This window comes from Vibrio sp. 14N.309.X.WAT.E.F5 (assembly GCF_030397615.1).
Taxonomy (GTDB): Bacteria; Pseudomonadota; Gammaproteobacteria; order Enterobacterales; family Vibrionaceae; genus Vibrio; species Vibrio lentus.
In genome coordinates this window covers 57,672-107,697 of record NZ_JAPNXR010000018.1, presented here as the reverse complement: position 1 = coordinate 107,697, position 50,026 = coordinate 57,672, and the positions used below count along the sequence as shown (strand labels likewise).

At 44.2% G+C, this 50,026-nt stretch carries 42 protein-coding genes and 1 pseudogene (1 of these 43 running past the window's edge); 25 read left to right on the top strand and 18 right to left on the bottom strand.

Annotation, left to right across the window (positions count from 1 at the left end):
- Nucleotides 1-1,378, bottom strand: a 1,378-nt coding sequence (gene thrS, locus OW495_RS17760; RefSeq protein ID WP_289887601.1) for a threonine--tRNA ligase, incomplete at its 3' end; no start/stop codon positions are given.
- 403 nt (nt 1,379-1,781) lie between these two features.
- Between thrS and OW495_RS17755 the strand changes: the two genes are divergently transcribed.
- The gene (locus OW495_RS17755; RefSeq protein WP_102326529.1) at nt 1,782-2,765 is read left to right on the top strand and encodes a DUF3187 family protein; all 984 of its coding nucleotides are present in this window, start codon (nt 1,782-1,784) and stop codon (nt 2,763-2,765) included.
- A gap of 63 nt (nt 2,766-2,828) precedes the next feature.
- On the opposite strand, the gene OW495_RS17750 is transcribed toward OW495_RS17755, so the two are convergent.
- Both OW495_RS17750 and OW495_RS17745 read right to left on the bottom strand, forming a co-directional pair.
- Entirely contained in the window at nt 2,829-3,737 is a 909-nt protein-coding gene (locus OW495_RS17750; RefSeq protein WP_289887599.1) for a DUF2971 domain-containing protein, read from the bottom strand.
- A 231-nt stretch (nt 3,738-3,968) separates the two neighbouring features.
- On the bottom strand, nt 3,969-4,712 hold the full coding sequence (locus tag OW495_RS17745) for a sporulation protein (RefSeq protein WP_102514572.1): 744 nt from the start codon (nt 4,710-4,712) through the stop codon (nt 3,969-3,971).
- Between the two features lie 181 nt (nt 4,713-4,893).
- Here OW495_RS17745 and hutC point away from each other — a divergent pair, with 181 nt between their 5' ends.
- The 6 genes from hutC to OW495_RS17715 all read left to right on the top strand — a co-directional run bounded on the left by hutC (nt 4,894) and on the right by OW495_RS17715 (nt 12,265).
- Nucleotides 4,894-5,607 (top strand): histidine utilization repressor, encoded by a 714-nt coding sequence (gene hutC, locus OW495_RS17740; protein ID WP_102514573.1) that lies wholly within the window; start codon nt 4,894-4,896, stop codon nt 5,605-5,607.
- A 113-nt stretch (nt 5,608-5,720) separates the two neighbouring features.
- Nucleotides 5,721-6,971, top strand: coding sequence for an imidazolonepropionase (gene hutI / locus OW495_RS17735; protein ID WP_102514574.1), 1,251 nt, complete (start codon nt 5,721-5,723; stop codon nt 6,969-6,971).
- Nucleotides 6,958-7,992, top strand: a complete 1,035-nt coding sequence (hutG, locus tag OW495_RS17730) for a formimidoylglutamase (RefSeq protein ID WP_289887596.1) — start codon at nt 6,958-6,960, stop codon at nt 7,990-7,992. The genes hutI and hutG overlap by 14 nt, the downstream gene beginning before the upstream one ends.
- A 78-nt stretch (nt 7,993-8,070) precedes the next feature.
- The gene (gene hutU / locus OW495_RS17725; RefSeq protein ID WP_065103379.1) at nt 8,071-9,765 is read left to right on the top strand and encodes a urocanate hydratase; all 1,695 of its coding nucleotides are present in this window, start codon (nt 8,071-8,073) and stop codon (nt 9,763-9,765) included.
- A gap of 14 nt (nt 9,766-9,779) precedes the next feature.
- Entirely contained in the window at nt 9,780-11,312 is a 1,533-nt protein-coding gene (gene hutH / locus OW495_RS17720) for a histidine ammonia-lyase (protein WP_017085756.1), read from the top strand.
- Nucleotides 11,313-11,539: 227 nt separating this feature from the next.
- Nucleotides 11,540-12,265: a DUF3581 domain-containing protein gene (locus OW495_RS17715; RefSeq protein ID WP_010438254.1), complete on the top strand. Its 726-nt coding sequence runs from the start codon at nt 11,540-11,542 to the stop codon at nt 12,263-12,265.
- A 120-nt stretch (nt 12,266-12,385) separates the two neighbouring features.
- On the opposite strand, the gene OW495_RS17710 is transcribed toward OW495_RS17715, so the two are convergent.
- The 3 genes from OW495_RS17710 to OW495_RS17700 all read right to left on the bottom strand — a co-directional run bounded on the left by OW495_RS17710 (nt 12,386) and on the right by OW495_RS17700 (nt 17,730).
- Nucleotides 12,386-14,014: a trypsin-like serine protease gene (locus OW495_RS17710; protein WP_289887604.1), complete on the bottom strand. Its 1,629-nt coding sequence runs from the start codon at nt 14,012-14,014 to the stop codon at nt 12,386-12,388.
- 151 nt (nt 14,015-14,165) lie between these two features.
- Nucleotides 14,166-14,627 carry an isoprenylcysteine carboxylmethyltransferase family protein gene (locus tag OW495_RS17705; RefSeq protein ID WP_289887595.1) on the bottom strand — a complete coding sequence of 154 codons (462 nt, stop codon included), beginning with the start codon at nt 14,625-14,627 and terminating at the stop codon, nt 14,166-14,168.
- A gap of 67 nt (nt 14,628-14,694) precedes the next feature.
- Entirely contained in the window at nt 14,695-17,730 is a 3,036-nt protein-coding gene (locus OW495_RS17700) for an FAD-binding and (Fe-S)-binding domain-containing protein (protein WP_289887593.1), read from the bottom strand.
- A 222-nt stretch (nt 17,731-17,952) separates the two neighbouring features.
- Between OW495_RS17700 and OW495_RS17695 the strand changes: the two genes are divergently transcribed.
- From OW495_RS17695 to OW495_RS17665, 7 genes are all read left to right on the top strand, one after another.
- A complete protein-coding gene (locus tag OW495_RS17695) occupies nt 17,953-18,636 on the top strand; it encodes a DUF3334 family protein (RefSeq protein WP_017106717.1) in 684 nt (227 codons plus the stop codon).
- A gap of 209 nt (nt 18,637-18,845) precedes the next feature.
- Nucleotides 18,846-19,535 (top strand): DUF2786 domain-containing protein, encoded by a 690-nt coding sequence (locus tag OW495_RS17690; protein WP_029223537.1) that lies wholly within the window; start codon nt 18,846-18,848, stop codon nt 19,533-19,535.
- 114 nt (nt 19,536-19,649) lie between these two features.
- A complete protein-coding gene (locus OW495_RS17685; protein ID WP_065111151.1) occupies nt 19,650-20,318 on the top strand; it encodes an OmpA family protein in 669 nt (222 codons plus the stop codon).
- Between the two features lie 157 nt (nt 20,319-20,475).
- Nucleotides 20,476-21,555: a J domain-containing protein gene (locus tag OW495_RS17680; protein ID WP_289887592.1), complete on the top strand. Its 1,080-nt coding sequence runs from the start codon at nt 20,476-20,478 to the stop codon at nt 21,553-21,555.
- Nucleotides 21,556-21,720: 165 nt separating this feature from the next.
- Nucleotides 21,721-21,909: a hypothetical protein gene (locus tag OW495_RS17675; RefSeq protein WP_017078672.1), complete on the top strand. Its 189-nt coding sequence runs from the start codon at nt 21,721-21,723 to the stop codon at nt 21,907-21,909.
- Between the two features lie 321 nt (nt 21,910-22,230).
- The gene (locus tag OW495_RS17670; RefSeq protein ID WP_017106714.1) at nt 22,231-22,638 is read left to right on the top strand and encodes a SulA-like leucine-rich domain-containing protein; all 408 of its coding nucleotides are present in this window, start codon (nt 22,231-22,233) and stop codon (nt 22,636-22,638) included.
- 293 nt (nt 22,639-22,931) lie between these two features.
- Entirely contained in the window at nt 22,932-24,035 is a 1,104-nt protein-coding gene (locus OW495_RS17665) for a phosphoribosylaminoimidazolesuccinocarboxamide synthase (protein WP_017632354.1), read from the top strand.
- Between the two features lie 100 nt (nt 24,036-24,135).
- Here the strand turns inward: OW495_RS17665 and OW495_RS17660 are convergent, their stop codons facing one another.
- Together OW495_RS17660 and OW495_RS17655 are read right to left on the bottom strand one after the other, a co-directional pair.
- Nucleotides 24,136-24,513, bottom strand: coding sequence for a hypothetical protein (locus OW495_RS17660; RefSeq protein WP_017110913.1), 378 nt, complete (start codon nt 24,511-24,513; stop codon nt 24,136-24,138).
- A gap of 203 nt (nt 24,514-24,716) precedes the next feature.
- Nucleotides 24,717-27,110 (bottom strand): helicase-related protein, encoded by a 2,394-nt coding sequence (locus OW495_RS17655; RefSeq protein ID WP_289887590.1) that lies wholly within the window; start codon nt 27,108-27,110, stop codon nt 24,717-24,719.
- 183 nt (nt 27,111-27,293) lie between these two features.
- Between OW495_RS17655 and OW495_RS17650 the strand changes: the two genes are divergently transcribed.
- The 3 genes from OW495_RS17650 to OW495_RS17640 all read left to right on the top strand — a co-directional run bounded on the left by OW495_RS17650 (nt 27,294) and on the right by OW495_RS17640 (nt 31,546).
- On the top strand, nt 27,294-28,982 hold the full coding sequence (locus OW495_RS17650; RefSeq protein WP_017106710.1) for an NAD-dependent malic enzyme: 1,689 nt from the start codon (nt 27,294-27,296) through the stop codon (nt 28,980-28,982).
- Nucleotides 28,983-29,177: 195 nt separating this feature from the next.
- The gene (locus tag OW495_RS17645) at nt 29,178-29,930 is read left to right on the top strand and encodes an ElyC/SanA/YdcF family protein (RefSeq protein ID WP_102314990.1); all 753 of its coding nucleotides are present in this window, start codon (nt 29,178-29,180) and stop codon (nt 29,928-29,930) included.
- Between the two features lie 245 nt (nt 29,931-30,175).
- Nucleotides 30,176-31,546, top strand: a complete 1,371-nt coding sequence (locus OW495_RS17640) for a DASS family sodium-coupled anion symporter (RefSeq protein WP_102512630.1) — start codon at nt 30,176-30,178, stop codon at nt 31,544-31,546.
- Between the two features lie 175 nt (nt 31,547-31,721).
- Here the strand turns inward: OW495_RS17640 and OW495_RS17635 are convergent, their stop codons facing one another.
- On the bottom strand, nt 31,722-32,072 hold the full coding sequence (locus OW495_RS17635) for a GlpM family protein (RefSeq protein ID WP_017106708.1): 351 nt from the start codon (nt 32,070-32,072) through the stop codon (nt 31,722-31,724).
- A 122-nt stretch (nt 32,073-32,194) separates the two neighbouring features.
- A complete protein-coding gene (locus OW495_RS17630; protein ID WP_102512631.1) occupies nt 32,195-33,490 on the bottom strand; it encodes a GGDEF domain-containing protein in 1,296 nt (431 codons plus the stop codon).
- Between the two features lie 291 nt (nt 33,491-33,781).
- Between OW495_RS17630 and OW495_RS17625 the strand changes: the two genes are divergently transcribed.
- A complete protein-coding gene (locus tag OW495_RS17625) occupies nt 33,782-34,606 on the top strand; it encodes a DUF2797 domain-containing protein (RefSeq protein WP_017082764.1) in 825 nt (274 codons plus the stop codon).
- A gap of 132 nt (nt 34,607-34,738) precedes the next feature.
- Here OW495_RS17625 and OW495_RS17620 read toward each other — a convergent pair whose 3' ends face one another.
- A complete protein-coding gene (locus OW495_RS17620) occupies nt 34,739-36,031 on the bottom strand; it encodes a sensor domain-containing diguanylate cyclase (RefSeq protein WP_102314992.1) in 1,293 nt (430 codons plus the stop codon).
- 242 nt (nt 36,032-36,273) lie between these two features.
- Nucleotides 36,274-37,158 carry a LysR family transcriptional regulator gene (locus OW495_RS17615; RefSeq protein ID WP_102512632.1) on the bottom strand — a complete coding sequence of 295 codons (885 nt, stop codon included), beginning with the start codon at nt 37,156-37,158 and terminating at the stop codon, nt 36,274-36,276.
- Between the two features lie 196 nt (nt 37,159-37,354).
- Between OW495_RS17615 and OW495_RS17610 the strand changes: the two genes are divergently transcribed.
- Entirely contained in the window at nt 37,355-38,026 is a 672-nt protein-coding gene (locus OW495_RS17610; protein WP_102311468.1) for a type 1 glutamine amidotransferase domain-containing protein, read from the top strand.
- A 180-nt stretch (nt 38,027-38,206) separates the two neighbouring features.
- On the opposite strand, the gene OW495_RS17605 is transcribed toward OW495_RS17610, so the two are convergent.
- The 3 genes and pseudogenes from OW495_RS17605 to OW495_RS17595 form a co-directional block, all read right to left on the bottom strand.
- Nucleotides 38,207-39,442: a cysteine desulfurase-like protein gene (locus tag OW495_RS17605; RefSeq protein WP_102512633.1), complete on the bottom strand. Its 1,236-nt coding sequence runs from the start codon at nt 39,440-39,442 to the stop codon at nt 38,207-38,209.
- Complete coding sequence (locus tag OW495_RS17600; RefSeq protein ID WP_029225866.1) at nt 39,426-40,082, bottom strand: 2OG-Fe dioxygenase family protein; 657 nt, start codon at nt 40,080-40,082, stop codon at nt 39,426-39,428. Before OW495_RS17600 ends, OW495_RS17605 begins: the two co-directional genes overlap by 17 nt.
- Nucleotides 40,083-40,812: 730 nt before the next feature.
- Nucleotides 40,813-41,069, bottom strand: a pseudogene (locus OW495_RS17595) (DDE-type integrase/transposase/recombinase); the annotation flags it as partial.
- Between the two features lie 602 nt (nt 41,070-41,671).
- Between OW495_RS17595 and OW495_RS17590 the strand changes: the two are divergent.
- Nucleotides 41,672-42,037, top strand: coding sequence for an HdeA/HdeB family chaperone (locus OW495_RS17590; RefSeq protein ID WP_102512634.1), 366 nt, complete (start codon nt 41,672-41,674; stop codon nt 42,035-42,037).
- A 9-nt stretch (nt 42,038-42,046) separates the two neighbouring features.
- The gene (locus OW495_RS17585) at nt 42,047-42,544 is read left to right on the top strand and encodes a DUF1269 domain-containing protein (RefSeq protein ID WP_289887589.1); all 498 of its coding nucleotides are present in this window, start codon (nt 42,047-42,049) and stop codon (nt 42,542-42,544) included.
- 454 nt (nt 42,545-42,998) lie between these two features.
- On the opposite strand, the gene OW495_RS17580 is transcribed toward OW495_RS17585, so the two are convergent.
- Nucleotides 42,999-43,385, bottom strand: coding sequence for a DUF6575 domain-containing protein (locus OW495_RS17580; protein ID WP_102352042.1), 387 nt, complete (start codon nt 43,383-43,385; stop codon nt 42,999-43,001).
- A gap of 313 nt (nt 43,386-43,698) precedes the next feature.
- Here OW495_RS17580 and trxB point away from each other — a divergent pair, with 313 nt between their 5' ends.
- From trxB to cydC, 3 genes are all read left to right on the top strand, one after another.
- Nucleotides 43,699-44,658: a thioredoxin-disulfide reductase gene (gene trxB / locus OW495_RS17575; protein WP_012603688.1), complete on the top strand. Its 960-nt coding sequence runs from the start codon at nt 43,699-43,701 to the stop codon at nt 44,656-44,658.
- A gap of 161 nt (nt 44,659-44,819) precedes the next feature.
- The gene (gene cydD / locus OW495_RS17570; protein ID WP_102512636.1) at nt 44,820-46,604 is read left to right on the top strand and encodes a cysteine/glutathione ABC transporter permease/ATP-binding protein CydD; all 1,785 of its coding nucleotides are present in this window, start codon (nt 44,820-44,822) and stop codon (nt 46,602-46,604) included.
- The gene (gene cydC, locus OW495_RS17565; RefSeq protein WP_102512637.1) at nt 46,597-48,318 is read left to right on the top strand and encodes a cysteine/glutathione ABC transporter ATP-binding protein/permease CydC; all 1,722 of its coding nucleotides are present in this window, start codon (nt 46,597-46,599) and stop codon (nt 48,316-48,318) included. Before cydD ends, cydC begins: the two co-directional genes overlap by 8 nt.
- 212 nt (nt 48,319-48,530) lie before the next feature.
- Here cydC and OW495_RS17560 read toward each other — a convergent pair whose 3' ends face one another.
- Together OW495_RS17560 and OW495_RS17555 are read right to left on the bottom strand one after the other, a co-directional pair.
- Nucleotides 48,531-49,307 (bottom strand): EAL domain-containing protein, encoded by a 777-nt coding sequence (locus OW495_RS17560; protein WP_102311464.1) that lies wholly within the window; start codon nt 49,305-49,307, stop codon nt 48,531-48,533.
- Nucleotides 49,308-49,316: 9 nt separating this feature from the next.
- Nucleotides 49,317-49,607, bottom strand: a complete 291-nt coding sequence (locus tag OW495_RS17555) for a hypothetical protein (RefSeq protein WP_065111134.1) — start codon at nt 49,605-49,607, stop codon at nt 49,317-49,319.
- A gap of 257 nt (nt 49,608-49,864) precedes the next feature.
- On the opposite strand from OW495_RS17555, the gene OW495_RS17550 reads away from it, so the two are divergent.
- A protein-coding gene (locus tag OW495_RS17550; RefSeq protein WP_102512638.1) for a winged helix-turn-helix domain-containing protein crosses the window boundary here: on the top strand, nt 49,865-50,026 show its 5' end (the start). Its footprint extends 693 nt past the window's final position; the window shows 162 of its 855 coding nt (coding positions 1-162); its start codon is at nt 49,865-49,867; its stop codon lies beyond the right edge, outside the window.

The window sequence follows — 50,026 nt, the reverse complement described above, 5'->3', positions numbered from 1 at the left end:
GATGTGTATAAGAGACAGCGTATGCAATCTCCATCGCCTCAAGCGCTTGCTTAAGATCGGCCTCTGCACGGTCCCACATTTCGTCTGAACCTACACGCTGTTCTGGACGAGTAGATAGCTTAACAACAATGCTTTCGAAACCGAAAGTTGTGTAAGTATCGTAAACCATTTCAATACAAGCTTTAACTTCTTGCTGAACTTGGTCTTCAGTACAGAATACGTGAGCATCATCTTGAGTGAAGCCACGAACACGCATAATGCCGTGAAGTGCGCCAGACGGCTCGTTACGGTGACATGAGCCGAACTCAGCCATACGTAGCGGTAGATCACGGTAAGATTTCAAACCTTGGTTAAAAATTTGAACGTGACCAGGACAGTTCATTGGCTTGATCGCGTATTCACGGTTCTCTGAAGAAGTCGTGAACATCGCTTCAGCGTACTTATCCCAGTGACCAGAGCGTTCCCACAGAACACGGTCCATCATTAATGGGCCTTTAACTTCTTGGTAATCGTACTCAGTCAGCTTCTGACGAATAAATACTTCTAGCTCACGGAAGATAGTCCAACCGTTGTGATGCCAGAACACCATGCCTGGTGCTTCTTGCTGCATGTGGAATAGATCTAAGTGCTTACCGATTTTACGGTGATCACGCTTAGCCGCTTCTTCTAGACGCACTAGGTGAGCCTTAAGCGCTTTCTTGTCGTGGAATGCAGTGCCGTAGATACGTTGAAGCATCTTGTTGTCACTGTTACCACGCCAGTAAGCACCCGCTACGTTAAGTAGTGTGAAGTGTTGGCAGAAGCCCATATGTGGAACGTGTGGACCACGACACATATCGATGTATTCTTCATGATGGTACAGGCCTGGACGATCGTCTTTAGAAACGTTCTCATCCAAGATTTCGATTTTGTAAGTCTCGCCGCGAGCTTCGAATGCGTCACGCGCTTCCTGCCAGCTAACTTTCTTCTTAACAACCTGATACTTGGTCTTCGCTAGCTCTTTCATACGCTTTTCAATCTTTTCTAGATCTTCTTGCGTTAGAGAGTGCTCAAGGTCGATATCGTAGTAGAAACCGTTATCGATGGTAGGACCGATCGCCATTTTCGCTTCTGGAAAAAGCTGCTTAATCGCGTGACCTAAAAGGTGAGCACAAGAGTGACGAACGATCTCAAGGCCATCAACTTCATCTTTAGCTGTGATGATTTCTAGGCTTGCATCGTTTTCGATAAGATCACAAGCATCAACACGCTCGCCATCTACACGACCAGCAATGGTTGCTTTCGCAAGACCAGGACCGATTGATAGGGCAACATCTAGAGTTGATACAGGGTTGTCAAATTGACGCTGACTACCGTCAGGAAGAGTAATAATTGGCATTATTTGTCCTTTACAGTGGTGTTGCACACCAAGCAACACATGAAAATGTTTAATATATGTTTTTCAATCAACGAGTATGTTGATCGGAGATATATGCATAATAAAGATACCCACATAGAAGCAAATACAGATGCCCCATTTGTGAGTAGCCGAACATTGTAACGAAATTATATGAAATGACAATGACAGAGAGAATCTGCACGCTCTCCAACCACTTCGTTTCATAAGGTTTTATCTTAGTAGTGTTAACTTCCTTGCTCCTTGGAACCCTCTTTCCAATCAAGCGGTATCAACTCAACTAATTCTCCTATCTCTTTTGAGTTCGCTCTTCCAACTTATCTCTTACAAACGAGTTATTTAGAGCTAAGCTATATAGAAGCAACGGAATGCGGATGAGATGCATATGGAAAAACAGGCCACTGTTATATCGTTCAAACCACTTTTACCATTACTAATAGCAACGGTTGTTTTTATTCCAACCGCATGGGCCAACAAAGATTACGGACCGCTAATCAGTTATACCCAAGCACCATTACAGTCAGTTCGTCTTACTCCAACGCTCCGCTCTGGCTTTCCACTCGAAGAAAATAAGGTTGAAGTGTTTGCTTCTTTAACCGCCGCAAGTATCTGGGCTAACTCTCACGACTATCATTTAGACTATTATCAGAACCAACTTCAAACAGGCCTGAAATGGCAACTAACAACAGCATGGCAAGTCGAGTTCAATTATCGCTGGCTATACGCTGCTAACAATCACCTCGATAAAATAACCATCAACTACCACGATTTACTTGGCCTCGACCAAGCAGGACGAGATCGAAAAGACCGACACCAATTTGATATTTACGCGCCAGACCACGACATAAATACTAGAGATTTCTCTGGCGACACGCTGACTAACGCTTTCACCCTCTACACTCAATACCAAATCATAGACCTTGAAAACCACGGCTTATCCTTTGGCGTATCCCTCTATCATAACAATGTCAGCCACGGCGCCTTCGAAGGAAGCAGCAACGAGCAAAGCGCTCAATTCAACTATGCTTACCAACTCGACATCAATACCTTTTACACAAGCTTAGGGTTCGCCAATCAGTCTAATCGAGAGATAGAAAATGGCTTTTCACATAAGAAAACGACATGGTCATGGATGGGCGGTTATCAACTCACGCTATTTGAAAACCATGAGTTACACCTTGAGTATCGTTGGTATGAAGGTGCAGAAGGTGGTGACACTGAATTTTCAGAAGCCGCTAATGAAATAATGCTTGGGTATCGCTACCTAATGCAACGTTCAGCTATCGAGATATCCATCATCGAAAACATCTTCAATATGGATAACTCTACCGACGTTGCCTTCCAATTGGCCTATCGGCATCAATGGTGAATAGCCCAAAAGACAAACGGTAAAGAACAGTTAAATGATCACGACTGTTTAACCTTTCAACAATCAAACGTCAAAAAGTGACATATCTGGGTCTTGGTTCTTCTCAAGAGCACCTTGAATCATATACTGATAATGATCTACGACTTTAAATTCGTATCGATTTTTATCAGTAACTAAAAACTTGAATTTGATATTTTTTAATTCAGGTTGAGCCATCAAATATTTTACAAGACAACTAGGAGCTTTGGTGCCAAATACTATAGCTGTAAGTTTGCCGGGCATATCATGTAAACCAGGTGATCCTTGATGAGAACGCCACTCGGCTTCATACTCCCATTGCTTTGTTTTATTGTAGAGGAGCTTTTTAAGTTCACTATTCCCTATAGCGTCCATTCTTTCGAAGCCAGGTTGAGGACGCAAACCCAAGACCTCATTTAAGACCTTACTAAATGATATCAATGGTGGCTCATCAAAATAATCGACTTCATAAGTTTCAAGACCGCAAATGTTGCTTTCATTACGTTCAAACTCCAATGCAATGCCTTGATGATTTCCTCCATAGTGAGCCCACATTGTCGCTTGTTTTGGCGTTGAACTCATACAGTAGATACCGACAATACGCTTAATCACATCCTTAAATGTTCTGCTAATAAAGGGCAATGCCAATTCTAGTTGTCGGACTAACTCTTGTTGTGGGAGCTGACTAACATTGACTGCATGGCTAGTCATTTTCTCATTTAATATGTTTTCTTTACTCGCCATTGAGCATATGTCGATAAACTGCTCCCCCTTCGAACTGGCGAGATCAAAGTTGAACTCTCCTTCAAAAGGGTCGTTAAACTGCAATGGTGATGAATACCAAGCTTTTCGTGCAAGTAGAGGTTCAAGTTTGTATCGATCGAGAACAAAATCATCTTCTAAATAGATAGCACGATCTCTAATAGCTTTAGGAGATGCTGTATCAAGTGTCATTGATTGATAATGATATAAAACTTTATATGGGGCTTACTAAGCAAAGCTGCACTCTTTTACTATACAAAAGTTGGTACATTCTACAGTATATTAACCCAACCTCACTACACTCAATAGCATAACAAGTGCGAGTGAAATTCCTAATAAAAGAACAAAAAGCCGAACAGTTAAGTTCGGCTTTGAAATTGTACTGTCACTAACAATAGAGAGAGCGACTACTAACAGAGGCAACTACGCACTCATGATTCTTGATACCGCGTTGCGAATGTCTGAGTCAGCCGCGTTTGCAGGCATGCTGAATGAGATGTATTGGTCGCCTCGAAAGCTCATAGAGCGGTCAATTTCTGCTAGGCAGTGAACCATAGAGCCTTCAACGATGAATGACAGCTCGATCTCTTTGTTATTCATGAAACCGCCGCTACGAAATTCAATCTCTTGGTAACAGCCAGATCGAGAAGCAAAGTTGTTGCCTTTCAAGAAGCCCTTCTCTACATCAGCTTTCACCATTGCCATACCTGATGTTTCCACGCCTTGGATGATTTTAGCAACTGTTGGCAGTGGGTGTACGGAGATAAAATCACGGTCTTTAGGGTCAATCGCGAAACCGATATCTAGGTTGGTTTCAACCCACACATGACATTGATTCATTTGTGCATTCAACGCGGTGACTGGCGTTTCGTCATTTAACTTAAGACGGAATGGCACCAGTTTGGTTTCGCCCGGTTGGATAACGAAAGGCTCTACGGCTTGAATACGACCCAGTGAAAAGGTTTCGTAGCTGGTGCTGTCTTCCGTTTCTACTTTTACTTCTGTGTTAAGAACTAAGTTGATCAGGTCAATTTGTTGCTCAACGTCGCCGCCAACAATGTGAACATTGCCAGACAACTCTCCACCCTGGAAAACTTCAATATTATCTAAGACGGTATCAACCTTTGCGGCACCGATGCCCAACGAGGCCTTTAATTTCTTAAACATATCATTTCCCTTTCTAATTATCTGATTTACGAATAGTTATTGCGTGACAATTTGCGACACTTGCCTCACAGAATCAAGCAATTTGCCCCATCTATGTTGAATAAGGTCACATTGCCCGAGGAAATGTTGAAATCGTGAAAAATTCAGTTACTCTATTTGTATAGTCAAATAAGGTTTCATTATGTCGAAAGCGCCGCTCTACCTTCAGATAAAACAGTTCATAGACGACAAGATCAGCAGTGGTCATTGGCCGGTTGGTTATCAAATCACCACAGAGCTCGAACTCACCGAGCAGTTCAATGTGAGTCGAATGACGGTCAATAAAGCCATTCGAGATCTGGTGTCTGAAGGCAAGCTAATTAGGAAGCCAAGGCTGGGTACTTTTGTTTGTGAACCAGACGAAAAGGCGCAATCTCCGCTGCTTGATATCAACAACATCTCGCAAGAGATCAAAGACCGAGGCCAAACGTATGCTAGCCAAGTTATCAAACACGATAGCATTAAGGCTGATGAAAGCACCGCCACACGGTTAGGCGTAATGATTAACGCCGAAGTATTCTATAGTGAAATCATCCACTTTGCGGACAACGCACCAATACAATTGGAAGCGCGTTGGGTGAACTCTCAAGCCGCTCCAAAATACCTAGAGCAAGACTTTTCAACCTCGACACCCAATGAATACCTTTCAAAAAGCTGCCCGTTGAGTGCTATCGAACACACGGTTGAAGCCATTATTCCTGACTCTCAAATCAGAACGTCACTAAAGCTTTCTGAATCAGAGCCTTGCCTTCTTTTGAATAGAAGAACATGGAGCAAAGAACGGCTCATCAGCTTTGCATTGCTCTACCATCCTGGCTCTAAGTACAAATTAAGCTCCAAGATACTTCTAGATTAAAGAACATCATCCTGATCGCCGATCACATTTTTGCAACATCAACTTGATTCGGGTCAGCGTTTAGCCTATTTATTTGTATATACATTTAATGTTTAGCAAAGATCTAGGTGATTATGAATTTGATCCTCAAAAACGCACGAGTGGTCTCCATGAGTTCGGGATCCGATGGTTATCAGCCCTCTTCCCCTCAAAATATCGTTATCGAAAACGGTAATATCGTGTCCATCTCTTGTTCAAACCACGAGGCACTTGCTTCCGAATTAGAACAAATAAGTGTTGATGGTTCTTTGGATTACATCACCTATGATTGCAAGAACAAGCTAGTAACACCTGGGTTAATTGATTGCCATACTCATCTCGTATTTGCGGGGAATCGCGCCAACGAGTTTGAGCAGCGTTTGAATGGTGTTTCTTACACCGACATCGCTAAGCAAGGCGGCGGCATTCTAGCGACAGTAACCGCGACCCGCGCAGCACAAGAATCCGAACTGGTTGAAATGGCTTTGCCTAGACTCGATGGTCTGCTAAGAAGTGGCGTAACCAGCATCGAAGTAAAATCTGGCTATGGTTTAACGATTGATGATGAACTCAAGATGTTACGCGCGGCTAAAGCGTTAGAAAATCATCGTCGTATTAAGATCACCACCACTCTCCTTGCAGCCCATGCTGTGCCACCTGAATATAAAGAACAACCGGACAGCTATATCGATCTGGTTTGCCAAGAGATCATTCCTAAAGCCGCAGAGCAAGGGCTCGCCGATGCAGTTGACGTGTTCTGTGAATCTATCGGCTTCAACCTAGAACAAACCGAACGTGTATTTGCAGCAGCCAAAGAACATGGACTAGCGATTAAAGGCCACACAGAACAACTTTCTAATATGGGTGGCAGTGCGCTTGCAGCAAAATACGGCGCACTCTCTGTCGACCATGTTGAGTACCTTGATGAAACTGGAGTAAAAGCACTGGCAGAATCAGGCACAGTTGCGACCTTGCTACCCGGCGCTTTCTATTTCCTGAAAGAGACTCAACAGCCGCCCGTCGCCCTACTTCGTGAACACAACATTCCAATGGCGATCGCGACCGACTTAAACCCCGGCACATCCCCTTTTGCTGACTTAACGCTGATGATGAACATGAGCTGCACCTTATTTGGTACGACGCCTGAAGAAGCACTGCGTGGTGTGACTTGTCATGCTGCGGCTGCCATTGGCGACTCACAAACCAAAGGCAAAGTTGAAGTTGGTTATGCCGCAGATTTGGCTATCTGGAATATCGACCACCCTGCCGACTTAAGCTATCAAGTCGGTGTTCCACATCTGTATAAACGCATTGTTAATGGCGAGGTGTGTCATGACTCAATCTAAGTCCAACGGCATTCAAGAGAGCGTAAAAACCGTACATGACTTTTTGTGGACTGGGCGTAATGATCTTGAAGATGGAGCACTCGGCACACGCGTACATCACATCACCAGCCAAGTTCAAAGTAACGAGCTTACTGACGGTGCTATCGCCCTAGTTGGCTTTGCCAGCGATGCTGGAGTTGCAAGAAATAAAGGACGCGTAGGCGCGAAACAAGCACCTAACCTGATTCGTCAAGCGTTGGCTAATATGGCTTGGCACAGTGACGCGCACATCGCGGATCTTGGTGACATCGAATGTAACGATGGTCAACTCGAAGTGAGTCAAAAACAGTGTGCTTCTGTTATTGCTAATGCTTTATCAACCAACAAAGTGATTACCCTTGGCGGTGGTCACGAAGTTGCTTGGGCATCGTTCCAAGGTCTTGCTGAGCATTTACATAAAGCAAAACGCCTTGATAAAGATCAGCCGGTACACAAACCTAAGATCGGCATCGTTAACTTTGATGCTCACTTTGATCTTCGAGAATTCGAAAGCGACATTGCTGATGTTAAACCCAGTTCAGGTACGCCTTTTAATCAAATCAGCGATTACTGCCACAAGCATCAATGGCCGTTTCATTACGCTTGTCTTGGTGTGAGTGCAGCCAGTAATACCAAAGCACTGTTTAACAAAGCTGACCAACTAGGTGTTTGGTATGAACACGACCGCAACATGACCCAAGTTAACCAAGTCGCTCAACTGGTTAAGTTGCAAAAATTCATCGCTGAATGTGATTACCTCTATCTCACTATCGACCTAGACGTATTCCCAGCAGCGACTGCGCCGGGCGTAAGTGCACCAGCGGCAAGAGGCGTGAGCTATGAAGCACTCGCTCCTTTTCTAGAACAGATTTTCCAACACAGTGAAAAACTCATTATCGCGGACATTGCGGAATACAACCCAGACTACGACATCGATGGCCAAACGGCTCGATTGGCGGCACGTTTGTGTTGGGATATAGCCAATGCAATGGCCAGTGACTAATCCAGCTATACCGATAACTACAACTACAACTACAACTACAACTACAACGATATAACGTGAAACAGAAGGAATTCCAAAATGACGGAACACCACAACAGTGACCCTCGTCTCGACACGACTCGCGAAATTCGCGCACCTCATGGCACCACTTTGCGCGCTAAATCTTGGTTAACAGAAGCACCACTGCGTATGCTGATGAACAACCTAGACCCTGATGTGGCAGAACACCCACATGCACTGGTTGTGTATGGTGGTATTGGTCGCGCTGCGCGTGATTGGAAATGTTATGACAAGATTGTTGAAGTATTAGAGCGTTTAGAAGACGACCAAACGCTGCTTGTTCAATCAGGTAAACCTGTAGGCGTGTTCCCGACTCATAAAAACGCGCCTCGCGTACTGATCGCGAATTCTAACCTTGTTCCACACTGGGCGAACTGGGAGCACTTTAACGAGCTCGATAAAGAAGGCTTGATGATGTACGGCCAAATGACAGCAGGCAGCTGGATTTACATTGGCTCACAAGGCATCGTTCAAGGCACTTATGAAACGTTTGTTGCTATCGCGAAGAAGCACTTTCAAGGCGAAGCAAACGGCAAGTGGGTTTTAACGGGTGGTCTTGGCGGCATGGGTGGTGCTCAACCTCTTGCTGCAACTATGGCTGGCTTCTCAATGATCGCGGTTGAATGTGATGAATCACGAATCGACTACCGCTTGCGCACTGGCTATGTAGACAAAAAAGCCACCAGCATCGATGAAGCGATGGCGATGATTAAAGAATCAGACACGCCAATCTCTGTTGGCCTATTAGGCAACGCTGCTGATGTATTCCCAGAGTTAGTTGAACGCAATATCACGCCTGACGTAGTGACTGACCAAACCTCTGCCCACGATCCACTGAACGGCTACTTGCCTCAAGGTTGGACAATGGAAAAAGCGGCTCAAGAACGTTTAGCTGATGAAGCGAAAGTGGTGAAAGCCGCTAAGCAATCAATGGCGATTCAAGTTCAAGCTATGCTAGATCTTCAGTACCGCGGTGCTGCAACCGTAGATTACGGTAATAACATTCGCCAAATGGCATTGGAAGAAGGTGTAGAAAACGCATTTGATTTCCCAGGTTTCGTTCCAGCCTATATACGACCTTTATTTTGCGAGGGCGTCGGACCGTTCCGTTGGGCTGCCCTATCTGGTGACCCAGAAGACATCTACAAAACAGACCAAAAAGTAAAAGAACTGATTCCAGATAACCCACATCTACACAACTGGCTAGACATGGCGCGTGAACGCATTCAGTTCCAAGGCTTACCAGCGCGTATTTGTTGGGTCGGCTTGAAAGATCGTGAACGTTTAGGCCAAGCATTCAATGAAATGGTTAAGAATGGCGAACTGAAAGCACCAGTTGTTATCGGTCGTGACCACCTAGATTCAGGTTCAGTGGCAAGTCCGAACCGCGAAACAGAAGGCATGATGGATGGCTCAGATGCCGTATCAGATTGGCCTCTATTGAACGCCCTTCTAAATACTGCGGGTGGCGCAACATGGGTTTCTCTGCACCACGGTGGCGGTGTTGGAATGGGCTTCTCGCAACACTCAGGAATGGTGATTTGTTGTGACGGCAGTGAAGATGCATCACAGCGTATTGCTCGTGTACTTCACAATGATCCGGCCACTGGCGTTATGCGTCATGCTGATGCGGGTTACGATATTGCCAAGCAGTGTGCTAAAGAGCAGAAGCTTGATTTACCTATGCTAAACGAAGAACTTCGTCGCCTTTAATGTCTGGAGAAAACATGTTGAATTTATTACTTAAACCAGGACTTCTAGGCCTACCTGAACTGCGTAAGATTAGCCGTAGCCCTGTGAACTTATCACTTGATCCAGCAGCGATTCCTGATATTGAAGCGAGCATGCACGTCGTAGAACAAGTGATTGCTGAAGATCGCACTGTTTATGGTATCAACACGGGTTTTGGCTTATTAGCAAATACCAAAATTGCGCCTGAAGATTTAGAAGTACTACAGAAAAGTATCGTACTTTCTCACGCGGCGGGCATTGGTAAATTCATGTCTGATGAAACTGTGCGCTTGATGATGGTGCTAAAGATTAACAGCTTGTCTCGTGGCTATTCAGGTATCCGACTCAAGGTAATCAACGCTCTTATCGATCTAGTGAACGCACAAGTTTACCCATGTGTTCCACAAAAAGGATCTGTGGGTGCATCTGGAGATCTCGCTCCCCTTGCACACATGAGTACAGTTCTACTAGGTGAAGGCCAAGCACGCCACAACGGCAAAATCATCACAGGCTTAGAAGCAATGCAGATCGCTGGCTTAGAGCCAATCACACTTGCTCCTAAAGAAGGCTTAGCGTTGTTGAATGGCACTCAGGCATCAACTGCATTTGCATTAGAAGGTCTGTTCGCAGCTGAAGACTTGTTTGCGTCTGCAACCGTGTGTGGTGCGATGTCTGTTGAGGCAGCGCTAGGTAGTCGTCGTCCGTTTGACCCTCGTATACACCGCGTTCGTGGTCATCGTGGCCAAATGGATGCAGCACTTGCTTACCGCCATATGCTTGATCAAAAAAGTGAAATTGGCGAATCACACACTTGTTGTGAAAAGGTTCAAGACCCTTATTCGTTACGTTGCCAACCTCAAGTAATGGGTGCTTGTTTACAGCAAATTCGTAACTCAGCAGAAACCTTAAACATTGAAGCAAATGCCGTATCCGATAACCCGCTAGTTTTCGCTGACGATGGCGACATCATTTCTGGTGGTAACTTCCATGCAGAACCCGTCGCAATGGCTGCGGATAACCTTGCACTAGCGATAGCTGAAATCGGTAGCTTGTCAGAGCGTAGAATGGCGTTGTTGATTGATAGTGCGCTAAGCAAACTTCCACCTTTCTTAGTCGATAACGGCGGCGTGAACTCTGGCTTTATGATTGCTCAGGTTACCTCTGCAGCATTGGCAAGTGAGAACAAAACCTTGGCTCATCCGGCGTCAATAGACAGCCTACCTACTTCTGCAAACCAAGAAGACCACGTATCAATGGCCACCTTTGCCGCTCGTAGGCTTAGATACATGGCTGAAAACACCCGTGGGATATTGGCAGTAGAATATTTGGCAGCAGCACAAGGGCTAGACTTCCGCGCTCCGAATCTATCTTCTCCTCGTGTGGAAGAAGCGAAGCAGATTTTGCGTGAAAAAGTGAGCTTCTACGACAAAGACAGATATTTTGCTCCAGACATTGAACAAGCTAACCTGTTACTCAAGTTATCCGTTCATAATCACCTAATGCCAGAAGGTACTCTGTGCAGTTTCTAGTACTTAAAATACTTTAGTCGACACCAATTAAAGTGTTACATAGACAAGGGCTATCGATTAGCCCTTGTTGCATTGAGCCAAAGGCCATATCTCCCTTAAAATCGTCACATACCATCCAACGTGTTTATCTAATTGACTGATATATAAGCAAAGTTAACTGGATAGACCATTAGAACGAAGTTAGTTAGCTATAATCCACTCCAGATTTGATGACTAATAGCGATACTATGTTTCTGACACCTTACTTTTCTACTGAAGACAATCAATTTCAATTCACTCGTGAACAGGCTAGCCACTTTGCTAAAAAAGTAGCGGCTGACTTCAACCCTATTCACGATGAAGACAACAAACGCTTCTGCGTGCCTGGCGACCTTTTGTTTGCAGTTCTTCTGCAGAAAGAAGGCATCAGCCAAAAAATGCGTTTTGATTTTTCAGGTATGGTGGGTAACGGTATTGCGCTAAGCGTTGACAACAAGTGCGAGAAAGAAAGCTCACTGGTTGACGAGAAAGGCAAAGAGTACCTACACATGTCTTGTGAAGGTGAAAAGAGCCACGATCAAGCATTCATCGAACACGTAGTCACAAACTACGTTAAGTTCTCTGGTATGAACTTTCCACACATCATGGTTCCTCTTATGGAAGAACAACAAATGATGATCAACTGTCAACGCCCTCTTGTAATCTACGAGAGCATGGAAGTTGAGTTTACTCGCCTAGATCTTTCTCACCCAGAAGTTGAATTCTCTGGTGCGACTTTTGACGTTGAAGGTAAGCGTGGCATCGTGACACTAAACTTTGATTTCAAAGAAGACGGTGAAGTAGTCGGTAAAGGCGTGAAACGCATGGTAGCAAGTGGCCTTAAGCCATACGACCAAGCTTCTGTCGACGACCTAGTAAACCGCTTCAACGAACGTAAAGAGATGTTTCTAGCTCAGTTCGCAGCCGCTGCATAATCAGCATTCTTATTTACATCAAGTGGTGTAAATAGCTCTAGAACAAGATCAATAAAGCCCAGCTTGATATCCTCAAGCTGGGCTTTTTAGTTTTTAACCATCAAATTATATTTGTACTGATTACTTTTTAAACTTCAGTGGTGAAGGTAACTTTCGTACAATCAAACCACCGAAAAGGACGAGTAACCAATGCCAAGCCAGTGAACCACCGCTGCCGCCGCCTGAGCTTTTTGCATTCTGTGTGCCCTCAGACTTAGATATCTTTATCTCATCGGTATACGCAAAGTTAGTGATCGTAACTCTGTCGCTCCCTGAAGAACCAGACGAATCTTTCACATATGTAATCATAAAGCTGTTGTCAGCATCTCTAACTAACGGTAGGTTCACCGAACCAGAAAACTCGCCAGAGACACTATCAAATTTCTGACCATTACTATAAACCTCAACAAAGTCATAATCAGCTTCAGACGATGCAGTTAGGTCAAACGAAACCGTACCAGCAGGGATACCCTCAACAATAAGCGCTGTAGATGCACCGTGGCTAATCGACGGTGAGGCCAACGAATTTCCTTCTGTAATCCAAGCCTGTGTGTTGTAAATGCCACTGTTAGGTACGCTGACATAAGAGTTCACAGTATTCGTTACAGATCTCGCCCCTATAACAGAAGCCGTTGATGTAACGGTGCCCAATAGTGAATCAGTGTCAACATTAATGCCAAATTCATGTTCGCCAATTGAGTTTAGGTTATAGCTCACCACTACTTCACAGCTTTGCCCTGCAGTTAAAGTGCTACATCCATTGCCTGTTATAACGGTATCATTACTAGAAATTGGATAAACACTGTTCACTTCGATATTTTGATCGGACTTATTTGTGAATTCAAAGGTATGTGAGATAGGCGCCAATAATCTTGCACCTAGCATTTCTATTTGACGATAACTAAACCCTGCTTTCTGCTCATTAATCCAATCATCAAAATAACTAATATTGGTATAGACTCCGTAGGCGTTAGCCTCTGCACAGCCTTTACCCCAGCTTACAATGCCCAGTTGCTCATATGTTCCATTTGTCGAAACAACGATTGGGCCACCACTGTCACCCTGACAAGAGTCATAACCACCATCACTGTACCCCGCACAGAATGCATCACTGCCAATAAAGGCATAGCCACTGTGAGGAACACTATTACATTCGTACTGGTTAACTAAAGGAACGTTGACTTGGTACAGTTCACTCTTCGATGCATACCCATCTGATGCATCCTGATCTCCCCAGCCCATCACCGTTAGCATCTGACCATCATTCAGGTTACCTCGAACATAACCATCAACGAGATTAACGACAGACTCCGATGGCTGATCAACGAGCTCGATAATCGCTATATCATTGCCTGTCGCTACAGAGTTATAGTATTGATGTACATAAATATTCTCAACAGCGTATCTATGTTGTGCAGCTTGAGAGGCCGAAAGATTTGATACGCCAATCACCACATCGAGATCTTCACGACCATTACCTTCCACACAGTGAGCGGCAGTTAATACATATCGTTCACCAATGAAGCTAGCACCACAAAACTGACCGTCATAAGCATTCACGTTCCTTGAGACTAGCGCAGCCATAAATGGCCAATTTCCTTGTGTTGCTTCTTTACCGTTTATAATTCGAGCTGAAACATCTGCCAACACCGACGTTGAAGACAGACTCACTACACAGACACCTAGCGACAACCATTTCGCCTGAACAATTTTCATTACCTAGCCTTTATTCATTTTAATAATGAAGCGCAGACTATTTTATAAGAAATCAATATGAAACCTAAAACACATTAATTTGTGATATAGATCAACCAATCGATAATGATTCTTATTTAATTGCTTAGTTGTATCTGAATGCACATCAGATCCAGCGTCTAACCTTTTGTTTGTAATCAACATATTCCGCACCGAATAATTGCTCTAGAGCGCGTTCTTCTGGCTTAATTTGGAACTGATTCATGTAAATTACGAATACAAAACTTAGCAAAACACTGAATAGGTTTTGGAAGAAGTAGCCAAAGCAAAACAGTAGGATAAATAGCCCTAGATACATTGGATTTCGCGTGTAGCCAAAAATTCCACTGTCCACGACTGCGGATGCGGTTTCGACTTTGATCGGATTAACGGTGGTTTTCTGTTTGCGAAACTCCCATATGCCTGATATTCCAATGATGCCACTCAATACAATCCCGATGCCGAGCACAGCCATTCCATAAGGCAGTGCCAATGTTCCTTGGCTCAACTGCTGAGCACAGAAGTACGAGGCCATGAATACAATAATGAATAGTGCAACGGGTGGTACTTTTAACTCTAGAAATCTCATAGCTTTCCTTATTAACAATTCCATTGTTAGTTTAGAAAAAAGCCCAGCAATTGCTGGGCTAAATGTATTAAAGAATTTTTGCGAGCGCCTGTAATGGGTGGGCAAGCTTCTCACCCTCAAAACGCTTCACTTGGCTTCGACAGGAATAACCCGTCACTAAGCAACGCTCTTTCGGTAAGTCTTGCATCCTTGGCTTCCAACTTAAACCGTATATATCTTTCGACATTTGTAGCTTATCGACTTCGTGCCCGAAGGTGCCTGCCATGCCGCAACAGCCGACAGGAACGCTAGTTAACGCAGCACCAAAGTGTTTGAAGATAGCGCCCCACTCTTTTTCAGCGTTCGGCATTTTGGTCTTCTCAGTACAGTGAGCGAACAAGTACCACATCTCTTCACTTGCAGAACGAGCTTCAAACTCACCCAACGATGGCATTAACCATTCATGCACTGTCAGTACATCAAAGTCTCCGCGCTTGTCAGCCAAGATCTCAACGTATTCATCGCGATAACAAAGTACCAGTGCAGGATCAACACCGACCAAAGGAATACCGATATCCGCCACCATCGACAAGAAATCCGATGTTGATTTCGCTTCACGCGCAAAACGACTTAAGAAGCCTTTAATGTGCAGTGCTTTACCATTTGGTTTAAACGGCAATAACACCGGTGTTTTGCCAAGCTTCTGAGCCAAGGTAACGAAGTCTTCGACTACCTCTGCATCATAAAAGCTAGTAAACGGGTCTTGAACGATCAACACGTGCTGTTTCTTCTGCTCAGAAGACAGCCCTTCTAGATATTGAAGATCGAAGAGTTGCAGTTCTTTGCTCGCCAGACGATTTTTTAGCGTAGGCACCGACATCAGCGGTGCATCAACATAACCAACCGTTTTCGCTGTTGCGGTTTGTATCCACTTTTGACCCAAGGCAGCATTAACAACCTTTGGCGCTTTCGCCATTAGCGGCAGCATGGTTTCAATGTTTGCTACTAAATAGTCTTTTGCTGGGCGTTGGTAACGTGAGTAATAGATATTCAAGAATCGAGAACGGAAACTCGGCACATCGACTTTAATCGGACACTGACTCGCACACGCTTTACATGCAAGACAACCGTTCATCGCTTCGTGAACTTCATGAGAGAAATCGTATTCATGGCGTTTGTTCATAGTATTACGAACACGTTCCACCATGGTTTTGACTGGTGTATTGTCCTTCAGCGCTTCTTGCTCTAAATCGAGAATATCGACGCCTTGCTCCGTTAATTGACGTAACCATTCTCTTACTAAGCCTGCGCGGCCTTTTGGAGAATGACGACGGTCAGCCGTGACTTTCATTGAAGGACACATTGGTGAGCTCGTATCGTAGTTGAAACACAAGCCGTTGCCATTACATTCCATGGCTTGTTTGAAGCTATCACGAACTTGTACGTCGATCTGACGGTCGTAGAAGCCACGCTTGGTATCGGTGACTTTCACCAATTCAGCGTCGCTTTCTAATGGCGTACAGATCTTGCCTGGGTTCATCTTGTTGTGCGGGTCAAACGCTGCTTTAACACGTCTTAACTCAGTAAACAGCTCTTCACCAAAGAAGTCAGGGCCATACTCAGAACGGAAACCTTTACCGTGCTCACCCCACATCAAGCCGCCGTATTTCGCCACTAGCTTAACCACATCATCAGAGACTTCGTGCATCAATGCTTCTTGCATCGGGTCACACAGATCAAGTGCCGGACGAACGTGTAATACGCCCGCATCAACGTGACCAAACATGCCGTAGTTCAGCTCTTTTGAATCGAGCAGCACTCTAAATTCAGAGATGAAGTCCGCCAAGTTTTCCGGTGGAACACAGGTATCTTCAGCAAAAGCGACCGGTTTAGCTCGGCCTTTCGCCGCACCTAACAGACCCACCGCTTTTTTACGCATGTTGTAGATTCGACCTATGCTCGCTAAGTCGCTGCACACTTGGAAGCCAATCACACCCGCTTCTTCGGTTTCTACCATGCTTTCAAGTTGTGCAGTCAGCGCTTGAACTTGTTGTTCAACTTCCGCTTCATCTTGACCCGCAAACTCAACCATGTTGATGCCAAGCATCTCTTTATTTGGAACATCCATCAGCAGGTCGCTCACGGTGTGCCAAACAATGTCTTGCTTCGCTAGGTTCAATACTCTTGAATCCACCGTTTCTACAGACAGCGCTTTCGCTTCTACCATGAACGGCGCATTACGCAGCGCAGAATCAAACGTGTTGTATTTCACGTTAACCAGTGTGCGCGCTTTCGGAATCGGCGTGAGGTTCAGCTTTGCTTCCGTAATGAATGCTAATGAACCCTCTGCGCCACATAGGACACGAGTCAGGTCAAAGCTGTTATCTTCTTCGTTAATCGCATTCTTCAGGTCGTAGCCCGTAAGGAAACGGTTTAACGGAGGGAATTTATTGAGGATTTGAGCGCGCTTGTCTCGACAAACGGCCTCAGTTACTGCAAGTGCATGGTGAGCAAATTCACCTTCAGCAGGCAAACCGTGTGATAAATCGGATTCGAGACATGAACCATCTGCGAAGACGGCTTGCAGTGACAACACATGATCAGAGGTTTTGCCGTATTTCAAAGACCCTTGGCCAGAAGCATCGGTATTGACCATACCACCTAAGGTTGCTCGGTTGCTGGTTGAAAGGTCGGGAGAGAAAAAGTAGCCGTAGGGACGCACAGCATCGTTCAATTGGTCTTTAACGACACCAGACTGAACTACCACCCAGCCTTCTTTTTCGTTAATTTCAAGAACGTTATTCATGTGTCGTGACATGTCAACCACGACACCTTTCGTCAAGGATTGACCGTTGGTTCCGGTACCGCCACCACGAGGGGAAAAAGTCACTCGTTCGTAAGCAGACTGAGCGCCCACTTTACCGATCAAAACAACATCGTTTGTTGTCTTAGGAAGAATGACCGCCTGCGGCAATTGCTGATACACACTGTTATCAGTCGCCACGGCCAAACGGCTCGAATATTGAGACTCAATGTCGCCAGTAAAGCCCGCTATTTTTAGTTCATCTAAAAAGCGTACGACAACTGGATCGACATCAGCATTGAGTTGAAGTCTTGGTAACATTTGCTTCCTGCCCCTACTTCGCTGATCCTATCAGCATTGGGTTATCTGAGATTTTTAGTAATTTTCTTTGAATTTCGTCACTTTACTACTATTAAGATCATATAAAAAGATGATCAAATCAGAATCTGAATGCAAGAATGGAGAAATAGTCACTTTCGTCTTAATTCAGTCGCAATATACTGAATAACATTTTGTTTAAGACATCTCCATGAGCACATAACAATGAAAAAAAACAAAACAGTCACAACTGAAGATATTCTTCTTAAGCTATGCCAATCAGTATCAAGCGTACTCACTTCAGCGACGGCTTCTCAGGTGTCCTATTCAGCTATGGTGCAAAAGATTAACAAAACCAGTCTTAAACCAGATTTTGGTTGCTTCGTTTTATTTGACGGCGGCTTTTCTGGTCTTGTTGTTATCAATTTTACGTCTAAAGCGGCGCTAGAGATCTATACCAACTACATGCGTAACATGGGCATGCCAGAAGATGAACTCGCGGTACTTCACACGTCTGACGAAGTGGGCGATGTTTTGGGCGAATTAATGAACCAGTTGGTTGGTGATTTCACGAACAAAATTCGTAAAGAACTGCAAACTAACATCACGCAGAACCAACCGAAAATGCTGGCACTGAACAAGCAAGTTAACCTTTCCGTTGATACTAACCTTGATCGTCCACAAGCTCGTCGTGTGACTTTCTCGACTGCAAACAACAACATCTTCTATCTTGAGCTTGCAATGGATAAGACAGAATTCATCCAATTGGAAGAATTTGAAATCGCTGAAGACGAATGTCCAGATAGCATTCTTGAAGCGACTCAGAAAAAAATGCAAGAAGCGAACAAACCAGCACAAAGCTCAGGTAACGATGCAGCAGCAGATCTACTCGATGAACTTGGGATCTAGTTTGCTAAAGCTCTAGCCATAATGACAAATTGTGTCACTAATGCCATCAATGCTCTTGATGGCGTTTTTTATCGCCCCTCTACATTGCCTTCCACACTTCCCATCCGAGCCCTTTTAATACGATCCAAACCAGTTTGGGCTTTCTGTTATCTGACAAAACATGTAAAATGTCGGACTTTTCAAAATTTGCGGTAATGATTAAGTAGTCGATGGATAAGAAAAAAGCCCTAAAGAAAATAGCCAAGTGTCTTGAGCTTGGAAATTCAGCGAACGTCAACGAAGCGGCCAATGCAATAAAGATGGCGCATAACTTGATGCTGAAATATGGTCTCGAGAAAGACGATATTGAATTTATCAAAATGGGGAAAACTCAATCCAGTCACCTGTTGCCGGCAAACATCAGCTCTACACTGTTGCGCGTTATTCGTGGTATCAACACTAAGTTTGGCGTAGAAGCCGTGTTACTGAACCACAAAGGCCTTAAGCGTGTGGAATTCATTGGCGAAGCCGACCGCGCGATCTTCGCTGCCTTTGCTTTCGACATCATTTATCGTGAATTGAACGAGCATACTGGCCAATTCAGAAACAGCTTTGCAGGATCAGGGACAGGTTCACTCGAAGTCACTCGTCGCGTAAATTCTTACGTTTCTGGCTGGGTAGAAGGTGCGCTTGAAAAGTTGCCAACCATTACCCCGGACGACGAGTCAAACAACAAAATCAATAACTATATTGATAAAGAATTTGAAAATATTGACCGTGAAACCTTCAAACAACAACTAAGAGAAGCGATGAAAAACCTCACCGCAGACTACGAAGTTGGTTTGAAAAAAGGTCGCAAGTTGTCTGTTAATCGTCCAGTTGGCGGTGCCCAAGCAGTTAAAAAGATAACTAAATCATAGTGCCACTTTACATTGCTTCAGCGTATTGATAAAAACCATCATTAAGACTTACAGGACTAATTGTTGTCATTCGTTACTTATATGTTTGACAGAAGTACATGATGGAGAAATACGTTGAAAAAAATCACACTAGCCCTAGCGCTTACTGTCGCTCTAACGGGTTGTCAGGCAACTCAACGCCAAAACGCTACAACTGGCGAATCTGAGACTAACTCTGCAACTCAAGGCGCTCTAATTGGAGCAATCGCTGGTGCCGTTGCTGGTGCTGCTACTGGTGACAACTCTAAAGATCGTGGTAAACGCGCACTGATTGGTGCGGCAGGTGGCGCAGCTGTTGGCGGTGGTATTGGTTACTACTTTGACCGACAAGAAGCAGCACTTCGTGAAGAGCTAATGAACTCTGGCGTTCAAGTCGAGCGTGTTGGTGAGAACCAGCTTCTACTTCGTCTAGAAAACGGCATTGGCTTCGAATCAAGTTCTTACGCTTTAGAATCAAGCATTCACAACACACTTCGCGGTGTTGCTCGTATCTTAGTTGAATACCCAGACACTAGCCTAGTGATCGAAGGTCACACTGACAGCACTGGCAGCGAATCATCGAACCAAATCCTTTCTGAGCGTCGCGCTGAATCTGTTCGTGCATTCTTGATTTCTCAAGATGTCGCTGCAGGCCGTGCCATTGCTCGTGGTAACGGTGAGCGCTACCCTCTATGTGACAACAACACGTCTCAAGGTCGTGCTTGTAACCGTCGCGTAGAAATTCAAATCTTGCCGCTTAAGTAGCACGATTAAAGCCCTGTTACCTTTATCTATTGAATTAACCACTATATAGTTGCTTGTCAGTCGCATGGCTTATTTAAAGCGTTACGACTTAACACTCAGCCACATAGCGTATTCATACTGATACATCGGCACTGGGCTTTTTTACGAGACTTATCTTTTGCTTATCTTATCCAACTTCTGGTCATCGTCACTTCTTAGAACTCTATTTCTAGCCCTAGTCTTTTCCACGATACAATTGTTCGCCCCACATTTCGTTCATGCGGAAAGCAGCACTGAACTCTCATTATCTCCACAACCTCAAGACTCAACCTCTCAGTATCGATTAGCCCAATCGTATGAGCTGGGTACTGACGTGCCTAAAAACATCGATGACGCATTCTATTGGTATTCGCAATCAGCGGACAGCGGCAATGCAGATGCGCAGTTTAGACTTGGCGAATGGTACTTGGCGGGAACAAGCGTAGAGCAAGATAACAAACTTGCATTGGAATGGTTCATCAAAGCGGCGCTACAAGGCAACAAGCGCGCTCCCAGTGAGGTGGCAAAGATCTATGAGTCCTCACTTGCGAAAGATCTACTCCAACCATTAGATGCAGCACAGCTATGGTATGAAGCGGCCTTAAAAAACAATCCTGATGCAGAAGATGGCTACAATCGCGTTCTGGAAGCACAGTTCAACCAACAGCGTGCCAAGCAAATCTCTTCGATTGAGCAGCTCAATGACAACGTCAGTGCAGAAGCCAATACAAATCCACCAAGTACCTTCCCTTCGGCACTAACGTCTAGAGACCAAGCAACACGTTCTAATCTAACAAGCTCTGACTATATGATTGGCGCAGTGCTGGCCGTTTTGATTGCAATAGTGAGTATCAGCGCGACTCTGGTTATCTCGCGAAAGCGACAAGGCCTGAAGTCTGGTGAGTTAAATCAGCAGCAACAGACACTGGAAGCACAGCTTAGTGCGAAAGACTTCACCATTAAGCAGCAAAAGCGTCAGCTTCAAACCATCTACAACGAATTGAAGAAGCAGAAAAACAACAAAGGTCTAAATGCTTTGCAAGTGGCCTGTGCTCTCTTTGGCTACACACCTAAATCTATTCCTGACCAAAAAAGCATTAAGATTCGATACAAACAACTCTCTAAAATCTATCACCCTGACGGTCATGGATGTGACGAAGAAATGAAACGTTTGAACAATGCGCTAAAAACCATTTTACAAAATGTTACAAACCCGTAAACAACTACACATATTCATTTTCCAAGATCGCAAAGATACCGATTTTATTAGTGTTGCAATCGATCCCCCTCTCAAAAACGGGTAACAAACTATTAACTAATGGGTCTTACTTGTGTCATAATTTGCGCCGAAAATACACCTGACTTAAACAGGTGAGGAGAAAATATGTTCACAATAGAAGGCGTTTGTGATTGGTGCAAAAAGCCAAGCCTAGTAAAAAAGCACGACTACCTAGATGGTAAGTGTCATCATGCATGTAAAGAGTGCAATGATATTGCAACCATTGATGTTCGCCAGTTCAATATTGGTGAAATGGAAATGAGAACAAAACTCTCCCAAGCGACACTGAGATAAGTAACACCGTTGAAATATAAGAAAGCGCCTAAGGCGCTTTTTTTGTATCTGGGGTTTATCTTCTTATCTTCTATACAGGTATATACAGTACTTTTCTGCAAAAACCACTGTATACACCTGTATAGAAATCACATTTTTTCAATTTATGAGACAAAATACAAAAATCAGTCGAATTTAATTTAACTATAAATATCAACAATTTAAGATACATCCCCTTACTTATCTGCAATAAAACGACCAATAATCCCGCAAAAACTGCTTGATCTTATAAGCAACAAAAACTACTGTATACACATACAGCATGTATATAAGGACAGCAAAATGATTCAAGCACACGTTAAAGCCCAACACTCTAGCCCGCTAGTTCACTGCGCATTTACATCAGTTTCTCGTAAAAGCAAAAACTCAAACGAGGAAGCGTTGTTCGCAAGAATGGCGTTGCTGTCCAATCAACATCAATGGCTGCTGTTTACTGCTCAAACACCAAGACCATCCGCTAAGCAGCTTAAGCAACACAATGTTTGCTGCGAGCGTGTTATCCATATGAAAGCGTCGAACCAAATGAATGAAGTAGAGACAGTCGAGAAAGCAATACGCTCAGGAAACGCGAGCGCAATCGTTGCGAGTACGTCTATCGACTCATTCAGCCAACAATACCTGAGAACGTTAGGCCAACGCTTTCAATGCGAAGTGTTCTTCATTGATGAAACTTCAGAGCGTATTCATTAAGCCGACCTCGCTTAACAATTTAGCTCACAAACGTAGCTTAATCTTTTAGCTAACAAACTTAAGTTAACTTAACAGCATGCGCCAAAACACAGACCAACAGACTGCCTTCCCCTGCCCTACAATTCGCCAATTTTCTAGCGAATAGTTAGGCGGGGGTTTTTATTTGAACAACAGAATTAGCAATCGTTTGCTTTTTATCTGGAAGCAAATAATAGATTGGGTATAATGCCCGTCTAATCATGTGCACACCGCACTTCTCTGTATGACGTTTGATAAAAGATAGGAATGTCTAAATGAGCCTTGCTGATCAAGTTCTTGCCGTAAATGATGACCTACCAATCCGTACTGATAAACCTGTCCACAGTGGCAAGGTTCGTTCGGTCTACTGGTTAACTGAAGAAGATAGCCAACGACTAATTAAAGAGAAAGGCTATAACGTAGCACCCGATGCGCCGTTAGCCATCATGGTGATCAGTGACCGTATCTCTGCGTTTGATTGTATTTGGCGTGGTGAAGGTAATCTTAAAGGAGTTCCAGGTAAGGGAGCGGCTCTGAATGCTATCTCTAACCACTGGTTCAAATTGTTTAAAGACAACGGCCTTGCTGACAGTCACATTCTTGATATCCCTCATCCATTCGTATGGATTGTACAAAAAGCTCGCCCAGTCATGATCGAAGCGATTTGTCGTCAATACATCACAGGATCTATGTGGCGTGCATACGCGAACGGCGAACGTGAATTCTGCGGTATCGAGATGCCTGAAGGCCTTGAGAAAGACAAGAAATTACCTGAGCTACTGATCACGCCTTCTACAAAAGGGATTTTGAAAGGAATTCCTGGTGTACCAGAAGCTGACGATGTGAACATCACTCGCAACAACATCGAAGACAACTTCGCAGCGTTCAACTTTACTCAAGCAAGTGACATTGCGCATTACGAGAAACTTCTAAAAGAAGGCTTCAACGTAATTAGCCAAGCGCTAGCAAAAGTCGATCAAACCTTTGTCGATACGAAATTTGAGTTCGGCTACGTGAACGATGCTCAAGGCAAAGAAAAGCTTATCTACATGGATGAAGTGGGTACGCCAGACTCATCTCGTATTTGGGATACTCAAGAGTACAACAAGGGCAACATCGTCGAAAACTCGAAAGAAGGTTTCCGTCAGTTCTTGCTTAACTACTTCCCTGACGCGGATATTCTTTTGAACAAAGAACGTATGCCAGAGCGTGAAGCGTTAGCTCGTGACAATGAGCTTCCTTTGGATGCATTGATGTCTCTGTCTCGTACTTACCTTGATATCGCGGCGAAAATCACCGGGGGCGAGATTGTATTAAGCGACAATCCGAAACAAGAAATCATTGATGTGCTTCGTGCTGATTATGGGCTAATCGATTAATCGCAAGTTAACAAGTTAGTCAGCTAATACGCTTACAAGCACAAATTTTAGATACTAAAAGGGCCTCAATATTGAGGCCCTTTTTACAATGTATATTTCATCAAAGCTTGATAGTGAACTCTTCACCAGAGTTATCTGCAATCACCAAATGACTACGCGATTCAATATAATCAATCTGCTCGTCTTCAAGCGAATATGGCATGACAACCTTGAGCTCATTGATCCCTTCTAGCTTGGCAAGCTTAAGTAAGGTAACAATGTTCGACTCATCACTTTTACGCGTCGACATTGATTTCAATGCCATTTGCCATAAGCGATCTTCTGGGCTGGCGAGCTCTTTAATGCTATCTCTCCAGACGGTACTGAATACTGGCGCAATAGTGGTGAGAGCTTCCAGAAAAGTCCATTTTTTACTGCATGAGGCGCCAAGAAATGTTGTGTAATCGAACTCTACACGCGTCTCTTCCTGTTTATCCATGATGTCCCCCGACACTTTGGCAACACAATATACTCAATATCTATCAACTCTTTCTTTATAGCAATAGGATATAGAAGAATGGTCTTTTATGACCTTTTGATTGGTTAAAAAGGCATATAAAAATCAAACTTGTAACATAAAAAACACTGAAAAATCATATATGCACCTATTTGATTAATATTTTAGAGATAAAACTTATCCATCTATTTTATGTCGATAATCCGACTCGCTTTCTTATATTGAATCCGCCAACCAGACCATGTTGGAAGCTCCCAACGCTTAGGCGATAGCTTTCTACTCCCCGACTGATAATGCACATGAATCAGCTTTCTTGCAGGGAAGTATTCGACATCAAGATGTAAGTCAGCAAGGCTCAATGCAAACGGGTATTTTTCCGCAAACTCTGGATATAGCCAAATTGGGATACCATCAAATGGAATATCGGCATGTTCAAACATTTCCAACTCGCAGACATCCGTGACACCTAACACTTCAAGCTGTTCTATAAACCATAGCTCAAAGTTCATTTGGTCAATTTCTGGTGTGTATTGGACTTGTTCATCGAGCCCAAGTTTCACATACAACTGCCAATGTTTGATTTCTTGAGTACGAGCTTGTACAAAACCGGGAAGGTGGACGCCTTTTAACACAAGATCGACGATTGGCTTTAATGATAACTGGCCTTCTGCTGCAATAAGTTTGCTCGTAATCGTACGGCCAGCGTACACCAATGTCATCTCAGTAAAAACGCCATCATCATTGACCACGGTTTCACCTTGCTCCCACTCTCCCATCTCCGCTTCAATCATAAGATCCAAAAGAATAGGTGCAGTGACCGTCGCCAAGGTCAGTGTTTGCTTAACGCCTCTTCCCGGCAAACTATGGGTATCAAGCACCAACATCGCTTGTGCATTATCCGGGAAACGATTCTGACGACCGAGCACAACCTCTAACGATCCATTAGCAAAGGCTTCTTTTCGTTTCAGCCTGCGCAAAAACACCAGTTCTGGGTGAAGTTGAACAATAGTGTTCAGCAGTTCAATGCGTTTGAAACGTGACGCGACTTCTAGCTGAGGAAGCTCAAACACCTCCCGCATTTGCTTAGCCAGTCCTTGTGCTTCATTCAGTGCCTGTTGATCGATATCTAAATGCGGATAATCACGGCCGCGGACAATCTGAATGAGTAAGGTTAAGTCACAGCCTTCTTTTTCTTGTTGAGCGAGTGCTTCAAGATGTTCTGCATTGTTTGGTAATTGATACAAGCGAGCAGGCACAGACAACGCAGCCGTGAGATCGACCATCGCTTCTTTGAGTGCTTTGGTTTTGATGCGAGTTACAATGTCTGCATACAAGGCATCAATCGGCAGTGGATACAGCTTTTTGCCGTGCTCGGTAATTTGATGGTCGGCGTTAATCGCCTCCATCGTCAGCAAGGTTTGAGTCGCACTGTTTAACGACTTCTCAGGGATTGGATCAAGAAAAGATAAGCTCTCGATCGAGTTGCCACAACATGCCGCGGCCAACATAGGTTCTGTTAATTCTTCGCGTTGCAGTTCGGGCGGTGTCACTAACTCTAATGCGGCGTGTTCTCCGTATAAACGAACGCAGACACCATCCATTACCCTGCCTGCACGTCCAGCTCGTTGCTTGGCACTGGCTCGTGATATGGATTTAAGCATCAGAGTCGTTCTGCCATTGCGCTGAACGGTGCGTCTTTCTAATCCTGAATCTATCACAACACCAATGTCAGGAATGGTTAACGAAGTTTCTGCCACGTTGGTAGCAAGGATAACTTTTCGCAAACTGTCGTCGTTGTTGGTATTGGTGTAAGTATCGATATTACGACCAGCGAGCGCCAAATCTCGCTCTTTATCACTGACCGATGCGTGCAGTTTCACCACTTGGATATCTAGATTCTTCGCCAAGGCTTGCTCACATTGAACGATCTCTTTTTTACCCGGTAGAAAAACCAACATGTCGCCGTGTGAAGCAATGAGTTGATGATTCACTTCTTCCGCGATGCGCTGCTCTAGATGTCGAATATCAGGCAGTGTTCTGGATTCGTTCGCTCGGTGTTCAATATCAACTTGATAGGTGCGACCTTCGCAGCTTATCCGACCCGCATTCAAATAGTGAGCGAGACGTTCCCCTTCGATGGTTGCAGACGTGATCACCAAGCGATGGCTCTCTTTTTGTTTCAGAATCGCCACCAGCAAATCGATATCCCAACGCCTTTCGTGAAATTCATCGACAACGATGACATCAAAGCCAGCAAGCCCATCTTCAGATAGCCAGCGCAACGCGATGCCCGGAGTAACAAAAACAACGTCAGTTTGCTCGTTGTATTCCGACTCAAGCTTGATCGCATAACCCACTTTGCTACCAAGCTTCTCACCCGATTGCTGTGCGAGATATTTAGCCAGTGAAGTACACGCGATACGCCTTGGTTCAACCACAAGAACTCGCCCGTGTTGGGAAGCCCAAATTGGCAAGCGCGTAGATTTACCTGATCCGGTTTCAGCCTCTACGACAAGGTGAGAATTAACGATTTGTTCGTGGAATGCGTTTTGATAAGCATCGATGGGCAGTAATGACATAAAGAGGGAAAGTCGCAAAAAGTGTGAGCAAAGTATAACGAATTATGACGTTCAAATTCGATAAGTGTGGGACATGGGTAAGAATATCATTTTGTTTGCAAAGATCGGAGGGAAACTATTTACAATTGAATAACTAAACCGTTATCATTTTTCAGTTACCCTTTCTCCCATATTAGGCATCCAATGAACAACGATAAACGCCCTCTATATATCCCTTACGCTGGTCCTGCTCTACTAAGTACACCTCTTCTAAACAAAGGCAGTGCATTCTCTGCTGAAGAACGTAGCTCTTTTAACCTTGAAGGTTTATTACCGGAAACAACCGAAACAATCCAAGAGCAAGTAGGACGTGCGTACAAGCAATATTGTAACTTCGAAAGTGATATGGATAAGCATATCTACCTTCGTAACATCCAAGACACAAATGAAACGCTTTTTTATCGTTTAGTTCAAAACCACATTTCTGAAATGATGCCTATCATTTACACGCCTACAGTTGGCGCAGCATGTGAGAACTTCTCAAATATTTACCGTCGTGGCCGTGGTCTGTTTATCTCATACCCGAACCGCGACCGTATCGATGATCTACTGAATAATGCGACAAACCACAACGTTAAAGTTATCGTGGTTACGGATGGTGAGCGCATTCTTGGTTTGGGAGACCAAGGCATCGGTGGTATGGGTATTCCAATTGGTAAGCTAGCACTTTACACAGCTTGTGGCGGTATCAGCCCAGCTTACATGCTACCAATCGTGCTTGATGTGGGTACCAACAACCCTCAACGTCTTGCAGACCCAATGTACATGGGCTGGCGTCACCCTCGCATCACAGGTGCAGATTACGATGCATTCGTTGAAGAGTTCATCCAAGCGGTTCAACGCCGTTGGCCAGATGCTTTAGTTCAGTTCGAAGATTTCGCACAAAAGAACGCAATGCCATTGCTTGAGCGCTACAAAGATCGCATCTGTTGTTTCAACGATGATATCCAAGGTACAGCAGCAGTAACGGTTGGTTCTCTACTTGCAGCATGTAAAGCAGCAAACACCAAACTTTCAGACCAACGTATTACCTTCTTAGGTGCGGGTTCTGCTGGTTGTGGTATTGCTGAAGCCATCATTGCTCAAATGGTATCTGAAGGTATCAGCGATGAGAAAGCGCGCTCTCAAGTTTACATGGTTGACCGTTGGGGTCTTCTACAGGAAGGCATGCAAAACTTGCTTGATTTCCAACAGCGCCTAGTACAAACCAACGCGAACACCAAAGATTGGGAAAGCGACGGTACGGGTTTCTCTCTACTAGACGTTGTTCGTCATGCTAAACCAACCGTATTGGTTGGTGTATCTGGCGCGCCGGGTCTGTTCAGCAAAGAAGTCATCAAAGAGATGAACCTTCACTGTGAACGTCCTATCGTATTCCCACTATCAAACCCAACAAGCCGTGTTGAAGCAACACCAAACGACATTATTCGTTGGACTGATGGTCAAGCACTTGTTGCGACAGGTAGCCCGTTTGAGCCAGTAACTCATAACGGCACCACTTACCCAATCGCTCAGTGTAACAACAGCTACATCTTCCCTGGCATCGGCCTTGGTGTATTGGCTGTGAATGCTTCACGCATCACTGATGAAATGCTGATGGAATCAAGCCGTGCGCTTGCAACGTGTTCTCCACTAGCCATCAATGGTTCAGGCGCTCTACTTCCACCATTGGAAGAAATCCACACCGTGTCTAAAAAGATTGCTCTTGCTGTTGGTAAGAAAGCTATCGAACAAGGTGTTGCACTAGAGATCACTGAAGAAGCACTACAACAAGCGATTGACCAACACTTCTGGCAGCCGGTTTACCGTCGCTACAAGCGTACGGCATTCTAATAAATCGTGCTGTACTTTGAATAAAGCGTACTGCGCTTGGAATAAAGAGCGTTAACTACTCTTATAAGAGCCTCTGCAACTGCAGGGGCTTTTTTCTTTACATTGTCTTGTCTTTTTAACTGATTTTTCTCATTTTTATTTGGTATTATCGAGCACTCAAAAAATTATGCTCATGCACAAAGGACCTTACCGAGAGTGAAATTCGATTCTCATATCTTCCGCAATTACTTACCTAAAGCTTGCAAGAAACTGCAAGGCTTTCTGTATGGCTCTTTCCTAGTCTTTCTGGTGGGCAGCGCTGCAGTTATTGCGATCGATTTTTGGGTTTCATGGCAGGCTAAAGATCGCATCATCTACGAAATCGATGAAGTACCTGAACGCGAAGTAGCCGTTGTGCTTGGCACCAGTAAATATTTGGGCAGAACGCTCAACGATTATTATAAATATCGAATTGAGGCCGCAATTGAGCTTTTTGATCGTGAGAAGGTCAATCAATTCTTACTGAGTGGCGACAATGCTCATCGTTCTTACAATGAACCTTGGACGATGAAACGCGACCTATTGAGAGCAGGTGTCCCCGACGAGCGTATCAATCTGGATTATGCTGGCTTTCGAACTTTGGACTCCATTGTTCGTGCTAAGAAGATATTCGATACCGATAACTTCCTGATCATCACTCAAGAATTCCACTGTGAAAGAGCACTGTTTATCGCAAATTCTTATGATATTCATGCGCAATGTTTGGCGGTTTCCGGCCCAACTCATCACTCAGGCCTCTCAATACGTTTAAGAGAAGTTTTTGCACGAACCAAAGCGTTTCTTGATCTGTATATTATGGGCACGACACCCAAATTTTTAGGGCCTAAAGAACCGATTCAGCCGAACCCAAAACAAGAATCATCGCCGATTCCTAGCCCGATTGCAGACCCAGAAGATACCGATGTGTAGAAATCTACACATTTTAAATTTGTTGCCTCACACTTCCCCACTGTTACACAAAAACACACCAACACGCCTTTATTAACTTAAGTAACATTCTCCCAACAAAGTCTGACCCTACATCAAGCCATACGCCTCGAAGCTTTTTACTTTGAGAGCTGTATAACTTGAAAACAAGATACCTCGAAAATAATAAGCACCACTCAATGACGTTGGTGCACCAATAAAACGAGGATAAACAAAAGGAGCGTCTTATGACGGCACTTGTTACTACACTGAAACACTGGTTGTTTACCCGCAACAGCATGATATTAATCGGCAATTTCGCGTTATTTGCACTTTTGATCAATACCCTCCCGTTCGAAACACAAGTGAACACTGGCCTAAGTATTCTCGTGTTTGTTGCGATCTTATGGTTAACCGAGGCTATCCACGTCAGCATCACCGCTTTGCTCGTTCCCCTATTGGCTGTCTTGTTCGGTGTATTTAACACGCCCGCTGCTTTGGCTAACTTTTCTAACCCAATCATCTTCCTATTTATGGGTGGTTTTGCCCTTGCCGCCGCGCTCAACAAGCAAGAGCTAGATAAAGCGATTGCTGACAAAGTGCTGATACTAGCGAAAGGCAAAATGTCGGTGGCAGTATTCATGCTATTTGGTGTGAGTGCTGGATTATCAATGTGGATTTCAAACACAGCGACCACCGCGATGATGCTGCCTCTTGTTCTCGGCATCATGAACAAAGTCGACCAAAGTGAAGACCGCAACACCTACGTATTCGTACTACTAGGTATCGCTTACTGTGCATCGATCGGTGGTATTGCAACCGTAGTAGGTAGCCCACCGAACGCAATCGCAGCCGCAGAAGTTGGTCTGAGTTTTACTGAATGGATGGCGCTTGGCCTACCGATCACGATGATCTTACTGCCAGTCGCGATGATTATTCTGTATGTGATGACTAAGCCAAAGCTTGACCACAAATTCGAGCTCGACCACGCTCCTGTTGAATGGACGAACAGCAAGAAAATCACACTGTCTATCTTCCTTCTAACGGTAACGCTTTGGATATTCGGTAAGCCAATCAATGCAATGATCGGCGGCTTCTCGAAGTTTGATAGCTTGGTTGCGATTGGCGCGATTGTACTGCTTGGCGCTTCTAGAGCGGTCGAGTGGAAAGATGTTGAGAAGACAACGGATTGGGGCGTATTAATCCTATTCGGTGGCGGTATCTGTTTAAGTAACATTCTTAAAGCGACCGGAACCAGCGTATTCCTAGCGCACTCTCTAAGCGGCTTTTTAGAAACAGCAGGCGTTCTGCTAACGATTCTAGCGGTAGTATCGTTCGTCGTATTCCTAACTGAATTCGCAAGTAACACAGCCAGTGCTGCACTGCTTGTCCCAGTCTTCGCAACCATTGCTGAAGCACTAGGTATGTCACCAGTTATCTTGTCAGCTCTGATTGCTGTTGCCGCTTCTTGTGCCTTCATGCTGCCAGTTGCGACACCACCTAATGCGATTGTCTTTGCTTCTGGCCACATCAAGCAGAAAGAAATGATGCGAATCGGTATGGTGTTGAACCTAGTTTGTATCTTAATACTGACACTGTTCGCTTGGATCTTCTGGTAAGCACGAACGCCTTATAGTTAGGCTCTACCTAAACTGGCTGCAGCTCCCCCGCTCAGCCAGAATAAAAATAAAACGCTTTTCTCTTTTGGTGGCCCCGCGCCACCTTTTTTGTTTTTGTATTGGCTACTGGCTACTGGCGAAATCAAACAGCTCATCACTCTTCAGAACAACCTCATTAAATCGCACTGGGCACTAAGCGCGTCCAACCTAACAGCAGCATAGAAGCACACATAACCCAAACGACAGTGGCTAATGAGAGTGTCGATACCAAGTTATAGCGATAACTGAACACATAAACCGCGCCAAGATAAGCTGCGTATGGCACAAGCGAAAACAGCCCAAATAGCGCCGTAGTGCGTAACTCCACCATAGTTTGTTCAGTACCAACAATGTAATGAGCAATCAAAGCGAAGGTAGGAAACAACGGTACTAAGCCAGCGATGTAAAAGCTCTTACTCTTCGACAACAGCGCAATCAGTAAAACGGCAGCCGCACCAAGCAAGCATTTAAAAAACAGTGAGATCATTTCAATACATTATCCAACAAACCAACAAAGGCTCTAGAGAGTAAACTCATATAGCGCCCATAAAAACGCCACACGTCACATATGCACGTGTGGCTTATAAAGTAATCGACACAATTAGCAGATTAGTGACTCAAGATCACCTGATTTCGCCCAGAATGCTTCGCTTGATATAAGGCTTCATCAGCGCGTGCGATCGTCTCCGTCACCCTCTCTTGCTTCATTTCAGCAATGCCAATACTGCAAGTGAGCGAGTCACCATGAATCCAAAGGTGTTGGCTGACCAAAAGTCGAATCTTCTCAGCCTTTCTTTGCGCTTCACCCGCTTCGGTTTCAGGGCAAAAAACAATAAACTCTTCACCGCCCCAACGCACCAATTTATCTGTCGCGCTGATAGAACTGCCCACCACCATGCTGAACTCACGCAAAATATGGTCGCCCATCTGGTGTCCGTATTTGTCGTTCACACTCTTAAAGTAATCAATATCCAAATACAGCATGCTCAGCTTTCCATGACCCTGCTTCACATGCTGTGACTGCATCTTCAACCAATCACGAATCGCGTGTCGGTTGAGTATTCCAGTCAACTCATCTCGGTGAGCCATTTCTGAAAACTCGAAGTTTTGTTCTCTCAATGCTCGATTGACGTTCTTCAAGTGATGATGTCTTTTCTCTGCAATCACCATGCGCTTTCTTGATCGGTGCAACTCTGAAAGCAGGAACGCAGTGCCCGTCCCTACCCAAACAAACAGCAAGATCATAAACAAGCTTTCGCCCGTGATATACGTACCTTCGAACTCTATACTGCGTATGACAATTCGATGGTGACCAAGCTTCGCACCCGATGCCGTCGCGAATTCGACCATGTTGACGTTCGAATACTCAGGCGCTGAATGCTCCAACGCGATATCGTTATCGGCGAGCCACCATGTCATCACTTGTAAATTGTCGATCGGAATCTCAATAACTCCGCCATCCACACCAGGCGAAAACTCCATACCGTTGTACTTATGCGTGTACTCGTCATCAGGAATTGAGTAAGCGGGATTATAGTTGCGTAGATAAGTTCTTAAACGACCGCTTGAATCCGCTTCCGCATGATAATCAATATTCACTCTAAAGGTGTGGTACTGAGACAGGTCAAGGCCAACGGTGATGTCTGGATTAATACGAATCGATAGGCCGCAATAAGGCCACGGATACTCTGACTCTTTAAGCTCACAGTCGAGAATATACTGCCCATTTTGATAGGATAATTGGGACGTACTAACGCCCCTATCTACTTGATCGCTGGTCGCGATAAATTCATATTGGTCAGGCGTAATTGCCGTTATCACACGATTTCCGCTCACACGGTAATACTGGACAATCGCCAGTGTCGTGATAACTAAAAAGATGACTATTTTATGGATCCACTTCACGTCTAAGCTTCCGGCTTAAGGTCCCTATGTTGGGATTTCACGATAAAAAATAAGTTAGGTAAATTAGTGATCTTAATGCCAATAATTTACTAAAAAACGTTATATCACGCCTGAACAAAATGTCATACCATAATTTTATCCGCGAATTATTCACGCCGATAATCAAGTAATATTGCGTATAAAAACAGGCTCTATTTGTTATACTCATCGCATAATCATCGTTAACCGTAGCGCCTGCTGACAGAGCGTCCGAGTCGACGAAATAATAATCAAAATACAACGAGTAATGTCATGTCTTTATTAGCAAAAGGAACACTCAAGAAAATGAGTGCTTCGCTCGATGGTGCGGTTACCTACCGTTTACCTGTCGGTGAAGAGTTTGTAGAGCTAAACCCTCTGATTGGTAAAACCATCAACCTCACTCACACCGGTAATATTTTTTGCTGCTCGTGTGGCAAGAAAACCAAGAAAAGCTACTCTCAAGGTCACTGCTTTGTGTGCATGAGAAAGCTAGCAAGTTGCGACATGTGCATCATGAAGCCAGAGACTTGCCACTACGATGAAGGCACGTGTCGTGAGCCTGAATGGGGCGAAGCGAACTGCATGGTTGATCACTTCGTTTACCTGTCGAACACATCAAGCCTTAAAGTGGGTATCACTCGTCATACTCAAATCCCGACTCGCTGGATTGACCAAGGTGCCACTCAAGGCCTGCCAATCTTGAAAGTGAAAACTCGTCAGATTTCTGGCCTGATTGAAGTTGAATTGGCAAAGCATATTGCTGACAAAACCAACTGGCGCACGCTGCTAAAAGGCGATGGCGACGATATGGAGTTGGTAGAAAAAGCCAAAGAACTTTTGCCGTTGGTTGAGGATAAAATCCAAGAGATCAGAGCGAAGTTTGGTGACGATGCTATCGAGATACTAAGTGAGAACATCACGTCACTCAGCTACCCAGTTGAACAGCACCCAGTGAAGATTGTCTCGCACAACTTTGATAAGAATCCAGAGGTGACAGGTGTACTTCAAGGCATTAAAGGCCAATACCTAATCCTAGATACGGGCGTGATTAACATCCGTAAATTTGGCTCTTACGAAGTTGAAGTGTCTGCATAATTTGTAGAGCTTAAGCGTTTCCCATAGTGAGAACAGCTTAGGTAACAGCCAAAACTAACAATGCCCTGAAGCCAACACTTCAGGGCATTTTCGTTATGAATTGTCTTCGTTTTGAAACATTAATTCGAGGAATTAATGCGCAACCACATCGCCACACACGCGATTCTTGCCAGCCGCTTTCGCTCGGTAAAGAGATTGGTCAGTTAGGTTAACCAGCGCGTCGATAGAAACAGTGCCTTCGCAAGCTCGACTATCACTCACTCCGATACTCACGCTCACATTAAAACGAACTTGCTCATCAATCTTAAATTCGGTTTGATTAAACTGTTGGCGAATAAGATCAGCGACTTGATGAGAAACTTGAGGTGACGCGTTAGGGATAAATACAATGAATTCTTCACCGCCCCATCGACCCGTTACACCACCCGCTTTCTCGACATTACGCTTGGTAATATTAGCCAAAGCGCAAATAACCTCGTCACCCACCATATGCCCGTAAGTATCATTGATCGATTTGAAGTCATCGATATCTAGCAGCATACATGCGAGATGAGTACCTGAAGCAAGATGCTCCCGTAACCATTCATAAATGGCTCTTCGGTTAAGCAAGTCGGTCATTTCATCGTAATTCGCTTGGTGAACCAACCGCTTTTCCAGCATCACTTTTTGAGTCACGTCTTCAAGCACAACCTGAACAGCTGGCTGATCTTTCCAAGTAATCGCATTATCGTAAATATTAAAAAACCGATGAACACCGTCGAACCCAATATTTTCAACCACCGTGCTCGTACCCGACAGTTCACCAGACACAATCGCTTGATAGTGCTTATAAATGCCATCTGTATTTTGCTGTGGCACCAACTCAAGAATGGATTCAAGCGCTAATACTTGCTCGATGGAAGATCCACCTTGCAGTTTGACCCAGGATTGATTGACCATCAACGGCTTAAAGTCTCGGTGAACCAAGATGCCCTGCCCTGATTGCATGATCATATCGTGGTACATCTGGTCTTGCTCACGCACCACATTTTGCAGCTGAATCGCAGGAGAAAGATCGATGACTGTTACTTGCAGTGCAGGCCTGCCTTGCCACTCAGTGACATGGTCAATAGAGAACACCGTAAACTCTCTGCCATTGCGATCAATATTGGTATAGGTATGAACCTGAGGGTCTCGTTGACCACCGACGGTTTCTAGATAATTCTTATAGGCCGCAACATGAAAATCTTCTGGAATGAGATCCAGAAAGCTATCAATATTAGACAGTAGTTCTTCGGGGGATGAGTACCCATAGATGCGAGCATAATTAGCGTCAACACTAACTACATTCATATCTTGAATAGTTATTACACCGTACGTGGATTCAAAATTTATTGAAGACATGGCCAACTCCGCACTCTCGCTATACTCTTCAAACTGGAGCATAACAACAAATCCTGCCAACGCTTCCACACAATCTATCACGCGTTAGGGACATTAATATTTCCTGTAGTATATCGTACTGTTGCGGGCTTCTCTACAATTCAATCACTAGCACGAGTCAACAAAAGTAGACAAGTCTCTCAATCCTATTGTTCGCGTCAGAAAACAGAAAAAGATAACCTATATCTATGTAACTATTATCTTTTTCTAATTTTGGTTTTAAATTGAACGACGTAAGCCGTTCGTTACTCATTCCAATCGGAAAAATAAGCGACTAAGAAGTCGATAGCCAGCCTTGCTCTTTGTGGAAGAAAGCGACGGTTCTGGTATACGATCCAACTGCTTGTACCTGCTCCCCAATATTCTTCTAGCACTGGAACAAGCTTTCCATTGGCAAGACCGCCATTGAAGCTGCTTTTGGGAAGATAAACAATGCCAAGCCCTTCTTCACAAGCTTTCAGTACCGCACTCGAGTTATTGCTTTTCCAACGCCCATGCACACGCACCGCGTTTAACGGTTTTCCGTCTTTCTCAAACAACCACTGATCACTGTTGGCAATAATACAGCTGTGCAATTTCAACTGTTCTGGCTGTGTTGGAGAACCGAATTGGTCGATGTAGTTCTGACTCGCGGCCGCTGCCATCGGGCGATCGACAAGCTTCCTTGCCACCAAACCCGAATCATCAAGTCGGCCATAACGAATCGCGAAATCAATACCATCTTCGATGAAGTTAACCATATTGGTATTGAAGTTCATTTCGATAGTCAGATCAGGGTGGTCTTTCGCAAATTCCATCAGCGCCGCTGCAACATAATTTTCAGCAAACGCACCCGCCGCACTCACACGCAAAGTACCGCTCAGCTGAGCTTGTTGAGATGTGACTTGTTCATTCGCCTGTTGCAGCCCAATAACCAGATCTTTGCATTGCTGATAATAGGTATGCCCAGACTCGGTCAAACTCACCATACGAGTGGATCGAGCGAGTAAAGCCACACCTACCCGCTCTTCTAATCTCGATACTTGGCGGCTGACATGGCTGGTACTACAGCCCAGCTGTTTTGCTGCTGCAGAAAAGCCGTGACACTCGGCTACCGCCACAAATTCATTAATACCTTCAAAGCTATCCATACTTCACCTGTTTACATCTAACGAATTCACATCCGACTAATTCACACCCACTATTGCTATATAGCAATAATGTTTTGCCTACACGGCATATTATCACTCAAATGGTTTACTACTAGTATTACAGGTAACGAAACAGCGGCATCTAAATCAAAACAACGACGCTGAAACCAAACAAACGTGCTCAAAGGAACGAATCATGAAAAAAATACTAATCCCAGTGACTAACCACGCAACACTAGGCGATACAGACCAAGCAAACGGTACATACGCTCCAGAACTGACTCATGCACTGAAAGAGATCATGGCTGCGGGTTTTGAGTACGACATCGCGTCTATCAAGGGTGGTAAAGGTCCTCTGTATGGAACCGATATTGAAGGTGATTCAGTAAACACCGAGATCTTGGCTGACGATGACTTCCAGAACCGCATTAACAATACGATTCCTGTAAGCCAAATTAACGTAGAAAGCTACGATGCTATCTTCTACCCAGGTGGATTCGGCCTACTTTCTGACTTAGCAACCGACGAGCAATTCGCAACGATTGCTGCTAAACATTATGAAGATGGCGGTGTGATCGCATCAGTATGTCACGGCCCAGCAGCACTGCTTCCGATTGTTCTGAGCAATGGCGAGAAACTATTAAGCTCTAAATCGGTGACTGGCTTTACTCGTGAAGAAGAGATCGACTTTGGCACCATCAATGACATCCCGTTCTTATTGGAAGAATCTCTTGCTCGTAGCGCAGCGCGTTTCAACAAGGTTCAACCTTGGCATGAGCTTGTAATTGTTGATGAGCGAGTGATTACCGGCCAAAACCCAACCAGTGCGCACGCAGTAGGCGCAGCTCTAGTTAAGCAACTGTCTTAGTTAAATCACGGACTTTTTCGATTAGCGATTAGCGGCTTTAGTCTTAATAGACTTTGCTAAACAGATATAAGTTCATGAAACAAAAAGAGCATACTTCCTACTCAATATTCTTGAGAGAAGCATGCTCTTTTCTAATTCTGTAGCTATCAAGTGATAGTGACTTCTTGCTAATTACTTCTGCTAGTGGCTTCGCAAGATCCCTTCAAGCACATTGAACAACAAGTCGATCTCTTCAATCGAGTTGTAATGCATACAACCAATACGCACCACGCCCTGCTCTTCAATACCCAACTGCTTCACCAGTCCTAATGCGTAAAAGTGACCATTCCAAACGCAGATATTATGCTCGCCCAACTTCTTAGCGATGAACTCTGGCGAATGGTTTTCAAAGGTAACCGCAAACGTTGGGGTTCTTAGATTCGAATCAAACTCGGTTTTCCCGTAAAGCTTTGCTCCTTCAAGATCGGACAAGCGTTTCAGGAAGTACTCACTGAGTTGGCTCTCGTGCTTGTTATACAGCGCGTAGCTTTGCTCTAAACGAGAACGCAATGAATCGGCGGGATCGCCTAATTGTGCCAAGTAATCCACTGCCGCAATAACACCGGCAAGGCCTTCAAAGCTTTGCGTACCAGTCTCAAATCGACCTGGGCCGATATTGGTTGCAGGCTCTACCTTGTAAGGCTTTAAAGTATGCAGCCATTGAGGCGCAACATAAGCAATGCCAACATGCGGGCCGAAGAACTTATACGCTGAACACGCTAAGAAATCGCAATTCAGTTGCTGAACATCGATCAAGTGGTGTGGCGCGTAATGCACGGCATCGACATAAACCTGCGCACCATGCTGATGTGCAAGCTCGATCACTTTTGCCATGTCGACAATAGAGCCCGTCGTATTCGAGGCAAACGTCACCGCGACAAGCTTGGTTTTCTCATTAAGTAGCGATTCAAAATACTCCATATCCAAACTGCAATCCGACTCGTCTACGCGAACTTGGCGAACAATCGCGCCTTTGTCGTCTGCCGCTTGCTGCCAACTCGATACATTTGAGTAATGGTCTAACGCCGTGACGATAACTTCATCGCCCTCTTTCCAATCGCGGCTGATCGCTCGGCTAAGCTGGAAGGTCAACGATGTCATGTTCGCACCGAACACAACATTGCCAGAAGACTCCGCATTAAGCAGTGCTTGCGCCGCTTCTCGCGCTTGCTGCATTAAGCTTGTGGTCTTTTGGCTAGAAAAATAGTGGCCGCCTAGGTTTGAATTGAAATGCCCTAAGTATTCCGTCATCGAGGCTAAAACATTCTCAGGCACCTGAGATCCACCCGGACCATCAAAAAAGGTCACAGGCTTACCGTTATGATATTGGCCTAAAGCACTAAACTGTTGGCGCACATCATTAAGAGTGAAGGACATTGCGTGCATCCTTAGCTGTTAGAACAAACACATCCATATAGCCCATCTCATCGTGGTCTATGGTGCGAATCGGTTGTGCATTGTGCCAAAGCTTACTGTCTGCCAGCATCGCAACCTCGCCATCACCTAACACCTTTCTAAAGAATGGCGCTTCATGTGAGTCTTGGTACAACATGATTTCGCCACCCACAATGTTGTGTCGGTTCACACCGATTAAAGCGATATGGTCAAAACCATCTTGGTGAACCCCTTCTGGAGCAACCTGAGTTTCTTCAAAAATAGCGGCAATACGGATTTGATGGATTTCGATTTCTTGCCCGTCTTCAAGTCCGTTAGTTTCAATAAACAGTTCACACATTTCTTGCATGCCTTCACTGCTTAGAATATTCGCTTCAATCGGCTCGAACTGACGAACAACGTCACCTTGAAAGTGATTAATGTTTTCAGACTGAACAAAGTTATGTTTGTCTTGCTCAACGACTTGTCCATTACTGAATTGAACCACCGAGTACCTTCTCAATCGAAACTGGCCATCCGCATGCTCTGTGCTTGGTAGCTTAGAGAATGATGGTGACAACTCCTCAACCGCGTGGTTACTGAGGTGGGTAATATGTAGGGTATTTTCGTGAGCATGTAACATCATCGACTCCTTAATGATTGTTAATTAACTTGCGATATTTAACGTTTTATTTACATAAAGGATACTTGAAGATCTTGCCAAATCAACATTAAACAATCATTTATCCCGTCAGATTTAATAATTCAGACACAAAATCCAACTTGAAATTCAAAAGCAGTGTATAACACCAGAATAAAAGATGACCAACTCTTAAAACTAGCACACTCCACTAGCTAGTTATAAATCCCTAAAAATTTAAATTAAACGATATTATTAACTGGCAAGCTAGATTTCATATTGTGTCAGCCCTTTCGCTTCAATACGCCAGCCTCCTTGCATGAACTCAGGCACCACGCTCGTCATCATTCATTTCTATGCTTTTGCACAATGAAATACGACCTACCTATCAGTTGCCAAGCTATTGATTATTTACACAACAAACTGAAATTGGTTAATTTATGACTAAGCCAGAAACCAAACGCCTTTGCTTGCGCGTCTGGAACAGGTCGAGTTCGGGGGGAACTCGACCGCCCTTAATTCAATTTGCTTCCTTTCAGGTCGCGGCTTCACTGTCCTTTCTCGTAATAAGCTTTTATCTAGAGTCTTGATGGCCTGAAGCGTGCTAGCGCTGGGTGCTCCCTTTCTCTGACAGTTTGGTGAATAAGTTAGTTTTGCCTATACAAGCAACGTATTTAAACAAGTAGGATCACAGTAGTTAGTGAAATGTCCACTCAGGCTGGATCAGAGCACTACGGAACAATGTCATTGATAACGCATCACAGACCAGAGTCGCGGTCATTCTGGTGTTCATTGACCAACCAACTACTTGCCGTGAGTACAAGTCGATAACAACGGCTAAATACATCCAACCTTCGCTGTCGCTAGATAGGTAATATCTCCAGCCCATTTTTGGTTCGATGTTGTCGCATTAGAGTCTTGCTCAAGCAAGTTCGGCGCAACAGGAAGCCGATGCTTGCTGTCTGCCGTACATTTGGACTTACGTGCGGCAAGCGACACCGACTTTGTCTGCTAACTTAAGCGTTTCGGCTTTAAATTCAGGAGTATGTTTGATTCGTGCTTTCTTAGTTGTCATTGTTCACCTCATTAGTGATTGTACTCAGTGCCCAAATTCTGGTGCGGATCAAAGGATATGATCGTTTTAATTCGCCAAGAAGGTGATAAGTCAGCAGAAAAAAGCGAACCGTAGCAACAGCAACCTTTCGCGAGTCCTTGCAGGGCAAGGTGCTTCGTAATCGTGCCCTATTTACTAGGCACTAGAGAATCCTCTTCCTATATAGATATTCTGCATAGCTATGTTTTTTTGTTTTAGTTATAAAAACTGTCTCGCGTAGCTCATCAGAAATTGAGTTTTGGCAAATTCACTAAGACTTAGTAATCAGTCTTTAAAAATAAATAACGCACTATATAGCTGGATATAAAACGGTGATAAAAAGTAGATAAACTAATGATAAAAGAGCAAATCGAATTAACTCTAACCACTTGTTATAAAGGTCAAATTTAATAATTAGTTTTTGATTACCCTTGATTTATAACAATGTGTAGATGTTTCATTAGTATTTGTCTCACACCTACTCAATGAGAGAAATAACATGACAAATAAACTACTTAACCTTTCTATTGTAACGCTTGTAACATTCTCTACATTTGCTCAAGCAGCAAATGATGACATTTTAGATACAGCATCCACAACAGCAGAAATACAGGTTGAGTCAACTATTACTTGTGCCGATTTTTTGGAACTAGACCAAGAAATTATTCCTATCAGCGTTAACTATTTAATGGGTTGGGATTCAGAAACACAAAGTATTGATACTCATAAAGTTGAATATTTTGACACTATCGATATCACTCAGATTGTGGAAGTTTGTGAACAAGAACCAACGGCTTTAGCGGTAGAAGTTATTGAACAACAAACCGCAAAAACAAACGCAAAAAAAATTGAAAAAGCACTGTAGGACTAAATAATGAACTCAAATAAAACAATCGCTATCGCACATACTCATGCTGACGCAGAGTATTTAGTCACTCAGTTAGCAAAGCAGGGTTTCCCTATTGATAAAATGTCGATTATCGGCAAAGGCTATGAAACGGAAGAGCATGCTAGGGGCTTCTACAACATTGGTGACCGAGTCAAATCTTGGGGTAAGACCGGCGGTTTATGGGGCGGTATCTGGGGAGCGCTTGTTGGTTCTGGTCTTTTTTGGTTGCCTGGTGTTGGTGCTGTACTTGCTGCAGGTCCATTTGTTGCCACGTTAGCAGGGGCAGTGGAAGGGGCAGTCATCACTGGTGGGTTCTCAGCGTTGGGCGGTGCCTTAGCGAGTGTTGGAATTCCAAAAGACAGCATCATTAAATATGAAGCAGCAATAAAAACAGATAAGTACCTAGTCATGCTTGATGGTACTGAACAGCAATTGCTCGATGCTCAGGTATTTATTGAAGATCATCCTGGTAGTTCAATTTAATTAATACATTACTTTAGCTTATGTTTTTGAATACTCACACAGCAACTAGGTCTGAGTATTCAACTGAATAGCCAGTAGATAAAGGGTCTTTTAATATACGAAAGCCATTTTTATTTTTCGATTAGCTTTTGATGACTAAAGGTAACATCATGAGCTGTAGAACGACCACTAATTTACTTTCCATTCAAAATTTTGTATTAGATTCTTGTAATCGATGTCTCCGTATTTACCTGATTGGTAGTCCTGATATGCGGTGACAATTTCGTTGCTGTTAATAATAAAATGGTCTCTTCAAACTTCGGGCATTTTGTATCTGATCTACCACATAAACCTTAGACACCAAATTAATCGACTTTCCATATCTATATTTATTCATAAGTCGCTAATATTCAATTTTCCAAAACTCATTTATGTCCAAAAGCAAGCTTCAGAACCCGCAACTCACCTGCTCCCACTAAAACATACAAGCTTCTTCAATGTCTATTTCAAAATCAACGGGCGGTAGGTTTACTAAATGCTTGTTCGTTGTGTTTAGCAGTTCGACTTTCGCGGGCTTCCCTACTTCGTTTGTGTAGATAGTCGCTAAATAAAGCTTGTCTGAACGGTGGAACGCATCGTGAAAGCTCACTTCTTTGTTTAACAAGCTGGCCAGTAATGGTTTGGTTACCGGAATGTAAGCCCACTTAATGCACTGGCCGTTGTCATAGTCCCCACTCCAATACACCATAAACCTTTGGGTGTTTTCATTCTTAACCGAGAAACACTTCGGTCCTAAAACGTCTTGATACACTTCTAGTAGTTCCAATTTACCTAGCTGTGTGCCTGTTGGGAGTAAGTTCATTGCTCGATCCTCATCTTTCTAACGTTGCCTATCAAACCTTGCCTATAATCTTATAGTTAAATACTGTTTTTATATACAGTTATTTGGGCGTATTTTGATATGCTCGTTATAAATCGAAAAGTCGGCAGCAACAATCAATGAAGAATGCGGCGATTTCGCCGATCTTTAAGTCACGAAAACGTTTGTCTCTATTAAGTTCTAACGTATAACGAATAATTACACTTCTGCCCTTGTTTAACCTTTTATTGCCTCCATATTTTCCATACAATCCTAAGCGATTATAAATAAAAACAATTTCAATTTCGGAGTCCTCATGAGCGACGTAAAGCACTGTAATTTATTGATTCTTGGTTCTGGCCCTGCTGGCTATACAGCTGCAGTTTACGCTGCTCGTGCAAACCTAAACCCTGTACTTGTGACAGGTATGCAGCAAGGTGGTCAGCTTACAACCACGACAGAAGTGGAAAATTGGCCTGGTGATCCTGAAGGTTTAACGGGTCCAGCTCTAATGGATCGCATGAAAGAGCACGCAGAGCGCTTTGAAACAGAGATCCTGTTCGACCACATTAACGAAGTAGACCTATCTAACCGCCCTTTCCGTCTTAAAGGCGATTCTGGCGAGTACACGTGTGATGCATTGATCATCTCAACAGGCGCATCAGCTAAGTACCTAGGTTTAGATTCTGAAGAAGCATTTAAAGGCCGTGGCGTTTCTGCTTGTGCAACGTGTGACGGTTTCTTCTACCGCAACCAGAAAGTGGCGGTTGTAGGTGGTGGTAACACGGCTGTTGAAGAAGCACTTTACCTATCGAACATCGCGTCTGAAGTTCACCTAGTTCACCGTCGTGACACGTTCCGCGCTGAAAAGATTCTTGTTAAGCGTTTAATGGACAAAGTAGAGAACGGCAATATTGTTCTCCACACTGATCGCACGCTAGACGAAGTTCTGGGCGACGACATGGGCGTAACTGGCGTTCGCATTAAAGATACTCAGTCTGATAAGACAGAAGACATCGAAGTAATGGGCGCATTCATTGCTATCGGTCACCAACCAAACACTGAAATCTTCAAAGGCCAAGTCGACATGAAAGATGACTACATCATCGTTCAGTCTGGTCTTGAAGGTAACGCGACACAGACAAGCATCCCTGGCGTATTCGCTGCGGGTGACGTAATGGACCACAACTACCGCCAAGCAATCACTTCTGCTGGTACAGGTTGTATGGCTGCACTGGATGCTGAACGCTTCCTAGATGGCCTTAACGATAAGTAAATCTGAGATTGCAGATTTGATTATCGGTGCTCTCGCCTCAGTAGATGCAGGGTGTCATCACATTTTGTTGTAAATCCCTAGAGCCCAGTGGTATATCCACTGGGCTTTCTTTTGTATACTAGCCGCCCTCAACAAATAATAATTATCATTAAGCCTTCATAATGGATAAGAAAAAACAACGCAGCTTGAACAAGTGGCTTAAGCAACAGAGTAAGTTAGCGAAACGCTGGCTTATGATTGCGATTAGCCTTGGCGTACTTTCAAGCGTGTTCTTAATTGCTCAAGCAGCTCTTCTCGCCTCTATTCTTCACCAGCTGATCATCGAAAATGTCGATAAATCTGAACTGGTTGGTCATTTCGCAGGCTTAGCATTCTCGGTCGTTGGCCGTGCTGGCTGTACATGGGGACGTGAAATCGCAGGTTATCGCTGTGGTGAACAAATCCGTGTCTACATAAGGCAACTCATCCTAGATAAATTACGTGAGTTAGGCCCTGCTTACATTAAAGGTAAACCTGCCGGTACGTGGGCAACGCTGCTGCTAGAACAAGTAGAAGACATGCAAGACTTCTTCTCTCGTTACCTGCCTCAGATGTCTCTGTCGGTAATGATTCCATTCATTATTTTGGTTGTGGTGTTCCCAGTAAACTGGGCAGCAGGACTGATCTTCTTGATTACTGCTCCACTGGTACCGATGTTCATGGCACTTGTTGGTATGAAAGCGGCCGATGCAAACCGTAAAAACTTCAAAGCGCTGCAGCGTCTTTCAGGTCATTTTTACGACCGTTTACAGTCAATGACGACTATCCGTCTATTTGATCGCACCAACGCTGAAACAGAGGTACTTAAAGGTGCATCTGAAGTGTTCAGAACGCGTACCATGGATGTGTTGAAAATCGCTTTCTTGTCTTCAGCGGTACTTGAGTTCTTCACGTCTATCTCTATCGCGATGACGGCTGTTTACTTTGGTTTCACCTACATCGGTGAACTGAACTTCGGCCACTACGGTGCAGGCATTACGCTATTCGCTGGTTTGTTTATCCTTATCTTAGCGCCAGAGTTTTACCAACCTCTGCGTGACTTAGGTACTTTCTACCATGCGAAACAACAAGCAGTTGGCGCAGCTGAAAGTATTGTCGAGTTCCTAGAAACAGACATCACTAAGGTTAAATCAGGCGACACTCAACTCGATCCGGCTCAAGGCATCAATATTGAAGCTACCGACCTAAAAGTGTTAAGCCCTGAAGGTGTTCAATTGGTTGGTCCTATCTCGTTCGCATTGAACACTCGCCAATCAACTGCGTTAGTTGGCCCAAGTGGTGCGGGTAAAACAAGTTTGATCAATGCCATTCTTGGTTTCATGCCTTATGAAGGAAGCTTGAAAATCAATGGCATTGAATTGCGTGACCTCGACTTGGCCTCTTGGCGTAAAACGATTAGTTGGGTTGGTCAAAACCCATTATTGTTGCACGGCAGCATTCGTGACAACGTCACTCTTGGTAAGCACGATATTGCTGACCAAGTTGTCGAGAATGCACTTGAGCAATCATTTGCTAGTGAGTTCGTTAACGAACACGGCTTGGATTACATGATTTCTGATCGCTCTGGCGGCCTGTCTGTTGGTCAATCTCAACGTTTGGCTTTGGCTCGCGCAATGATTCAAGATGGCCAGTTCTGGTTGTTAGATGAACCAACTGCCAGCCTAGATACTCGTAGTGAACAGTTAGTGATGAAAGGCATCAATAGCAATATTGAAAGCCGCACTGCCCTACTTGTGACGCACCAACTCGCTCCTCTTAAATCAGTCGATAATATTCTGGTGATGCGTGATGGTGGTCTGGTTGAACAAGGTCATTACTCTCAGCTTTCAACTGCGGGTGGTTTGTTCGAAGAGATGCTGAACGCGAACTTAGCTCAACAAGATAATAAGGGTAATTTAGATGCGTGATTTACTGCCTTACCTGAAACTCTATAAAAAGCATTGGTTTGGCCTATCGCTAGGCATGCTATTGGCTTTTGCTACTCTGTCAGCTTCTATCGGCTTGTTAACGCTATCGGGTTGGTTCATTTCAGCTTCTGCGGTTGCAGGCCTTACGATTGCGCGTGAAACCTTCAACTACATGCTACCGGGTGGTGGTGTACGTGGTTTGGCAATGAGCCGTACTGCGGGTCGTTGGGGTGAACGTGTTGTCAGCCACAATGCGACATTCAAACTATTAACTGATCTGCGTATCTTCTTCTTCAAGAAGCTGGCTCCGCTGATCCCAGGTCGTATCTCAAACCTTCGTGACGCAGACTTACTCAACCGTTTAGTTGCTGATGTAGACGCCATGGATCACGTGTACTTACGTTTAGTAAGCCCAGTGACGGTTGGTGTGTTCGGGATTTTCTTCCTGACTCTGTTCTTGATGTGGTTCGATAGCTCGCTTGGTTTGATCTTGGGTTCTATCCTTCTGATCATGCTGTTGGTTTGGCCAATCTTGTTTTACAAATTGGGCAAGCGTAACGGCGGTGAACTGACACAAAACAAAGCTGATCTTCGTGTGACTACACTAGATTGGATTGAAGGCTACAGCGAACTGACTCTATTCGGTGCAGAAGAACGTTACCGCAATGCGATTCTAGAGACTCAACGAAAGTTGATGGCGAATCAGTTTGTGAATGCCAACCTAACCGGTATGGCGTCAGCAGCACTGATGCTGTTCAACGGTTTGACGCTGGTTCTTATGCTTTGGCTTGCGGCTGATGGCGTGGGTGGTAATGCACCAGACCCGTTCATCGCGCTAATGGCATTCGCAACTATGGCAAGCTTCGAGCTATTAATGCCAATTGCAGGTGCGTTCCAGCATTTAGGTCAAACTCTGTCTTCTGCTCGTCGCTTGAACGAAGTTATTCTGTCGGAGCCTGAAGTTCAGTTTGCTGAAGAGAAACTCGACATCAACAAGCCGCTGGATATTACGTTCTCAAACGTGACATTCAACTACCCTGACTCTGAGCGTAGTGTTCTGAACGCTGTTGACCTAACGATTCCTGCAACGAACAAGGTTGCGATTGTGGGTCAAACGGGTTCTGGTAAATCGACTCTGATTCAGCTTCTGACTCGCTACTGGGATCCTAAAAAGGGCTACATCTCTATCGCGGGCATTGAACTGACGCAGTGGAACGAATCACAGCTTCGTGAATCAATCAGTGTGGTAAGCCAGCGTGTCGATATTCTAAATGGCACTTTGCGTGACAACTTGTTGATTGCAAGACCAGAAGCGACCGATGATCACTTAGCGAATATCCTAAAAGACGTTGGCCTAGAGAAGCTGCTTGAGAATAACGCGCTTGATAGCTGGTTAGGTGACGGTGGTCGTCAACTGTCTGGTGGTGAGAAGCGTCGTATTGGTATCGCACGTGCCATTCTTCATGATGCCCCTATCCTGCTTCTCGATGAGCCAACAGAAGGCTTAGATAAGCAAACAGAACACAGCATCATGGCACTGTTCGAGAAGCACTTTGAAGGCAAGACGGTTATCTTCATTACGCACCGCTTGATTGGTCTGGAATCGATGGATTCGATCGTTCTGATTGAACAAGGCGAGATTGTTGAAAACGGCTCTCATGAGAAACTGTTAAGCGAAGAAGGACGTTATTTCCAACTTCGTCAGGCAATCTAGTTAGCCTGCTTTCACAGCTTAAGTAAATCATTCAAAGCCCGAGTTTATACTCGGGCTTTTTATTGCCCGTCATCTTTGATTTTCTCTGAACACCGCAATCCATCAATCCGAATTTATAACTCTCATTCGGTTATTAATATCGGAGTTAATGCCCAAAGCGACATTCAAATCATAAGGTTTGGCGAAGAAGGCGAAGGGTAAAATAAGAATGATTACTCAAGCTTATTCGTTGGGTATGACTTGGGAAAATCTAAATAATAGCCTTGGTAGTAATCTGCACCGTATCGAGCTGCCGTTTTGAGGTTGTCGCTGTTTTCGATACCTTCGAATATGACTTTAATGCCTTGTAAACTCGTTATTGTATCGAGCTCTGCAAGGAGGTTGTTTTCTTTCAATTCGTTCAGGCCAAATTCAATCAACATTTCCCGACTTACTTTGATGTAGTTAGGTTGTACCACCGCCATACGGCTATAGCCTGACCAACCAGTTCCAAAATCGTCTAACGCGAAAGATATACCTATGCTCTTTAGATAGGCCGTACCTTTATGTAAGCTTTCAATATCCGCCAGAGGACAATAATCCTCTACGATTTCAACAACAATCTGGCTCAAGTCCACTTGCTCTTGTTTGATCAGTGGAAGGTACAGATTGTCTAAGTCTTGCTCATGTGCGAAATATTTGAAAAAACAGGGAGTCAGATTCAGAAATAATTTGGTTTCTCGATCATAAATATTCGAGTTTCTAAAATTCCTCAAATGCATAATGTTCAGGAAAAACTTGAATCTAAACTCCGCCTTTTCGCCAAAGTCTTCGAGTATCTTGAAAAACTTTTTTATGTCGACGCGCTCTCCTTGCATCTCAATACGGCAAAGCGCTTCGTACCCAAACACCGTTTGACTGTCGTGATTGATGGATTGAAATACGCTGTGTACTTGATACCCAAGCACTGTCATCTCATATCGATGGTTGTCTGTGTTCCACTCAAGCATAGGGCGATCTCACTTAGGTTGATTTGTGTTACACAACAACTTCATCGAATCCAATAATATCGCTTCCGCTTCTTCTAACTCCATATTTTGAGCAAACACCACTTCCGCCGCTACCAACTCTTTAATGTGATCCATCAAGGTTTGTCGATCGCCCTCAGAGATGTTTTTGCTGCGTAGGTTACACAATCGAATCAACAGGCTTATCACATCCAACCCTTGTGATTCGACACAAGCTAGTTGTTTATACTCTTCAATACCATCCAAGGTATTCGTAACACATTCTTTAGAAACGACTTTCATTCCTACTCCAAAACAAGCAACGCTACTGATTATCCCTCTAACTGGTGATCTTCTATCCATGAATTAGCCGTTGATACTACGTAGACAAAACCTAAATCACCTCATGCAAAAATAACGAAAAACACACCAAATCTACATTCCACATATTTTTCAAACGAACCTGATTTTTGATGGCTAAAACTAGGAAAAAAAATAGAATCGACGGCAAATAGGTTAAGCGCAATAACGACGACAATAATTAATTTTTGAGAAATAGAATGGATAACGATAATTCACTAGTAATTAATGACGAGTTACATATCAACCTAAGCGATCGTTCAATCACCAATATAGAAAACAACACCTTAATCAAATTAAGGCCAAAACCTTTTCTTGTTTTACTTTATCTAGATACTCATCGTGGCCGTTGTATTAGTAAG

Bases quoted from the DNA above. Each gene is read 5' to 3' on its own strand.
- OW495_RS17755 (WP_102326529.1), top strand. From the start codon at position 1,782: ATGGAAAAACAGGCCACTGTTATATCGTTCAAACCACTTTTACCATTA.
- OW495_RS17750 (WP_289887599.1), bottom strand. From the start codon at position 3,737: ATGACACTTGATACAGCATCTCCTAAAGCTATTAGAGATCGTGCTATC.
- OW495_RS17745 (WP_102514572.1), bottom strand. From the start codon at position 4,712: ATGTTTAAGAAATTAAAGGCCTCGTTGGGCATCGGTGCCGCAAAGGTT.
- hutC (WP_102514573.1), top strand. From the start codon at position 4,894: ATGTCGAAAGCGCCGCTCTACCTTCAGATAAAACAGTTCATAGACGAC.
- hutI (WP_102514574.1), top strand. From the start codon at position 5,721: ATGAATTTGATCCTCAAAAACGCACGAGTGGTCTCCATGAGTTCGGGA.
- hutG (WP_289887596.1), top strand. From the start codon at position 6,958: ATGACTCAATCTAAGTCCAACGGCATTCAAGAGAGCGTAAAAACCGTA.
- hutU (WP_065103379.1), top strand. From the start codon at position 8,071: ATGACGGAACACCACAACAGTGACCCTCGTCTCGACACGACTCGCGAA.
- hutH (WP_017085756.1), top strand. From the start codon at position 9,780: ATGTTGAATTTATTACTTAAACCAGGACTTCTAGGCCTACCTGAACTG.
- OW495_RS17715 (WP_010438254.1), top strand. From the start codon at position 11,540: ATGTTTCTGACACCTTACTTTTCTACTGAAGACAATCAATTTCAATTC.
- OW495_RS17705 (WP_289887595.1), bottom strand. From the start codon at position 14,627: ATGAGATTTCTAGAGTTAAAAGTACCACCCGTTGCACTATTCATTATT.
- OW495_RS17700 (WP_289887593.1), bottom strand. From the start codon at position 17,730: ATGTTACCAAGACTTCAACTCAATGCTGATGTCGATCCAGTTGTCGTA.
- OW495_RS17695 (WP_017106717.1), top strand. From the start codon at position 17,953: ATGAAAAAAAACAAAACAGTCACAACTGAAGATATTCTTCTTAAGCTA.
- OW495_RS17690 (WP_029223537.1), top strand. From the start codon at position 18,846: ATGGATAAGAAAAAAGCCCTAAAGAAAATAGCCAAGTGTCTTGAGCTT.
- OW495_RS17675 (WP_017078672.1), top strand. From the start codon at position 21,721: ATGTTCACAATAGAAGGCGTTTGTGATTGGTGCAAAAAGCCAAGCCTA.
- OW495_RS17670 (WP_017106714.1), top strand. From the start codon at position 22,231: ATGATTCAAGCACACGTTAAAGCCCAACACTCTAGCCCGCTAGTTCAC.
- OW495_RS17665 (WP_017632354.1), top strand. From the start codon at position 22,932: ATGAGCCTTGCTGATCAAGTTCTTGCCGTAAATGATGACCTACCAATC.
- OW495_RS17660 (WP_017110913.1), bottom strand. From the start codon at position 24,513: ATGGATAAACAGGAAGAGACGCGTGTAGAGTTCGATTACACAACATTT.
- OW495_RS17655 (WP_289887590.1), bottom strand. From the start codon at position 27,110: ATGTCATTACTGCCCATCGATGCTTATCAAAACGCATTCCACGAACAA.
- OW495_RS17650 (WP_017106710.1), top strand. From the start codon at position 27,294: ATGAACAACGATAAACGCCCTCTATATATCCCTTACGCTGGTCCTGCT.
- OW495_RS17640 (WP_102512630.1), top strand. From the start codon at position 30,176: ATGACGGCACTTGTTACTACACTGAAACACTGGTTGTTTACCCGCAAC.
- OW495_RS17635 (WP_017106708.1), bottom strand. From the start codon at position 32,072: ATGATCTCACTGTTTTTTAAATGCTTGCTTGGTGCGGCTGCCGTTTTA.
- OW495_RS17625 (WP_017082764.1), top strand. From the start codon at position 33,782: ATGTCTTTATTAGCAAAAGGAACACTCAAGAAAATGAGTGCTTCGCTC.
- OW495_RS17620 (WP_102314992.1), bottom strand. From the start codon at position 36,031: ATGCTCCAGTTTGAAGAGTATAGCGAGAGTGCGGAGTTGGCCATGTCT.
- OW495_RS17615 (WP_102512632.1), bottom strand. From the start codon at position 37,158: ATGGATAGCTTTGAAGGTATTAATGAATTTGTGGCGGTAGCCGAGTGT.
- OW495_RS17610 (WP_102311468.1), top strand. From the start codon at position 37,355: ATGAAAAAAATACTAATCCCAGTGACTAACCACGCAACACTAGGCGAT.
- OW495_RS17605 (WP_102512633.1), bottom strand. From the start codon at position 39,442: ATGTCCTTCACTCTTAATGATGTGCGCCAACAGTTTAGTGCTTTAGGC.
- OW495_RS17600 (WP_029225866.1), bottom strand. From the start codon at position 40,082: ATGTTACATGCTCACGAAAATACCCTACATATTACCCACCTCAGTAAC.
- OW495_RS17590 (WP_102512634.1), top strand. From the start codon at position 41,672: ATGACAAATAAACTACTTAACCTTTCTATTGTAACGCTTGTAACATTC.
- OW495_RS17585 (WP_289887589.1), top strand. From the start codon at position 42,047: ATGAACTCAAATAAAACAATCGCTATCGCACATACTCATGCTGACGCA.
- OW495_RS17580 (WP_102352042.1), bottom strand. From the start codon at position 43,385: ATGAACTTACTCCCAACAGGCACACAGCTAGGTAAATTGGAACTACTA.
- trxB (WP_012603688.1), top strand. From the start codon at position 43,699: ATGAGCGACGTAAAGCACTGTAATTTATTGATTCTTGGTTCTGGCCCT.
- cydD (WP_102512636.1), top strand. From the start codon at position 44,820: ATGGATAAGAAAAAACAACGCAGCTTGAACAAGTGGCTTAAGCAACAG.
- cydC (WP_102512637.1), top strand. From the start codon at position 46,597: ATGCGTGATTTACTGCCTTACCTGAAACTCTATAAAAAGCATTGGTTT.
- OW495_RS17560 (WP_102311464.1), bottom strand. From the start codon at position 49,307: ATGCTTGAGTGGAACACAGACAACCATCGATATGAGATGACAGTGCTT.
- OW495_RS17555 (WP_065111134.1), bottom strand. From the start codon at position 49,607: ATGAAAGTCGTTTCTAAAGAATGTGTTACGAATACCTTGGATGGTATT.